The organism is Mesorhizobium sp. P2_F5 (genome assembly GCF_056403715.1).
In genome coordinates, this window is the sequence record NZ_JBFUEY010000002.1 from 229,963 (window position 1) to 287,633 (window position 57,671).

Genomic DNA, 57,671 nt, shown 5'->3' on the forward strand with positions numbered 1-57,671 from the left:
ACCCTCTACGCGCTGGCTATTCCTGGGGCGCCAGCGCAAGAGGCAGTTGTTTGTCGTCTTGCTCCGTGTCGCGACACGACCCATCCGGATTTTATCCACGCCATCGGTTACGGGCAGGTCTGTCCTCCCGGTGGTGTGTCTCCGCAGGTGACCAGTATCCTCGCCGCGCAAAAGAGCGGAGCCGAGGCGCAATGGAAGCAAGTCTTTCCTGACATTGATGGCAGCACGCCACATCGCTACTCCCGCACCTCCATCTTCCCACGATGAGCGCCAGCTTTGAACTCGAGCCCGTATTGGACGCTGGCGAGATCCAGGGAAACGTCCTTGGCGGGTTCAACAAAGACTTACAGCTGTTTGTGTTTTTGCGGATTCCCGAGATGGAGGATCTCGGCCCCGTCAGAGCGTGGCTCACCCGTTGCGCAGATCGACTGACCTGGCTCGATGAGGTGGCGTCGTTCAAAAAGGCATACCATGCTCTCACAGGTGGCAAATCGGGAGCCGATCCCGGGCCATTGGCCTCGACGTGGATGAATATGGCACTCTCTTATCCCGCCCTGGTGCGTCTCGCGCCTGACGCCGCGCTGTTTGATCCGGTATTCAAGCAAGGCATGCCGTCTGCAGTTGGCAGGCTCGGCGATCCCTTGGATGCCGCCTTGCGCGGACATATCTCCCAATGGAAATTCGGAGCCTCCGGAAACGTCCCCGACATCCTCCTTATCATCGCAGCAGATCGGGATGGAGACCTTTTGGAGCGCCTGGAGCACGAGCAAAATCAAGCGACTGCCGCCGGCTTGGTGGAGATGCATGTCGACCGGGGGCGCGACCTCGGCCGCACAGGCGCCTCCTTTCCTTCAGGACGCGAGCATTTTGGCTTCAAGGACGGCGTTTCACAGCCAGCGGTTCGCGGACGGCTCGCTTTGAATGGAGACTTCCTCACGCCGCGAGACAATGCGAACGGCAGTAACACGAGCATCGACTATGCTTCGCCCGGCCGCCCGCTGGTGTGTCCCGGCGAATTCGTGCTTGGCTATCCGAGGCAGAGTGTGGCCAGCGGACGCGAGGCCGCCGAACCGTGGCCGATAGGCGAGCAGGATGCTTCAAGCGTCCTCCCCCGGCCGTCATCTGGCCCTTCATGGGCGAGGAACGGGTCGTTCCTCGTGTATCGCAGGCTCAATCAAGACGTGCCCGCCTTCAACCGCTTTCTGAGCGAGACCGCCAACGCGCTGGCAGAAAATCCTGAGTTCGCAGGCCTCACGCCGGAGAGATTGGGGGCGATGGTGATAGGAAGGTGGCGCAGTGGTGCGCCTCTCTTGCGCGCGACATTGGAGGACAACGACGCTCTTGCCAAAACGGCAGGCGCAAACAACGACTTTGACTTTCTCACCGACGAAGTGGCTAGCGACGGCTTTGCCCCAGCGGCCGGCGATCCCGCCGGCGAAATTTGTCCTGCGGCCTCGCATATCAGGAAGGTCAACCCGCGGGTCCTGGCAACGGACCAGGGTGGAGAGGTAAATTCGCTTGTACGACGCATCCTTCGTCGCGGCATCCCGTTTGGCGAAGCTCTGCCCATTGGGAGTGAGGACGATCCTGACAATGGCGACCGCGGCCTCTTGTTCTTGTGCTATCAAGCCTCGATCCGGGACCAGTTCGAATTCTTGCAGTCGTTTTGGGCCAATGACGATGCCAAGCCGACGCCGCAACTCACCGGTCGGGCTGGACAAGATCTGGTTATTGGTCAGGGGCGCGGTCATGAACGCGCCCGCTTCATGCTGGTGGGAGCCGAGCAATTCCGGATAGACGCGCCAACTGGCGTTGAATGGGTCTATCCGTCAGCCGGGGCGTATTTCTTCTCGCCTTCGTGCACCGCGATAAGACAGGTGCTTGGTGGTGCCGCAACTCGATCCTCGTCGAAACTGAGGTCACGGCGGGCGCGCAGTGACCGGGTTCGAATTCGCGCGCATCGGTGACAAAGATAGCCGTCCAAGAATGCTCAATGGCGACCTCAGACCGGGCCCGGGGACCGCCAGTCGCCGCAGACCACCTGGGCTTCAGTCGGTGGAAAAATTGAAAGTGCCGCAGAGGCCTTGGCTGTGGATGTCGTGGGCGCTCTCTTTGATCCAAAGACCGCCATCCCAAGCAGCGGAGAATCTCCAGACGACGATTTTTCAAGAAACACGACATATCGGGCCGGGTCAGATTTCGGATCGCCACAAAGCGTGTTGCGGTTCTTGAGAGTGCCTGGGTCTCGTGACATCTTGAAGACTTCCGCGGTCGCCTTCTTGTCGTCCGTCTCGTCCCACTGACGCCATGATGCACCCACCGAGGCCAGCTCCACTTTTTCACCGCTCTCGAATGTGATCGTCATCTTGCTGCCCGGGCTGGCGAAATCTGGATTCCCCGAGAGCCGTATCGTACCGGTGATCGACTCGGCGGTGCGGCTATACGGCCGGAAATTGCGCTTATCTTGCCAGACGTGATGTTCTGTAGCTGATTGGGCCAACACTGGATCGCAAACGAGGCTCACTGTGACGGCAAGGGCAACCGAACATCTGCGCTTCAAGCCCATCATTCCAATCCGCCTCTATGTCTATTTCACCATCTAAGATAGCAGCCCGGAAAGCCCATAAGAAACCCCATTTGCCTTGGGCGAAAAACCCAATCATTGAGAGGGCTTTTCTGAATGCCAATGTCGGTGTTCGCACCCGACGTTTGCCTGGCGGGACCGCCAATGGATCGTCATATCGACCTCGTGGATGCGGACCAACTTGGGGTGCAATGACGCCGCCAGGGTCACAATTGCGCACGGCGGCTAGGCGAGGCTAGGGAACAGGATCGCCTCTGCCTCGGCCGAGGCCTCGTCTAGACGGCTCCGCTCCGAGACACGGATCAGGATGCTATTCGCGTGGCGTGCCGTCGTTCCGGAAATGCGCCAGGGTCTCCTCACTCCGAAGCAGGGGGGCCAGCAGATCCCTGATTGGCGGATCTACCTTGAGAGATAGATTGTCGAGGCCGATCAGTTCACCAAGTGCGCGATCCTGAACAAGGATCGGCACGGACAACCGCTCGACAACCTCACCGCGCATATTGGCGGCTGTCACACGGACCTCGATGTTTATGACGCCGCCGCTGCGGTCCGTCGGCTCGATTACCGCCGTGATTATCTGCGAGCGACCGTGTCGGAAGTCCTGGCAGCGGTACTCGAGTTGTACGGACGGGTCGTCCGATCCCTTTAGAGCAAAGGTCGTTCGATCGGGACGGTCGAGCTGTCCGTGCAGGTTCCGGATGTTGGCCAGCAAGTCTCGGTGGACCGAGGGGGCCGGGGGGCCGAAGATGTCCACTATGAACGGAGCTCGGTGGAGAACGGCGTTGCCCGAGCGCAGCTCGACGGCGACGTGTTCGGCAGTCATCACCCCAGCATTCTCGATCTCCACCTCGATTCCGTGCTGGGAGAAGAACCGCGCAACCCCAAGGTGAATGTTTGGAATGTCAATCTCGCCCAGATGGCGAGAATAATCATCGTAGTCGGAGTCGTAGTCCGGATTCCTATTTAGCCCCAGATCGAAGTAGCCCGAGTTCTGCTCGCGTCGGTTTTTTGCGAGGATAATTCGCACGACAGGCTTTACCCCTTCTGCAGGCAGTTGGGGCACGCGGATGCGGACGAGTGGCTGCGTCTCCACTGTGCGAATTGCAAGACGAAGCAATGGCTCGTTAGCCTGCAGCAGTTGCACTCTTCGCTCGAGGTCGGCGACGCGCCGGTCAGCTGGTGAAGGCTCTGGATCAAGCAGCCAGGTTTCGTCCGGCTTAAGCGCGCCCAGTCCGTGACGTCGCGCGCCCGCTCGCGGCCGGCTATCGAAGCTCAGGATCTCGATGCGAGAAGGGTTGTCGATCTTGGCATGAAGCGCCTGGGCGACGATGCGATCATCTCCGTTTTCGCGCTCAAGGTCGTCGAGCCGATCCCAGTCCGGTCGCCCTGCCGGGACGTAGGCGATGTCTACTCGCACCGGTTCTGCGACGAGCTGTGTCGCGCCGCCCAACTCAATGGAAGGATCAAGCATGCGGTTGAGCTCGCGTGCCCGAGTCCCGAGGCGACCGTCCCTTTTGCGAGCGTCGGCCTCGCTGCAGACCTGAGGCAGGATTACGAGGAGGATCGGCCCCGATGAGAGTGCCGACCACGGCAACTGGGTGAGGGGTCGCGCCTCGAACACCATCTGGGTGTCTAACGCAAACACTCGATCATAAGGGCTTGTGTCGAGCAGACCGGCCATTCGCTGATCTGCCACCATGGGTGGCGACATCGCAAGCCTGTTCCTGGGTAAATGTCGCTGCCGGAGTTCTGTAACGCCACGTTTTTGTCCGAGATGGATCGCGTTGCCGCTCGGCAACTTGTGGGCCGTCAGCGGAATGGCAGCTTCCGGCACAAGAGTCGGGATAGCGGACACACCACGTGGCCGTCCGAGCTCCCGAGGAGCAGCCGCTTGGACAAACGCAGTTGCCCTCCTCGACCTTCGAGCACTGGTTCGGGTCGCCACGGGCGTGGGAGGACGACTGTCAGCAAGAATCTATGAGGGCGCGACGGTGCTTAGCGTGACGCCACCCGGCCGAGGTATTGCGGTGGGTTCATCGTACATGTAACTGCTGCAGGTCGCTGGTGCGCATGTCCGGAATACCTAACCTTCGGCGCCTCGCCCCCCCGGCGCGTTGATGCTAGGTGATGACCAGTTCAGCTAGCTTGGCCGCTACATCTGTCATCGGCATTTCTGCTGTGTCCAGCCCGTTCCGCGAGGCGAGCATAGGGCTGACTTCGCGAAGAGCGTCGTAGGTGGTGTTATGGATGATTGGAACAAGTTGATCGCGCTGTAGGAGCACCGAAAGCTCCTTGTCTGCCACGCCCCCAGACGGAAGGCGCTTCAGCAGAGAGGGAGTCACCAGCACGATCCCAATCCGCGACTTCGCCAGTCCCTTGTCGATGGCGCGGAGAAATGGCTCGCCAAGTCCGATGTCATTCTCACTAAACCAGACAGACACCCCTTGCCCGACGAGAAGGTCATTCAGTTCCTTGGCAGGCCCCTGCCGGTCGTCCCATGCGTGGCACAAGAAGATGTGCCGAAGATCGGGTAGCGGCGCTCGTCTTTCTACGGTTTCTCGGATCGGGGTGAGCGCCCGCACTTCTTCCGGTGTGTAGAACTGGCTCGAGCCAGTTCCTGACCAGCGTGGCTTTGCGGTACGACGAGACCCGCCACCGCTACTCCGACCGCCCCCACTGCTTCCCGACGATGAGTAAGAAGGTGTGTAGGACGGGATATAGGACGGGGTGTATGATGACCTATAGCCGCGATAGCGGGGGCCGCACACTGGGCAATCCGCTCCGCCGCCGCGTATATGGCCTCTTACTGGTGCTGTGCATCTAGCCATGCGGCTGAGCTAGCACAAAATGGGAACATCTGAAAGGGGTGAGCAGCCGACCGCTTTAGGCTGCTGTCGATTCGTGCTCGAACGATTAGACTTGTGTGGCGTTGCCGCCGAAGCTCGTTCACTCGCTGAAGGTCAGCTCTTTCGACGTAGCCGGCCGAAACCCGCGAGTCCGCTTGCCACAAGGCATTGTGCGCGACTGAGCAGCCATCCGCGCTATGTCGGATAGCTGCTCAACGTCAGATTTCGGTTAGCTCCGCCAAGAGCAGCGCGTCCTCGACATCGACGCCGAGATATCGAACAGTGTTCTCGATCTTGGAGTGGCCGAGCAGGATTTGGATGACGCGGATGTTACCTGTCGCCTTGTAGATCATTGATGCTTTCGTGCGCCGAAGCGAGTGAGTTCCATATTCCTCTGGGCGCAACTCGATCGCGGTCACCCACTCGTCGACGAGTCGGGCGTACTGCCGTGTGCTCATGTGGTGTCCGTGATCGAGCCGGCTCGGGGAAGCGTAGTCCTCAGTCGTGCCGCCGCGCCGTTCGAGCCAGGCCAGCAGGCTCGCCCTGACGTCGCCAGTGATCTCGAACTGGACCGGACAATCCAAACAGCAACAACACACATATCGAAGGTCAAGGGCAACGCAGCGTCGCTTTCGCTTCCGCGCGCCGTTGTCATCATCGGCGGCGGCGTCTCCGGCTGTTCGGTGGCCTACCATCTGGCCGGACCGACATCGTTCTGCTCGAAAGCAAGCGGCTGACCTCAGGCACCAATCCGCATCACGGTGGCTTTGGCGCCGGACCAACCGTCCGCAACGGTCAGATCCGCACTATGGAAACTCAAGGGTCATTCGACGATCAGAAAGAGTCGGCCGCCAAAATGTGTTGTTGAACTGCCGCTTGTGTTCGAAATGGAAATATAGCTGTGCGAGTTCTCAAAAGAACTCATCCCAGCTATGCTCCGAACCGGAGGGCGGGGCAAACGGGATGAGGTTGCCATTTCATTGGACGATGGCTGTCGCCTTGGCGACAGTGCTAAGTGTTGCAGGCACCGCAACTGCCCAGGACTCCCGATATTCTGCGCGGCAGGTTCAACAGGCGCTTGCTGAGCATGGGTACGATCTCGGGACCGCAGACGGAATTTGGGGACGTCGGTCCATCAGTGCGCTCAAGGCTTTCCAGAAAGCGAGCAATCTTCCTCAGACCGGTACTTTGGACGCGGCGACATCAACTGCACTTTTTCCGCAACCGCAGGTGACGCGTAGCCCGTTGACGCCCATAGCCACCGACGCGCACCCGTCGCCTTTGGAGCAGCCAAGTGTTCCAACGAAGACAACTCCACAGACAAGCAACGGGGAAGCCGGGCAAGCTGGTGGCGATGTCCATCAGGCGCCGCCTTTGCCGGCGCACACCGAGGGGGCGTCAGCCAAATCCGATCGTTTGGCGCCGGAGCCCAACAAGATCGGCGAGGCGCCAACCAACCCCGCGCCGGGTTTGATCTATTTGGGCATGCTAGGGGTCGCAGCCGCGTTCTTCTTTATGCGGAGACGCCGAAGAAATCCGGCCGCGCAGTTGGTTCCAGCGACATCCGAAAGCAAGCGCAGCGAACCTAAGCGCAGTGTCAACCGGCCGGCCAGAACTGACAGGCATCGTCTCCATATTCCGAACGATCGCATGGTTCCAGCTAACGGTGCTGGAAAGGAACCAGTCGAACAAACGCCGGTCTTGTCGCCGAATATTGCGGCTTCTCTCGCGATACACAACGCCGCCGTCGACGATTTCATCAGACGGAGAGGAGCAATCCGACGGCCCAAATCAGCGGCCCGTCCTTCAGCCAGGCAGCCGGTAGATCCCCCAAAAACGAGTTTGCAAAGCATAGAGGTCACCAAGATCAATCCCGCAGCGCCAACGACCGAAGGATCGCTCGCATCGCATAATGCTCAGATAGCGGAATCCATTCGACAACGCGGTCCTGTTCTCATTCTCCCGACCGCAACGGATCAGGCGCAGCCGTCGGGTTCCGAAAGCAAGGGCAGCCAACTTGATAGCGGTCTTGATCAATCGGACGGAAGCAACAGGCCCCTCTTAGTACGGAACGATCCGATTGGAAGACAACCGGTCGAACAGACGCAAGCCTTAACATCAGATATTGCGGCTTCTGTAGCGGCACATAATAGAGCTGTTCACGACTTCATCAGACAACGCGGAGCCATTACACCGCCCACCCGAGTGAACAATTCTTCAACCGCTCCAGCAACAACGGGTTGGCAAAGCATTGAATCCACCGAGGTCACCCCGGTAACGACAACAACCGAAGGATCGCTTGCATCGCACAATGCTCAGGTTTCGGATCTCATTCGGCAGCGCGGCCCTATTATTGATCCCAACACGGCCGGGGCGGACCAGCCGCGGTGGTTTGACCGGAAGCCCGCGGTGCGAGCGAGCCCCGCCCCGCGCCAGTCAGCACATTGGATTCCTGCGAATACAGCAGCAATGGTGGGAAGCCATAACATTCGCGGTGGCATGATCTACGTAGGCGATTACCTGCCGAGGCAGGGCAGTTCAACCGACCCGGAGAACTGCCTGATCAACTCAAGATTGACCGTTGCCACTCACAACGATCCGCTGGGGCAAACGATGGGCTACTGGCCGTCTTACTCAAGCATTTCGCCCGCAGCGCGAAAATCCTATCTGGATTGGCTTGCCGGATCGCGATCCGATCCCGATGCCTATATCGGATACGTGTTCCTCTATTTCTACGGTCTTGAACGCCGCCTCATGTTGGAGGAAAGCCCAACCGACGCCGATGGTGTCGTTGCCGAGGTTCGCCGGCTATTGCAGGTGTATGGAGGGAATGGTTCGTTCAAGCGTTATGTTGGTGAGTTGCTTTCGGCTTACCAACTAAAATCGGCTCGCTTGCCAGAAAAGTTTGATCTGGAGGTCGAGGAAAATAGCTACGAGATCCCGCTAATGCTGAAGGTCGCCCTCGGGATGCGGGTGCGCAGCGGAGAGGCGATCGAGCCGGACCTTTTGTTGGCCTACGTCCTTGCCGACCCCGAAACGAGGGTGCGAACGCCGGCGCGACGGGCACAGACTCTCTTGCGAGAGCTGTTCGCGGAAGCAGTGCAGAAGCAATATCCAAATGGCGTGCGCGTTCCGTCCGCCGGAGTGCGGAAACTGAAGGTCAACTACCGTGCCTGCAGCGGGACGTTCGATCTTGCAATCCGCCCCTTTGGCGGTGACTTGCCGGATATCACAAACCGCAGCGAACCGATAGGCGGTGCACGCCGCATCTTCGACGACTGCACGGATCGGCTCAACGACTACAGTCGCATGCTCGGCCGTTCGGAAGGACTAAGGCCTAGCCTTGCGGCTGTGGCTCAGCTGCCTCTGGGTTTGCGTGTGAAGAATGGTGAAGAGCTTCCTGGTGATCCGTTGAGGCGGCTGCGAGAACTGTCGAATGATGATGGACTGATATCGATCCAACAGCTCGCAGAGTTGGCTGGGATAGAGCCCAACAAAATTTCCGCGCGGGCAAAACAGAAGGAACTGTCCGCAATTCTGGCAGCCTTTGGCTATGGTCATACCGCCGACCCCTCCTTTTCCCTGAAGTCCGCAAAACCAGACGAACTTGCGATGGTCTTTGGCCTGGAACGTGAAGCTGATCCCGAACCGAGCCAGCATTACCGCCCCACGCAACTGTCAATCATGCTCGGCATGGTGATTGCCTTCGCCGACGGTCTGCTCCACCCCTTGGAAGAACGCAGGCTCTTCGACAAGGTCGACGGAGCACCCGGCCTGTCGAGGGACGAACGCGTACGCCTCAAAGCCGAGATCAAGGTCTGCGCCGCCGATGCCAGCCGCGTAGTGGATTGGACCAAACGCATAAGCGACGTGCCAGCAGACCGCCGGGAAGACGTCGCCGATGAGTTGGTGGCTGTCGCTGCGGCAGACGGGACCCTTCACCCACGAGAAGTGTCGCAGCTCGAGAAGCTGTTCAGACAGATGGATCTGGACCAAAACTCGCTGTATTCGCGACTGCAGGGAAGCGTTGCTCCGCAGAACAGGCCGCGCGACGGAAACGACGATCTTCCCCTTGTTATCCCCGCCGGGATCCAGCCGCCGGGCATTCCGGTGTCGCCGGCGCCTCCCTGGGCGCGTACGACGCGTGTCGACATCTCTCGTCTCGAAGCGATCCGACGCGAAACCCGGACAACGTCCAGCGTCCTTGCCGATATCTTCGTGGACGAAGCAGAGCCGCCGATCGAGCTTCAGCCCGCGATCGTGGAAATCGAGACGTCCAGTGGGGATGCACGCTTCGACGGGCTGGAGCGACGCTATGCGTGGCTTCTGTCGCAACTGATCGAGCAGGAAACCTGGACGGCTTCGGATTTTGAGCGTTTGGTGCGCGGTGCCGATCTGATGCCCGGCGCGGCGAAGCAAGCGCTAAACGATTGGTCGCTCGACCGCTTCGACGAACTGGTCCTGGATGGCGAGGACCCTGTCATCGTCAACGCCAGCCTGTTTTCCGAGGCTACTCCACAATCTCCGTCGCTTACCGTCTCTGTCGAAGGAATGTCAGCATGACGACAAAACCTCCACCTATCAAACCGAGAGATCGAGACACCATTATCAGCGCCTTGCGTGCCGGTGTCGTGCCACGCATCGGTCTCCAGCATATTCAGGTGGGTCGCCAGCGAGAGATCGAAGCGCTGATCCAGGACATAGAGCGTATCGGCAACGGCGGGTCGAGTATCCGTCTCGTCATCGGCGCCTATGGTGCCGGCAAGACCTTCTTCCTGTTTCTCATCAGGCAGATCGCACTTCAGCGCAAGCTTGCCGTCTGCCAGGCCGACCTTTCTCCGGATCGCCGCATCCACGCCACCGGCGGGCAGGCGCGTACGCTCTATGCCGAGCTCGCCACCAGTCTTGCGACCCGTACCGCCCCGGACGGAGGCGCGCTCAGAAACATTCTGGAAAGCTACATACAAAAAGCATCCGAACGCGCTTCCTCGAGCGGGACGACTATTGAAATCGCCATTAAGGACGGCCTTGGCGATCTTCGCGAGATGGTCGGTGGCTATGATTTCGCTACCGTCATCGTTGCCTATGCGCGGGGCTACGAGGAGGGAAACAGCAATTTGCAAGACGCCGCGCTGCGTTGGTTACGCGGCGAATACACGACCAAGACAGAGGCGCGAGGCGATCTGGGCGTGCGTACCATCATCGACGACGCGTCCTTCTATGATGGCCTGAGATTGCTCGCCCGTTTCACAAGGCTTGCTGGCTTTGGCGGCCTGTTGGTCTGCCTCGACGAACTCGTCAATCTCTACAAACTGCAGAGCGCCCAGGCCCGCAAACAGAATTACGAACAAATCCTGCGCATCTTCAACGATGTCCTGCAAGGCACGACGCAAGGTATCGGCTTCATTCTGGGCGGCACACCGGAATTCCTGCTCGACACGCGGCGCGGGCTCTACTCCTACGAGGCCTTGCAGTCCCGCCTTGCGGGAAACAATTTTGCTGGCAATGGCCTGGCCGACTATTCCGGCCCGGTGGTCAATCTGCCGAACTTGACGCCGGAGGAACTCTACCATCTCCTGGAGCGCCTGCGCGACGTCTTCGCGACCGGCGATCAGGAGAAATGGCTCGTACCAGACGCCGCACTCCACGCCTTCATGGACCATTGCGCTAACCGGATCGGCGAGGCTTACTTTCGGACTCCGCGCAACACGGTGAAAGCCTTCGTCGATCTGCTCGCGATTCTCCAGCAAAACCCCGGCACGGATTGGAAAGGCATGCTCGGCGCGGTGGACGTGGCGGAAGATCGAGGCGGTGCAGGCGACGAGCCCATTGACGACGTCGAAGGGGGAGTGGACGACGAGCTTGCAACCCTCCGCATTTGACACGCTTTCCGAGCCGGTAAGGCGCTGGATATGGCAGCGGAAATGGCCGGCGCTACGGGACGTGCAGGAAAAAGCAATCCCGGTCATCCTCGCGGGCGGCGATGTCGTGATCTCCGCACGCACTGCCGCCGGCAAGACCGAAGCTGCCTTCCTGCCATTGTTGACCAGGCATGCCGAACACGCAGGCAGCGCCGATGGCTTCGCCATCCTCTATGTCAGCCCGCTGAAGGCGCTGATCAACGATCAGCACCGGCGGCTGGAAAGCCTGTGCGAAGTGAGCGGCGTGCTCCTGCACAAGTGGCATGGCGACGTGTCGGCGGACGCCAAAACCCGTGCACGAAAACGACCCTCGGGTATTGTTCTGATCACTCCGGAATCGCTCGAAGCGCTGCTCGTGCGCAGAGGCGGTGAGGTTGCGCAAATGTTTTCGCGCCTCGATGCGGTCGTCATCGATGAGTTACACGCCTTCATCGGCACCGAGCGAGGCATGCAGCTGCAATCAATCCTGAACAGGATCGAGGTGGCGACCGCGCGAGACCGTATCGATCGAATTGGGCTTTCGGCAACACTTGGCGACATGAGCCTGGCTGCCGAGGCGCTGCGACCAGGCAAGGGTGCCAGCGTCACGATTGTGGAAGGCAACGACGAGGGGAACGGGGTCCGTTTGCAGATCCGCGGCTATCTGCTGGACGGTGCCGCCCCAGGCGATCTCACGGTCACGCCAGACGATGGCGATCCGCCCGGAAAGTCGGTCGAACCTTTTGAACAATCGACTGTCCCAGCGGCGCTCGCGACCGACTTGTTTCGTCTGCTGCGCGGCCAGAGCAATCTGCTGTTTGCCGGATCTCGCGCCAATGTCGAGGTCTATGCCGACATGCTGCGTTCGATGTGCGACGAAGTAAGCTTTCCAAATGAGTTCTTCCCGCATCATGGCAATCTCGCAAGGGCGATGCGCGAGGAGGTCGAAGCGCGGCTTCGAGACGATCCGCGGCCGACCACGGCGGTCGCGACCACCACCCTGGAACTCGGAATCGATATTGGCGAGGTGGAGACAATCGCGCAGATCGGGCCGGGTTTTTCGGTCGCGTCACTTCGCCAGCGCCTCGGCCGATCCGGCCGCAGGGCCGGAAAGCCTGCAACGCTGCGCATGTTCGTCATCGAACCTCCCGTCGGCAAGGGACGACACCCAATCGACCGGCTTCGCCTGGATCTGGTTCAGTCGATTGCGATGGTGGAATGCCTGCGGGCGGGATGGTGCGAGCCGCCATTGCCAGCTGGGCTGCATCTTTCAACGCTCCTCCATCAAGTGATGGCGCTGATCGTGCAGACCGGGGGCGTAAGCCCGACAGTCGCCTGGAAACTGTTGTGCGAGCGCGGCCCCTTCCGAGCCGTGGACAAGACGCTGTTTGCCGAATTGCTTCGGTGCATGGCCACGCCTGAAAACCGCTTGATAGAGCAGTCCCCGGAAGGCTTGCTCATGATCGGAGAGACCGGAGAAAAGATTACGGAATCGTACGAATTCTACGCAGTATTCGCTACTGAACGGGAATACCGGATCATCAACGATGCACGCACGCTCGGCACCTATCCGCTGAGCTCTCCGATTGCACGTGGCGAAACGATCATCTTTGCCGGGCGCCGCTGGCAAGTCATCGAAATTGACGATCGCGCCCGTGTCATCATGGTCAAGCCGACACGGGCGGGAAAGCCACCGCATTTCAATGGCAAGGGGGCGGCCATCCACGATCACGTGGTGTCAACGATGCGCAAGGTTCTCGCATCCGACGAGGCTTACCCCTATCTCGATCCTGCCGCCAACCGCCTGCTGGATGAGGCGCGCGGTTCGTTCCTGGACCTGCAGCTGGATCGCCGCTCAATCATAGCGCATGGGGAGGGGGTCCTGATTTTCCCCTGGGTCGGAACCAGGAAGCTGCAGACCCTGACCCTGGCGTTACTGGCCCGCGAGTTCAAAGCATCGCATGTCGGCCATACCATCGAGCTTCAGGAATGCGAGGCCGAGAAGGCCATAGAGACTCTGCAGGAGATAGCTGGTTCGCCGGCGCCAGACGGAGAAGAACTTGCTGCACGATTGGCGCAACCGGCATTGGCAAAGTTCGACACGTTCCTGAGCGATCACCTGATGACACTGGTCACAATGGTGGAGAGAATCAACGTCAAGGACTTGCCCCTGATCGCCGCCAACGCACTGGAAAATCACAGAACGCATAAAGTGACATAAACCAACAGAATCAATTGCTCGCAGCCCGCATCGGCACCCTTTCGCATATGGCCAAGCCTGCTATAACGAGCCCTTCGACGCGCTCCTGCGTTCACCAGATTTGAACCGACCAGGATGAAAACCAGCATCGATCATTTGCCGGAGCACAAGCAGGAGGAACTGGCCCGCGTGGTCGAAATCCTGCATGCCGAATTCGAGGACGCGCTGGCCGAGAGCAGCGCGGACTGGAAGAAGAGCGGCCGCGTCCTGAAGATCATCCTGTTCGGCTCCTACGCCCGCGGCGACTGGGTCGACGAGCCGCTCACGATGAAGGGTTATCGCAGCGATTTCGATCTGCTGGTGGTCGTCAACAACAACAAGCTCGCCGACTTCGCCTACTGGTACAAGGCGAAGGACCGGCTCGAGCGTGATCGCGCCATCAAGACGCCAACCAGCTTCATCGTGCACAGCCGCCGCTTCGTGAACACGGCGCTGCGCCAAGGGCAGTATTTTTTCACCGACATCCGCCGTGAGGGCATTATCCTCTACGAACTCGACGATGAGCCGCTGGCTGAGCCCAGACCGCTAACGCCGAGAGCAGCGTATGAGACCGCCAAAGAACATTTTGAAGCTCGTTTTGCCGGAGCTAAGGTTTTTGCCAAGGGAGCCCAATTCTATCTATCCGAAGGTGACTACAGTCATTCCGCGTTTGAGCTGCACCAGGCTATCGAGCACACCTATGCAACACTGCTGCTCGTGCTAACCAATTATAGCCCGCCATCCCATAAACTCACCTTTCTGCGTGCCCTGGCCGAGGATCAGGATCGACGACTGTTCGAGGCATGGCCACGTGAGCAGCAACGTCATCGTGCCTGGTTCAACACCCTGAACGAAGCCTATGTGAAGGCCCGTTATTCCAGGCATTACCTGATAAGTGAGGAGGCGCTCGTCTGGTTGGGCGAGCGGACAGCGGAGCTCCATAAATGCGCTGAACAGGTCTGTCTGGAGAATCTGGAGCGGATGAGAGAAGCTGCTCGCCCGTAGAGGACGCATCGGTGATTATACGGCCTGCTGTGTGCCAACTGGCGACGCTCGGCGCCAGACAATGAACGTCTTGTTTGGGGCCGGTTGCGGACGGTCCGGTTATGGGAGCCGTCGGTGGAAAGCTGCCATTCCGCGTCCTGTCTCATAAAGCAAAGTTTGCCTCGTCAGCTTCCGCCCTATTTCGGTCTGATCTACTCCTAAAACGTCCTCGAAGCAGACTGGTGAGCGATATCATGTCCTCTGGTGACACATCGCAGTCGAGACAGTCATGATAACCTCATTGGCGAAAGTTAGTCCGCATCTTCCTCTTGGCCGTTAACAGGCTCGGGTGCCGGAGCGCTGAAAATCACCCCGTCTACGCGATGCACGCGAAAGCTCTCAGGAATAGGCACGATCCGCGTCCTTGGCGGAGGCTCCGGCGGAAGCCAATCCGACCACAGGTCAGAATCGCCCGATGGTGGCGGCTCATGCGCCGGTTCGACTATCGAACCTACCACAGACGCCGAGCCAAGAAGCGCTATGTTCCGCCCACCGGGATGTTGTGCAGATCCATAAATTATCGCGTCGATCGTGCGCTTGCCACGAGCGAACTCGAATTCGCGGTTCGAAAGGTACTCCGCTACTGCTTGCGTTGGTATGTAGTCCAAGTGGACATCGTCCGGGAGGATCGGACGAGCAATCTCGTTCATGAAGCCCGTCATAAACAACCACTGCGCAGCTCGTTTCCGGGCCTTGGCCGCAAATGGGTCATATGCTTTCGGCCTGGCACCAAACAACGTGGTGTCCAACACGCAGATAGGCTCAGTGATGCGGAATTCGGCAACGGCTACAAGTTCGCCGACACTGGGTCTAAGCTCTGCTATGCAGGTGTCGGCATCATAGGCACCGTAGAACGCCGAAATACCCGATGGGTTCAGGCGGCCTGGCTTTCGCATTCGCTCTGGCGGCGGCCCCAGTTTCCCGGCGAGGTCCACCTTAATCTCCTCGCGCTTGGCAGGCTCGTTGGCAACCCTCGCGCGGACGAAGCTAGACCCTTGCCCGTCAGGGACTATCATGTAGACCGGCCCTGAACTATTCATGTCTCGCTGCTGGTGCGCACCCTCAAAGATTCGCCGTAGCAGGTCCTCTGCTTCAGTATTGAAGAACCGGCGCTGGTGCATCAGACTGGTCTTAAATGCCGACCAAAGCTGGTTGTGCTCGCTTAGCCCAGTCTGCTCTCTCGAGTACCGATAGTCACTATCGTAGAATGCTTCTTCACCGTCGGGCGGCCAATAACTGTCTGCGTCGATGAGTTCGGCGATTAAACCATCAATAACTCTTGTGTCGTCCGCACCTGTTAAGTCGAGTAGCGTGTCTTCAAGGTCAGTTCCCGTAGTTTCGACATATCTATCGTAATAGGCGTCGTACGGTCCGCCCACGAAATTCTCTCTAAATACCGGGTCAGCTATGGCGGCAACTGCCGTAATCGGAATTCCCTTTTTCGTAGAGTGGAAATCGCAAGAGACTCCGTTAGGAAAAGATCGCCTCTCCTCCTGGATCCGCCTCTTCAATCCGCTTGCGGAAAAGCAATCAGGGCAGACGTTCAAGTTCTTCTCCGGAGTCGATAACAAACGTTCTGGTCACAGATCCCGCGAGCCCAACGATCGGTGATCCCCAAACCGTCCATGACTGCCACTTTTTTTGCTCGAACGAAGTTGCAGAATGTCTAGTTTGGCTGGGTGCAGCTTACAAGCCGCCATTTCGCTTCCACCCAAACCAATACCAACGGGAATCTTATGGACCTCCACATGTGAAGGATTTGTGCCGGCAGTTCCGGGGCCGTTAGCGGACTACCAGGTCATGGGACGGACGCGGCAAAAGCAGACGATGCTGCTTTAAAGGGTGCGCGGGCAGGTAGGTGGCCGCGGCCGGATCGGCCAACCCACGAGGGCCGAGGCACCATAGACAATGCGTAATGCACGTGGCTCGGTTGACCTGTTCGAATACCCTCGAAACGGGAACACGCCGTCGATGGCACTTATGTTGACTAAATGGACAATGCGCTGAAGAACGCGTTCACATTGGCCCACATCGTTCAGAACGAGGAACTCTATCTCCGGGCAAGAGGCTCATTCAACGCCGCCAAAAGAAATAGACCGCGATCGGTAGCCCATCATCCCGTGAACACTCACAATTTGCATTAGTTCGGAACCTCAAAAAGGATCCCGGCCACCGGCCAAATCCTTCTGATCACATTTTCCTCTGTTGGATCAGTGCTTTGAAGCTTCATCAAGATTGGACCATGTTCACCGCTGGTGTCCAGACTTTCCAGCACAACCAGATTTTGGTCCGTTGTTTGCAAACGTTTGAAGTATCGAGACCCGCCCTGATCCTCGACAATCACCGGCTTTCCTACCAGCCGGCTCATGCTAGCGCCGGTGGCAAGCGGGCTGGACAGAATGATGAATTGTCCGTGCAACGCGATCGGTTCTGCACTTGTACCGTCAATCCCTACGAGGCCTAAGCTGCCTGAGATTAAGTAGCTGAGCGCTGCGGAACCCTCGATAGGTATCACCTCATTCCCATCCGATTCGGAAGGAATGTAGCCGGCGTCGTAGATGACGCCGACTATCTTCTGCAGCTCGAATGTCGACTTCTGAGCGATAATCGGTGCCGCGATAGCGCGAGGGTTGTTTGCCTGAGCGATCAGAACAGCCACGTCGGAATGGTTCGCTGCGAACTCTAGCCGCCTAGCGAACAGCTTTTGATCGGTGGCGGCCACGACGAGCGAGTTCGGCGTTATTTTTGCGCCTTGCTTGACGATGAGTATGTCACCGCGTTCAGCGATTGGCTCGAGTGTGCGCGCCACAAGCCGATATGCCGCGTGTTGGGCAAGGGTAATCTTCTTCGCTGTGGCGGCGTCGTAGTCATCCACATCAAGGCAGCCATCGGCATTTCGTCCATTGGTGAGCGCTGCGGCCTTGCCGAGGACACGTAGAGGTATCTGCCGAACCTCGGCATTGAAGCCTTCGGGCCATGGCAATACTGTTGCGGAAGCGTGCAATTGTGTCATGCCGCCATGGAGTCGGAAGTGCTCCCGCTGCGCCTTAAAAACCTTATCAATCGCAGGCGAAAGGGTCTTTTTGAGATGATCGTGGACGTCGATGGCTTCAGCCATTCCTAGATTGCCAACACCCGCATGATGCGAAATCTCAAGGTGCTTGATGGCGGCCAGGTCTTTGTTGAGAGCTTTGGTGAGCTCATTGGTCGCTGGCTGGTCCCAGGGGGTTCGTCTTCTGTCGTAGAGCCACTCCAGTTTCGCACGGCTGTCGCCAAGCACGAACCCTGACGTCACTGCGTTGATGTTGGCTTCCTCCCCCCGCAGCATGATGCGGAGGACGGTCTCAACTTGAACGCGCGCTGCGCTCAGATATGCCTGCGCGTCGGCCGGCGATCGGCTGGTAGCTGCTATTCGCCACTGCTTTTCGAGCAATGCCCCGTCGTAGATCGAGATATGTCCGATATCTTCGCCGGCCGACGAAAGCAGCGCTATGCGACCGGATACGCCGGAGACCTTGATGAGCTCGAGGAAATTCTGATCATGAGTGACCAGCACGACCTGAACCTCACCCGGGCCGTTTTGCAGGGATGCGATTTGCTGCGACCATCGATGCCGGTGTTGATCGTCGAAGGTCGTTTGAGGATCATCAAACACCATAATGGGAAAGGCGTCGATGCCTAATTGCTCGACAGCCTCCTCCCTGAGGGCGAAGATAAACGCCCACAACACAGCGCGGAGCCAGGAAGCATTCGCAATCGATGTGGCATCGATGAGGATGTTCTCGCTCACCTCAGCTCGGATCGTGACACCTTCCTTCTTATTATATTTTGCTTCCTGGAACTGAACCTTATCGGTGACCAGGGTTTTCGCGAGGATTTTCTCCATGCGATCCGAGAGGTCCAGTATTGCCTCGCGGACCACTGACTCTCCAAGTGATCCGAGCAACTTCAGCGGTTCGATAGCGTCGGCAACGTCCTGTCTAATCGCCAGTTCTAATTCAACTTCCCGAGCGTCCTTACCGGCCTTCCAGGCCTTGCGTAGCGCCTCTGCACCTAGTCGATACGGCTCGGCCGTAATCGTCGCGTTGGCCAAGCGATCCAGATGAGTTGTCCAGCTTTCAGGAGGCTTATCTAAGGCGCGTTCCTCAGGCTCGCCTACGGCGTCAGGTGCCTCTGGAACCTCTACCCGTTCTGCCCACCATGCCTCCCAATCCGCTTTCGTCTGCGCGAACCAGGACCTCCGGCGGAGAAGCTGTTCGGCGACGAAAATCTTGTCGAAGATGGGCTTGAGGCGCGGGTCAAGATTGTCAGTTGGCAGATCTTCCAGGTCAGAGCTCGGCAGGTTTTCCAATGCGGCGCTGACGAGCTTTCCGAAGGCGACGAGTATCTTTTGATATTTCAGGTTTTCGGTGAACGTTGCCTCTAGCGCCGCTTGCAAAGTGGTTCGCGGCGATACCTTGAAATCGTCTAATGCACTGTTCCTCAGTTTTGCAGGCAGGGCGGCAGCCAACTTCTCGACTATTATCCAAATGTTGTCTTCAAATGTCCGGGTGGCGGCTTCACCTGCGAGGCGCAAAGCTTCAAGCTCCTGCTTGAGCGCTGGAGATTTTAGCAGTTCAGAACACAGCGGGCAGTGGCTCACATCACCATCTACATGTGATGCATGCCACGTTGCGGCCATGGCTTTCAGCCTGAAACGGTCGTCACTTTCCGATCGCTCTAGCATCTCGAGCGCTTCTTTGGCGCCTTGCCTAACCGCGAAGATTGATGCCTGGATCTTTTCGGCAATAGTATCGTCGATCTCGTCCAGCAGGAGCTCAAGATGCTGCCAACATGGCAGTGACTGGATCCCTTTTGACAAATCCTCTCTGGCTGCCGCAATTGCGATCGCTACCGATTGCTGGCTCGCCGGCTGGGAGAGGTCTATGCTTTCTGCGAGGTCGCCTGCGATTACCTTGATCAGTTCGGCCGACGTGCCATTGAGCTCCTTTCCGAGCTTTGCGAGGTCGCCATCTTGCGTGCCTGTGTCCGCAGGGAGGAACTCTGGCACACGCCGGTCTACTTTCTTCATTTCGGTTCGGCAGCTGGTCAGGGCGCTGTCGAACTCGACCAAGAGCCGAGCCAGATCCTTTTTCTGATACGAGAGGTATTCTCTGCCTTTATTGCATAGGCCCTCGCAGAGCTGTCCGATCGCGATGAGGTCGTCGAGGCCCGTAAGCCTCTGGACTGCCTCCGAAAGGGGGCTCCCGTTGTCCCCTAATCTTATTGAGGACAGCCGAGCTGGCATTACGATGCCCGTTTCGACAAGGATCGGGGGGGCGTTGAAGTTGGGGGATCGAACCTCCGAAACCCGACCGTTGTCGAATATGCGTGAAACGCTCGCTCGATTGCCAACCGAATCCTGAAAGGTGAGTTTTACGGATGCTCGCGGGATGGTGGTGAGCCCGCCGGCATCCGACGGCAGCGATATCAATGGCGGCCATTGGCCGATTTGCTTTTCAGTTCTGTCGTCTCCCACTAGCGCATATACCGGCCTAGTGGCATCAGCCTGAATTTCTATCTGATCGCGAGGGCGCTTCGAAGTCAGCGCCCAGATAATTGCCCCTACCAATGACGATTTGCCGCTGCCGTTAGGGCCTTGAGCTAGCCAGCTGTCACCGTCGAAGGCATAGGTGAATGTCGGGCCGTCGAAGGCGTTGACGCCCCCGATCCCCGCGGTCTCGATTGAACAGAGTTTCCAAGCGGTCATAGAGGAATTGTGGACTGTTTGTACAACGTTATCGGCAGGATCCTCTTCTCCTGACGACGCTGAGGCAAGACCTTGGATAAAGTCGGCTGGCAGCTCCGTCGGCTTTCTCGTAGCTGAGCTCAGTAAAAAGCTGAACAGGCGACGGGCTTTCGCCGATTTCAGGCCGACCTTCTGCTTCTTCCTTGCCGCATCTCGCCACTCGAGTTCTTTACCCTCGATCAGACGATCCTCGATCTCGGATTTCGTGAGACGGGCCACAATTCACTCCATGAACCCACAAATCCGACCCTCGCCCTTTTAGGGTTTACGGCTTCGAATCAGAATGAGAAATCACACTAATCGAAGGGTGAATACTTAGCGAGATCGACAATATTTTCTTCCGATGCTATCCGACGCTGATTCGTGAATGCGGACAGGATCATGGCTTTTGGGACTTCGCCTGCCCCCCCTACGTGAGCGAAAATTCATGGCACCGGTGACTGAGTTGCTTAGCAATTGAGTTCTTGGATCATTGGCTAATTGCGGACCATCGATTCCTCGCCAAGCCAACCACCTCCGTTTTCTCTAACGGCCACCCGAAAGCGGAAAGACGGCATCCTACTCCAGCGTCGATATGATCAGCCAGATAGCGGACTGGTTGCTTTTGGAGATCTCCGCAACGTCGCCGAACGGCCGAAATTGGGCGCAAAGCAGCCATTCCGCTATCCACCATGCCCAGATCGCTTGCCGTCAGAGTCGTTCGCTCAGCAAAAGCGAGACGAGATCTGGCCCCGCAGAGTCAGCCGGCCGGGATTACCGGCGCAGCCGGATCATGTGGTCCCGGAACATGGCCGGCAGGGACCACTGCCGCCGCGCCGAGGACGTGCTTCTCCTGGTCGTCAAAGAAAATGTGAGCACCAAGTGCCTTCAGAATGGGCGCCTTCGAGCGGCTACCAACGAAGTGCGCCTCATCAGCTGGCGTGCCCCATGCCCTTAGCGTGCGAATGACGCGCTCGTGGGCAGGGGCATTCCGAGCTGTCACAAGTGCGATGCGGACCTTACTTACGTTACCCTCACTAAGGAAAACTCGGCGCAATGCGGATAGCTTATGAAGAAACTTACCAAACGGGCCACGCGCCATTGGATTGCTCGCGTTCGCGGTCTCATGAGCCAGGAAGGCGTCCAGGCCCTCTTCCTTATAGATTGCGTCGGACTCGGGGCCAAACACGACAGCATCGCCGTCGAACGCGACCCGGACCTCGCCCTGAGGCGTTTCGGCACGATCTTTGGGTGCCAGACCGAGCCGTGCAGCCGCTGCTCCGCCGTCCACCGCTCCTTTTACGTCCGCATCCGCGTTTGAGAGAAACAGGTCGATGCCCCAAGCCGGGACAAAGGGCGCAAGCGACCGTCCGCTAGTAAAACTGCCCGTCTTGACGACAAGCTGGTAGTGATCGATCGACTTGAAGGCTCTGAGGGAGAGGTCGGGAGAGTTCTGCGACAGGAGGATCACTTCAACATACGGAGCAGCGTCAGGATCGTTCAGCGCAAGCAACCGCTCGACGACCTCAAAGCCGGCACCCCTGCGAAGGATCACGTCCTCCCGATGGAGTTGCATAGCCGCATACGCCTTGACGCCGGACTTCTCGAATATACGATGCTCCTCCTCTAGGTCAAAAAGAGCGCGCGTTGAGATTCCGATGCGAAGAGGGCTGGCCCTTAGCGCGACCCCTGGATCGCCACCCTTTTCATCCTCGGTTATCAGCGAGGGTTGTGCCGTTTCCATGTGCCCTTCCTTCCGTATCGGGCTCGCCTTCGCGCTGCCCTTTGTATTTGGCTATTTCGAAACAGCTGGAGACATGTCCTTCATGTCGCCAATGCTGCCAGACAGCGAACACCGACGGCATCGAAGTTTGGTCGGTGAACTTCTGATCGCACCAGACTCATTCGTGGCATTCTAGGGCTCAACCACGCGACGGCCGACAAACACCAGTGGTTCCAGATCGAACGCTTTCTCGAACCCCCTGTTGTCGTAGATCTTCAGATGCGGTTTCTCTGATAGGGCATCGGTCACCATGCCCAGTCGCCATCGAGGGTCGTTACGGCATCCATTTTCATTCTTTGTCAGGAAAAGCCGTTCCTGGGCCGTGGATGCGCCCTTCACCTCAACATGGTGGGCCGTCCGACCCTTCTTGAAGACATAGTCGTACCCGCAGTTCTGGTTGGCCACTCTCAGTTTCGAGAAGCCCTTGCGTCTGTAAAACGTTACGACGGCGCGTTCGGCCGCAAGCTCAACTTCGCGTCGGTGCTCTGCGGTGCCGAAAATGGCGAGTGGATCGGCAGTATCCGATTCTGGGCTCGGCAGGTTCTCATCGCTCGGATTTTGAATCGCGTCACGGCGCAACGTCTTCAGTCGGGCCTCCAAGATGCGCAGAACGCGCCGCTTCCCATCATCCTTCTTGACGCCGGGACCCACGAGGAACGAGTACTTTCCCATGCGAACTGATTTGTCGGAAAAGGGCGTGGTGCGCTTCTCCGGCGGAACGAAAAACGCGGTGCTACTGACAATGCAATAGCCCACATCCGCAGCACCCACCTCTCCTTCGGGAGGATGCTGCCATGTCCCTAACAGGGTCGCATCTTCGTACCAGCCAACGATATGGATGCCCTGGTATTTAGGGTGCTTTGCGAGGCAGATAACTGTCCAGCCGGTGCTATCGTCGTTCCACGGCGCATAACGCTTTGCCTGAGGCGGAACGTAACAGCGATAGGTTCCATCGGGCACCGGCATGAAGTTATAGGCTTCGTGCCCTCGGCCTTCGTTTTCCTGACCCCTGTTTTCATTCAACCAGCCGAAATTGCCGTCGACCAGCCCCCCTCTATAGTACTCAGACCAGCCAAATTTGACCCACAGGATTTTCTTCATGCTCATGCCCCTCGAAAGCAAGAAATATAGTGGCTATACTGCTCCGAAGTAAGTCTTGTCGAGTGAGGGACAGAATGCCGAGGGTCAGCGCGACGGGCGCGCTTCGGGGACAGATCGGGATCAGTAGGGCTTGCGTCCTCGCTAAACCGATCATTGGATGTCGTTTTTGGGCCGTTTGCTGCCAAGTGGCCGATGGGCGAGTTCAGAGAAAGCTCCCCTTTGGCTGCGGACTTAATCGTCGACTATCGAATTCGGGCGCATATGGCCATAGCTGCCAAGAAAAAGATCGGTGACATATCCGAATAGTATCGATGCTGGCTCGTGTCACAGCAAGGCGCACTGCGCCTTCCTTGAAACAAATAACTATGAAAATAACTCAACCATGGAGGGATGACCTGCGGTCCGTCAGGATATAATGAACTGTGTCCGAAACAATTTCGCCGTCATGGATCGAGGAATAATTTGTCTGTTAGCGTGCACAACCCCGACCAGTACATGGCAGCGCTCCGCACGATTATAGCCCAAGGACGCAAGCGCATTGGCTTGCTCGTCGGCGCAGGAGCTTCGGCAGGGATGGCAAAGGCGGACGGCTCGTACCCACTTATCCCAGCTGTGGCAGGGCTGACTGACAAGGTGTTGGGCATTCTCGAACCAATCTACAAGGCACAAATTGACGGTCTCAAGGCCGAGCTCTCTCAGCACGATATCGAGACGATTTTGTCGCGCATCAGGTCGCTGAGCAAAGTCATTGGCTCCGCCAAGGTTCACGGCCTTGATGGGCCAGGATTCGCGACCTTTGGTGAAGCCATCTGTGCCGAGATTGGCAAGATCGTCGATGTGCGCCTGCCCATGCCCGGATCTGCATATGCCAATCTGGTGAACTGGATAACGGGGACGAGCAGAGACTATCCAATCGAAATTTTTACAACGAACTACGATCTCCTGTTCGAGGAAGCGTTCGAGTCCGTCCGAGCACCATATTTCGATGGTTTCACCGGTGGCCGTGAGCCGTTCTTCGACCCTGTTTCGGTGTCACGCAGCGACTTGCCGACGCGCTGGACTCGATTGTGGAAATTGCATGGGTCACTGGGTTGGAGAGCAAGCGACAAGGGCGAGGTCATTCGAACCGGGCAAAGTTCAGCCAGCCATCTCGTTTTTCCCGAGCATCTGAAGTACGATCAGACGCAGAAGGCGCCGTATGCCGCTCTGCTTGACCGGCTTCGCGCTTTTCTGCTGACCCCAGACACGCTTCTGATCTCGATCGGCTTTTCTTTCGCCGATGCGCATATCGCCGCGCGTTTGGACGAGGCGTTGGCTGCCAATCCGTCTGCAAGCATCTTCGCATTTCAATATAAGCATCTTGAAGAAGAGCATTCGGCATGTGACCTCGCGCGGCGATTGCCAAATTTCAGTGTATACGCCCGAGATCAGGCAAAAGTGAACGGGATGCGAGGCCCTTGGAAGGCCCCGTCAGAACTCCCCAGCAAGGACTGGGGGCCGATACGCTCAACCTATCTCGACCCCGATGGCAACTTCACGCTCGGTGGCATTGAACCATTTGCTCGCTTTTTCGCGGCTTCTAGATCCATACAGGCTTTCTCGACGTCCCCCACGACGCTACCTATCCAGGTGCCGCCAGCACCATGAGTATCTCCACGCTCCTTGGTCACGTTGGCTCGGTCGCGGGAGCTACAGTCAGCGTACGTCAATTCGAAGGCGTTGCATCCGGCATCGCGATTATCGGCGGACGAAGCTATCGGGTGGGCCAGGTCGGCAGTTTCGTCCGCATCCCTCAGGGCTATCACGACCTCTATGCGATCATTTCCGAGGTTGGAGTGAGTGCGACCCCGGCAGTTCTTGCCGGTGCGCATGATCGGGGTGAGCGCTGGCTCACCGTGCAACTAGTCGGCGAGATCGTAGAAGCATCGTTCGAACGCGGCATCAGCCAATATCCCAACGTGAATGACGAGGTTCACCTTGTCACCGAGGAGGATCTTTCCAAAATCTATGGCGCCGAGTTTGCGGGACAAGTCGTAGTCGGACGGTTAGCCAACGCTGAGAGCATTCCTGTCCGTTTAGACCTCGATAAGTTGGTGACACGACACAGTGCAGTGCTGGGATCGACAGGATCCGGAAAATCCACCACCGTGGCAAGCCTCTTGCGGTCAATTTCGATGCCGGGCGGTGCAGGCTTTCCAAGCGCACGTATTCTCCTGCTAGATATTCACGGTGAGTATGCGCGGGCCCTCGAAGACAATGCCGAGGTCTTTCGCATAGCGCCCGCAGAGGGCGAAAGGCCCCTCGTGATTCCGTTCTGGGCTTTGCGCCCTGCAGACATGATCGAGTTCTTATGCGGAAAACTGGATGATCGCTCGACAACCGCGATCCTTGACAAAATATTCGCTGCGAAAAGCGCGATTGCACAAACGGATGGCCTCGCCGGCGTCGATCTCAATTCGATGACCGTCGACAGCCCCATTCCATACAGCCTCCGGCAGCTCTGGCATGAACTGATCGATCCCGAAGTGAAGACGTGGCTTGATCCGACAAAGACACAGCCGGCGCTGGTAACTCCCGGCGATGCGGCATCCCTTCGACTTCCTTTATATCAACCGCACACGACGACGAACACCGCACCCTACCTCAATAACATTGGCGTCCTTGGAATTCGGAAGCAGCTCGACCGCATGCGTTCACGACTGTTGGACCGTCAATTCGAATTTCTGCTCAAGCCAGGACAATGGGAGCCGGGGTTAAACGGACACACTGAAAACGATCTTCCCGAGCTTGTGGAGAGTTGGATCGGACACGAGAAGGCGATCACGGTGCTCGACTTGTCGGGCATCCCCAGCTCTGTCCTCCTTGAACTCATCGGTGCCATCCTCTCAATTATTTACGAGGCGCTTTTCTGGGGGCGAGACCGTGCGGAAGGCGGCCGCAAACGCCCGCAGCTCATCGTAATGGAGGAGGCACATCGTTATCTGGGTCGCGAGACGAACAACCCCGCCCGGGAGATGGTGCAGCGAATTGCCAAAGAGGGGCGAAAATTTGGGATTGGCGCGATGATCGTTAGTCAGCGGCCCTCCGAGATCGATGACACCATACTTTCACAGTGCGGCACCTTCGTCGCGCTCAGGCTTACCAATTCGACCGACCGCAGCAAAGTACAGGCTGCGCTCCCGGACAATCTTAGCGGGATCGCGGACAGCCTGTCCGTTCTTCGAACGGGAGAGGCAATCATCACGGGTGAAGCCGCACGATTGCCAGTCCGTTGCCGCGTGACGCTGCCGCCCAAGGATCGCAGACCTGACAGTGAGGATCCTCTCGTGGCCGAGAGTTGGAAGAAACTGCGGGGCGACGAGAACTACGACGATCTCGTTGCATGCTGGCGAGCGCAAGATCCGAGGTGGGCACCGGCGGCAAATGTCGTCGACGACGAGGGAGAAAATTAATGGAACGGCAATCGGTAACGTCGGGGAATTTGGCCGAGGTCGGCTACGATCCAGATCTCGAAACGCTCGAAGTCCAATTTCGCCACGGAGGCGTATACCAATATTATAACGTCCCCCCCTTCATGAACGAGCGCCTGATGGCGGCGGAGTCTCTTGGTCGTTTCTTCAATGCAGAAATCAAGGGGCAATACCCCGAAGCCAAAATGTAATTGAGCAGCCCTTGTTATCGGGCTACGCTTTCTGTCGAGATCAGCTGCGACGGACGACTGTCGACTGCTCGATCGCACCCGACGGTTATGTCGCCGTCGCCCTCCGAGTATCCGCAACAAGCACCGCCCAGCGCAAGCTGGCGCAGCACGCTGCGAGACCCAGCCCGGTGACCACGGATTCTGGGACGGTTCAGCGTCGCGCTCCGCTTCATCTCGTTCAGACGCACCGACAGTTTCTATCTGGCCAGACGTTGTTTCGGCAGGTTGGATACCGGGACACGAGCAGTTCAGCTGTCCGCCGGTGAAACCGGCCGGACGTTGACGCGAGCCTGCAAGGACCTACGGATCGACCGTAACGGCCATTTCTAGATAGCGGCAGAAGCCGTTAGCAAGTTGCATCTGGCGCGGCGTCCGGCACTCCGGCTCGAACACGTCCGGATTGGCCACGAGAATGCATAGTGCCTTGGCGCGGGACGTGGCCACATTGAGGCGGTTCGCGCTGTAGAGGAACTCCATGCCACGCGGGGCGTCGGCATGACTGGACGTCGTGACGGAATAGATGACGATGGGCGCTTCCTGCCCTTGGAACTTGTCTACCGTTCCTACCCTCGCGCCCGGGAGGCGCGCCTGGATTTCAAAAACCTGCGCATTGTAGGGCGCGATAATCAGAATGCCGTTCAGGGTGAGCGACGCCTCATTGCCCTCGCGGTCGCGCCAACCTGCACCTGCAGCAAGTATCCCCAGCACAATATTGCGGATGCGGTCAGCCTCCTCCGGGCTGGAATTCTGGTTGCCGCTGTGCTGCACGGCAACATAACGCAGGCCGCTCCCTCCGAGCGGGCCGTCCATCAGAATGGCCTGGTTCTCGAGACCGGGACGGGGAAGGAGTCGGCTTTCGTAGAACAGTTCGGAGGTGAACCGGCAGATGTCGGGGTGGAGGCGCCAGGTCTGATCGAGGAACAGGCCTTGGTCCTCGGCAATGGTCTGCCGCCCGCCGAGAAGGTGATCGAGGGCCGAGACCTCGGTACCTTCGGGGTGCGAGCCCTGTATCGGCTGCTCAAGCTGCTGCGGATCGCCAAGCAGGACAAGGCTGGCTGAGGCCGGCGATATGGCAAGCACGTTGGCGAGCGACATCTGCGCGGCCTCATCCACGAACAGCACGTCGACGAGACCAGGCGCATCGGGCCGGGCCCACAGGAACCCCGTGCCGCCGAGGACGTGGTAGCCGCTTGCAAAGGCGCCGAGGGCTTCGGGGTTCTTCGTGGTGAAAGTGAGGTGCGGGGCATTGTCTTCCGCATCCGTGACCTTATGCAGGCACTGCAGGTCGAAGTCTTCCTTTTCTGCTTCTTCGGCGGCCTTCGCCAGCAGGTTGCGAATGACCTTGTGGCTGTTGGCGGTCACCCCGACGCGAAGGCCGGCCCTGACCAGCGTAAGGATCGCGTGGGCGCCAGTATGGGTCTTTCCCGCGCCCGGCGGTCCTTGGATGGCGAGCACGCCCTGCAATGCCGGGACGAGGCGGCAGGCTGCATCGACCGCGCTCTCGCCCGGCTGGAGCAGCGCCGCGCCGCCGGCATCGGGTGGAAGCTGCAGCAGCAGATCGCGCGTCGCCTTACAGGCACCAGGGCCGGCGATGCCATGATCGGCCACGTACTCGCCTATCTGCACCAGGGACTCGGCTAGAACACTTGTGTCGATATAGGTATGGGCGAAGATAGCTTCGGGGTGAAAAGCGGCAGTGTCGCCACGCTTCTTGATGTCGATCAAGCGATGTTCCAGGTCGACGGCCTCGACTTTGCCGAACCGCTCGCCGCCGACGCTGCGCAAATCCTCCCCGCTGCGAAACTCCGCGTCCTGCGGGGGAAATCGATAGCGGTGGATAGGGGCCTTGGCGGTTCCGCCCACGGTATCCACGAACTCGAGGCCGGCGATGCCTGCCCGCTCGTCCTCCAGCTCGTCCGCGGACAGCGCCGCCAGCCGGAAGTATTCCCACCAGATCGCCTTCTCTTCCCGGCGATGCCAGTCGAGCACGTTCGCCAGCACGTAGAGCGCTTGCTGCTCGGCGCTGCGCTCCGCTGGGTCCACCGGAATGTCATCGGTTAGCACGGCCACCACTGCATCGATCCGCGCCTGCCAAGCTGTAATATCCGGGGAAGCATCCTCTCCAGGCCGAGCCGGCCGTGGAATCTCCACGCCTGAGGCGATCGCGTCCGTGCGTAGGCCTTCTAGCCAGTCGCGAAGCCGCGCCGTCGAGACGCAGTCATCTTGGTTGTAGCCCGCAACGACGGCCCGATCGTCCGCATTGATGCCGCCTGCGTCCCCGAGCTCCAGGCGGGCCTGCACCCTACTCAAAGCATAGTTGGCATCGGCCAGCGACACCGCGCGCGTGAATTCGTAGAGCGGCTCCAGCTTCTTGATGGAATAGCTCTCGACGCTGGCGCGTATGGCGTGGCGGACCACCGCGTAGAGATCGACCAGGACCTCCCCGCGCAGCAGCGTGTCGATCTCTTCCTCGCGCGTCGCGTAGCGCCCCATAAGGCGTTTGAGCGCACCCACCTCGTAGGCGGCGTAGTGACAAATGTGCATACCGGGATGCTGTAGTCGCCGTTCAACTGCGAAATCGACGAAACGTTCAAAGGCTGCCTTTTCATCGGACGGCGTAAGGCACCAGTCGGCGACGTAGGTGAGCGCGCCCTCCGCGTCCTTGAAGGCATAGCCGAAGAGATATTCAAGGCCGCCTTCGCCAACGAAGGGGTCGCCTTCGAGATCGAAGAAAATGTCGCCGTCGTCCGGCACCGGCAGGCGACACAAGCCAAAGCCCGGTTCTATCGGCAGCGTTTCATGGAGTACCTGCCCGGCCGCGCGCCCTGCGACCTGGATCCGGGCCTGCTCCCGGATGCGATTGTAGGACGAAGCGGCGCCGCGCTCCGGCTTCCACGGCGGCGGAAGGGGGAGCTCGGCCAGCGCAGTCATAGTGGCTACGTCGTGGCCGGCGAGCTCGCCGCGCTGTACGGCCGTGATCCCGGCCACAAGGGAGAGGTGATCGTCCTGGTGGCGCTGGTCGTCGCATCGGCCGCGCCAGCGGCAGATATCGCAATGAGCGACCGGCTCCGGATAGGTGCCGTCGTTTGCGTTCAAGGATGCGGCGAAGCGTTCGCGGACATTGCGGTAGTAGGCGGCATAGTCGCTGACCCGAAACGCCTCCGGCTCGAAGCCGGTGAGGGGCGCGACGACGTAGGCGTATTCTGGCACGAGGCCCTGCACCTGCCCGACGAGGTCAGAATAGAGGCAAAGCTGCAGCACCGTCCCACCCTTGGTTTCGCGAGCGAGCTTGGTGTCGATCACTTCATAGGACCAGGTACCGAGGTCGCTTGGCGTCTCGACGCGCCGGAGGATGTCGGCCCGGCCGACGAAGGGCAGCGCCCGTAGCGCCGCCTGCACGATGATCTGCTCGCCGGCACGCATCGCCTCGATCGTGGCGGCCACGGAGCCGTTATCTATGCCCTTGCCCTCGATGACCACGACCGCAAGGCCCGACGCACGCAGGTGATCGACATAGGCCGCCTCGTGAGTGGCCCCGCGCTGCTGCAGGATCTTGAGCAGCGGGTCCCAGATCTTCGGCTTCCCAAGCGCTCCGTCCGCAACCTGAAGGTCAAGCATCGTCAGATGGCCGCAGTTCAAGTAGCCGACCAGGTCGGAGGCGCTCAACTGTAATTCGGAGCCGATTCTCAGCATGAATAAAGTGTGCGCAGATTGGTGACAGCTAGGCAATTCGACATCGCCCGGATTTGCGGTATCGCCTGCTGTCGTTCGCCGTGCCTTGCCGTTGCACAACTTCGGGCGCCACTCTCATCGATCTTTCACGCTAGGGGACTAGTCGAAGCCTTTTCGGCACGGACCAAGCGTATGATCAAATTCTTCTATCGAGCCGCGGTCGAACGCCCGTATGTTCGTAACCGGAGACCGCCCGATGGCATTTCGATTCGTACACACGGCCGATATTCATCTCGACTCGCCACTGCGTTCGCTGGCGATGCGAAACCCCGACCTTGCCGAACTTGTCGGAGACGCCAGCCGCCAAGCGTTCATCTCCATCGTTGATCTCTGCCTTGCGGAACGTGTCGATGCGCTGGTCATCGCCGGCGATTTGTACGATGGCGACCAAACATCCATGAAAACGGCGCGGTTCCTGGCGTCACAGATGACACGACTTCTCCAGGCCGGCATCAGGGTTTTCAAGATCCGTGGCAATCATGACGCCCTATCGCGCATATCGAAACAGCTGGTGTTTCCGGACACGGTCACCATCTTCGGCGGCCGTCCCCAGTCGGTGCTGCAGACAGCCGGCGGGCTCGACGTCATGTTCCATGGCTTGAGCTTTGCCAGCCCCAAGGCGCCGGACAGTCTGCTTCCCAAGTATCCAGCCCCGCGTGAGGGCGCGGTCAATGTCGGCATCATGCATACGAGCCTGGCCGGATCGCCCGGCCACGACGTCTACGCTCCCTGCAGCGTCGCTGACCTGCACAGCCATGGCTTCGACTACTGGGCGCTTGGACACATCCATGTCCGCCAAGTCCATCCTGGGGCGAGCACCGTGGTGATGCCAGGAATTCCACAGGGCAGGGACATCAACGAGGCCGGAGAGAAATCCGTCACCTTGGTGACGATACGAGACGACCGCACCATCGAGATCGAAGAGAGGCCGACCAGTATCGCGCAATTCGAGCGAGTGAACGTTGACCTGGCCGGAACGGTGGAATGGTCCGAAGTCGTCGGACGAGTCCGTTCCGCGCTCGAAGGTTTGCGGGCCTCAGTCAGGTCTCGCCATGCTGTGGTCCGTCTCGGCCTGACCGGGGCGTCACCTTTGTCCTGGGCGCTGATCCGTGACCGTGACCTGCTGCTCGCAGAAGCTGAGCAGGTCGCGGAACAGGTTGGTGAAACCTGGGTGGAGAAGCTCGAGCTTAACGTCTCTCCATCCGCAGCCGAAACGTCCGAGGGCGGAGCTGATCCGATTTTCGAACTCGCTCAATCCATGCGCGCCGATGCTGGCTCGGAAGCTTTCCGTGCCGAGGCGAGGACGTTGGTCCAGAAGATGATCGCGGATCTTCCGCCTGACGGGCGCGATTTCGCTGGAAGAGACGAGGCTGAGCTGGAACTGTTCCTAGACCGGGTGCTTGCCAGCGGCACTGATCTGGTCACCGCTCGCCTCAAATCCGGTGGATCGCAATGAGGCTCCGGCGCCTTGACCTTATTCGCTATGGGAAGTTCACCGACAGGACGATCGACTTCGGGCCAAAGCCGGAATCCGGTCCCGACCTGCATATCGTGTTCGGGCTGAACGAAGCCGGCAAGTCGACGGCGCTCTCTGGTTACCTCGACCTGCTATTCGGCATCGAGGAACGCAGCCGCTACAATTTCCTGCACGAGTACAGCGCCATGCGCATCGGCGGCGTGCTCGAACTCGGCGGCGCAGAGCATGCGTTCACGCGAACGAAACAGCGTGCCAATTCATTGCTGAACGCGACGGGCCAACCGGTGAGCGAACTGGCAATAACGGCCCACCTTGCGGGTCTTTCGCGTGACGCATACGCGACCATGTTTTCGCTCGACGACGAGACACTGGAAGCAGGCGGAAAATCAATCCTGGAGTCGCGCGGCGATCTGGGCAAGCTGCTGTTCACGGCCAGTGCCGGCCTTGGCCATGCCAGCGACACGTTGAGCGCGCTTGAGGCCGAGGCCGACGGGCTCTACCGCAAGCAAGCCCACGGAACGGAACTTGCGCTTCTGAAGAAACGCCTTGCGGAACTGAAATCGCGCAGGGACGAGATCGACACCGTGGCATCGACGTATGAGGCCCATGAAGCCGAACGTCTCGACGCGGTGGAAAAATACGATCACACCATCGCCGAACGATCGGTGCTGACGGCGCGCCTCGATGCCATTGCCAGATACCGCCGAGCTGGCCCGATCCTTGCGGATATTGGACGCAAGGCAGCCCGGCTGGCCGAGTTGCCGGACATCGCCTCACCGCCGCGGACCTGGACAGGCAGCGTCACCGCATTGATCGATGACGACGCCAGCCTGAGAACCCGGCTGGCCGCAAACATCGACGAGGTCGAGCGCCTGACGACGAAGATCGCTGCGGTTGACGTGGACGACCTGATCCTGGCCATTTCCGAGCGTGTTCGAAGCCTTGGGGAAAGCAAGGTGCGCTTCGCCTCGGCAGGCTTTGACCTACCCAATCGAAGGACGGAGTTGCAGATTCTCAACAACGCAGTGGCGACTTGCCTTGCCGCCCTGGGACGGTCCTCGGAGCCGGAGCCTGCAGCACTGCTTCTGCCTGCCGCCACCGTTGGCGCTGTCCGCGCCATGGTCGAACAGAGATCCGGAATCGCGACGCGTCTTGGCGTCGCCCGGGACGAAGCCGCGGCGGCGCATGACGCGCTTCAGACGGCTCGGGAACGGGTGGGCGAAGAAAGGGCTGTGCCCGAGCCTGCCAGGGCGAAGCTGAGCTCGGCTTTGTCGAAGGCGAGAGCTAGCGGGCACCTCGGCGAGATCAAGGCCGCGCGCGAGGCGGAGGATGCAGCCACAATTCGATGGGAGGCGGCACTGGGACGCCTGCACCCATGGTCTGGAGACGTGCGGTCGCTGACAAGGGTTTCCGTCCCGAGCGCCGGACAGATCAACGCCTGGAAGACGTTAGCAACGACGCTCGGCCGGAACAAAGCCGTGCTTTGCGAACGTCTCGCCGACCGCCAGGCCAATCACGATTTGCTGTCGGCGCACCTTGGGGGCCTTCGTGCGTCCGTCGATGTTGCCGACGATGAAGCGGCCGCCGCCGTCCGGCGTGCCCGCGACGAGGCCTGGGCAAGGCACAGAGGCGAGCTTACCGGCGAGACAGCGGATGATTTCGCGGTAGCGTTGGCACGCGACGACGGTATCGGTGCGGGCCGCTTGGCCAGCGCCTCGCAGCTTGCCGACATCCGGGCAACAACACGCGACCTTGCCGAGGCCGCGGCCGACATTTCACGCACGCGCGAGCAAGTTGCACGGATCGACGTGGATGCGGATGCCGCACTGTCGGAAATGCGCGGGGCGGCGCGAGATCTGCTCGGAGAATGCCTGGAACCCTCGCCAGAGCGTCTGATCGAACTGATCGAGGATCATATCTCCGCCCGCGCCGATGCGCTCGAAGCCTGGGAGGAAATCGAAGTTGCCCGCAAGAAGGCTGGGCGCGCTGCCGACGAGGAACAACGCATACGTCTTGAGTTGGACGGGACGCTCAAGAGCGTCGGCATAGGCTCGGAACCTGGCGACAGCCTGGAAACGATCATGGCCGTCGCGGAGCTGTTCCTCGACCGGCAGCGCAAAGTGGACGCCGCACATGCCGAGGTGCTCAAAACAGTGGGCGCCAGGGAGGAAGAACTGGCCACCAGACGACGCGCGGTGGGCGTAGCAGAACGGCGTGAGGAAGAATGGCTGGCCGGCGTTGCCGAAGCGCTCAAGGGCACCTGGCTCGAAAACGGAGTTGCCGCGTCCGCTGTTGGCACCGTCCTCGATCAAGTGGCGCAGCTGGCCCGAAGCCTCCAGGAACGGGACGCCATGCAGATCCGCATCGAGAAGATGGAGGCTGACAGGGACAACTTTATTGTCGAGGTCACCACCATCGCCACTGAGGCGGGCGAGGCCGCCGACGACGAGCCGGAACAGTTGGCGATCCGGCTTGCCGAACGCCTCGAGGGCGCCGATCGTGCGCGCGCAGCGAAGGCAGGCCTCGTCAACGAGCTAAAGCGCCTGCAGGATGCTCGCGAGGTTCTCGACGCCGAAATTTCGGCCCATGCGCGCCGCAGGAACGAGATCCTGAGCGCCTTTAGCGTGGCCACACTCTCCGAAGTCGTTGAACGCGACGAGTTGCTGCGCGACAGGGATCGTCTGCGCACTGCCGTCGCCGAACTCCAGGAGCAGGTATCGGCCGAACTCGCGGTGGCAGGGTTCGAGCAGGCGCGTTCAATCCTGGATGCGCTCGATTTTGACAGCCTGGCAATCGAGAAGGCGGAAGGCGAGCAGAGGCTTCTGCAGCTTGACGAAGCAATCCAGCAACAGCTTATTCGCCAGACGCGCGCCTCAGACAGGCTGGACGCCATCGGCGGCGACAGCGCTGTTGCCCGCATAGATGCCGAACGGCGCACGATCCTTCTGGAGATCGAGGAAAAGGCCATCCGCTACATCGAGCTGAAACTGGGCATCTTGTCGGCCGGAAATGCCCTGCGCATCTACCGCGAGCGGCATCGCTCGGGAATGATGGCTCGAGCATCCGACGCGTTCGCGCTCATGACGCGCGGCCAGTACTCGGGTCTGACAACCCAACCGGTGAAAGGTGGTGAAGTGCTCATCGCTCTGCAGCGTGACGGGCAGTCCAAGGTTGCCGACGCGCTATCAAAGGGCGCACGCTTCCAGCTCTACCTGGCGCTCAGGCTTGCGGGATATTACGAGTTCGCCCAGTTTCGACCGTCCGTCCCTTTCATCGCCGACGACATCATGGAAACCTTCGACCATGTCCGTTCGGAAGAGGTTTTCCGGTTGTTTGGCGAGATGGCGAGTGCAGGACAGGTAATCTACCTGACGCATCACCAGCACCTGTGCGAGATCGCCAAGACCGTTGTGCCGGGCGTAACGATCCATGAGCTCGGATGATGCCGGACTTGTGCTGACGCGACACGTTACGCGCGCCGTCAAGCGTGCCAACAGCACCGGCTGCAAGCGCTGCGAAGACCGGATCGAAATCCTTATGCTGTGGTCCTCTTTCGCTATGCAGTACCGTGCGATCGCACCGTCGGGTGGATTGCGGACAGCCGTTTGTCGCCTTGCAGCATGACCAGTCTGTTCTGGTCGGGCCGGTTATGGTCGAACCAGGCAGGACCCACGATCGTGCAGGGCACTCCCCGAACGAGCCGTTCGCCGCGCCACTTCCAGCGTGCAAGCCTTCACGGCCGGTCGCCCCTGACATGAGTGCGATGCGTGCCTCGCCGCCCGCAAGTACGACAAGCAGGTGCGCACACCGCCATAATCGACCGACTCTTCCGCAGTCGGACTGCCATAGGTTCCACGAATAGAAATTTACGCGATACCGACGAATTACATCAAAATCCATTGGTAGTGATCGTTTTTCATGAGATGCGTCTTTCGGCACTGGATTTTCACAGATCGAGACCGAGGTCCATCTCGACTCGATTGCCATCACCGCTGCGCTGCGGTGCGCGGAGGGCAGGTCCAGGCCGCTGACGAATCGCCAACGCGAGTCGACTGCGAGTGCCGGTTCACCACGCATCTCGGACGAGGCCGTCGCCCTTGTGCCGCCGATCGGCTTACGCATCATCACGAGCGCGGTAGGCTGATCATCCTGGCGCTCATCAACACAGGTTGTCTTCCAAACAGCGCTCTGCAATAAATTACCCATGCGCAACTTCTGCGGGTGGCTACCACCGCCTTGCGAAGACGCCGAAGGCCAGGGACGACACGACGAACATCCTGGGCGTAACGCCCTTGGATCGTGGCTCACTCCACGTGGGTTCCCAACGTCCGGCCTCGCAGCGCGCACCGCTGCCCTCGCTGGACTCAACCCGCGGGAGGTCGTGCTATGCCCAAAATTCATTCCGATTATTTCCGTGCCGGCAGTGCGGGCATTGGTGACTTGACGCTCTGGGAACTGGCCGATCCGGATGCCATGGCTCGGGCAGCCACCGAGCTTTATGGACTGCGCGCGGCGACTGCAGCAGCACATTGCGCGCTGACAGCGCATTTCGACGGCCGCACGCGTGACTACCGCTTCTGGTGCACGGTCTTTTCAGAACTGGGTTGCGGCAGGGCCTGAGTGGATCAGGATGCAAACCTCGGGATCAGACGCATCTTTGACCATGGCTGAGGTCCAACATCGTCTGCAAGGCCATAGGTTCACGTCTCGATCGGAAGCCGGTTCGACCGCTTGATCTGGGCAAGGGCAAAGCTGGATTCGATCGAGGCAACGCCATCGAGCCGCGTCAGCTTTTCCTTCAGGAAGCGGTCATAGGCGTGCAGGTCGCGCACCACCACGCGCAGCAGATAGTCGCGCTGGCCGGTCATCAAATAGCAGTCGACGACCTCCGGCCAGCGCCCGATCGCCGTGTTGAAACGCTCCAGCTCACTCTCGCGCTGGCGTTCCAGCTTGATCGAGGCGAACACCGAGATTGGCAGATCGACCAGATCCTGGTCGATGAGCGCGGCATAGCCAGTGATGACGCCCCTGTCCTCCATCATGCGTACGCGACGCGCGCAGGGCGATGCTGACAGGCCGACCTGATCGGCAAGTTGCTGCGCCGTCATCCTGCCGTCCTCTTGTAGCGCGGCGATGATCTTGCGGTCGATATCGTCCAGTCGGCTTTTTGGCACGGATTGTCGCTCCTACCATCGATATTGATCAAAGCAGCTAAAACAAGTCTCGAACTAAGGCAAGTTTAGCGACAATCGGTTTTTCCTCCGCCCTATGATTTCGAACGGTTTCACCAGGAGACTTGGCACTTGGACGAGCGGACTTTGGAGGCGCTTTCGGCGCTGGAGAAAAAGGTGCTGTGGCTGTCGGCGTGGACGATCCACAACGCTAACCACCTGCGCGAAAGCACTGACGGCCTGAAGGTTGGCGGCCATCAAGCGTCATCAGCCTCAATGGCGACGATCATGACTGCTCTCTACTTCTCTGTGCTGAGGCCGGAGGATCGCGTCGCGGTGAAGCCGCACGCGTCGCCTGTGTTTCACGCCATCCAATATCTGCTCGGCAACCAGACCAGGGAGAAGCTTGAGCAGTTCCGGGCGTTCGGTGGTGCGCAAAGCTATCCGTCGCGAACCAAGGACATCGACGACGTCGATTTCTCCACCGGCTCCGTCGGGCTCGGCGTCGCCCAGACACTGTTCGCCTCGCTGGTGCAGGATTATCTGCGCGCCCGCGACGAAAATTTTGCCGAAGGCCGCATGGTGGCGCTGATCGGCGATGCCGAGATGGATGAGGGCAACATCTTCGAGGCGCTGCTGGAAGGCTGGAAGCATGGCCTGCGCAATTGCTGGTGGATCGTCGACTACAATCGCCAGAGCCTCGACGCCGTGGTGCGTGAGGGGCTGTGGGAACGCTTCGAGAGCATTTTCCGCAATTTCGGCTGGGACGTCGTCATCCTCAAACATGGCTCGCTCCAGCAGGCGGCCTTCGCCGAGCCCGGCGGCGAGGCGCTGCGCGCCTGGATCGATGCCTGTCCGAACCAGCTCTATTCAGCGCTGACCTTCCAGGGCGGCGCTGCCTGGCGCAAACGCTTGCTCGCCGACATTGGCGAAGAGCCGGCCGTCGCATCGCTGCTCGAACGCCGATCCGATACCGATCTGGCCGCGTTGATGACCAACCTCGGCGGTCATGATCTTCCCTCCCTGCTCGATGCGTTCGAGACGGCGCGCGGCAACGACCGGCCGACATGCTTCATCACCTACACCATCAAGGGTTTCGGGCTGCCGCTTGCCGGTCATAAGGACAACCATGCCGGGCTGATGACCAAGGACCAGATGGCGATGTTTCGCACGTCGATGTCGGTCGGCGAGGGGCGCGAGTGGAACGCCTTCGAAGGGCTGGATGTCGGGGACCTGGAACTGCAACGTTTCCTCGATGCGGTTCCGTTCGCAGCCAAGGGCCAGAGGCGGCGCCACGCGCAACGCATCATCGTGCCCGATCATCTTGTCTCCGAGGCCAAGGGCAGCGTCTCCACGCAGATCGGCTTCGGTCGGATTCTGGACCAGATCGCACGCGCCGGCGGGCCGCTTGCCGATGCGATCGTCACCACGTCGCCTGACGTCACGGTCTCGACCAATCTCGGTCCATGGGTGAACCGACGTGGGTTGTTTGCCCGGGAATCGCTGGCGGATACGTTCCGTAACGAACGCATCGCCTCGGCGCAGAAATGGGAGTTCGGCACGTCCGGCCAGCACATCGAACTGGGCATCGCCGAGAACAATCTGTTCATCCTGCTGTCGGCGCTTGGCCTGGCGCATTCGATCTTCGGCAAGCGGCTGTTGCCGATCGGCACGCTCTACGATCCGTTCATCCAACGCGGCCTCGATGCGCTCAACTATGCCTGCTACCAGGATGCCCGCTTCCTGCTTGTGGCCACGCCATCGGGCGTCACGCTGGCGCCCGAGGGAGGCGCGCATCAGTCGATCGCCACCCAGCTGATCGGCATGGCCCAGGACGGTCTCGCCGCCTACGAGCCGGCCTTCGTCGATGAGCTGAGCGTCATCATGCGCTTTGCGCTGGATTACATGCAGCGCGATGGCGATGCCGTGCAGTCCGAGCGTACATGGTTGCGCGACGAGACCGGCGGATCGGTCTATCTGCGCCTGTCGACACGGCCTGTTGAGCAGATCGCCCGTGCCATGACGCCGGAACTGGAACAGGACATTGTCGATGGTGGCTACTGGCTGCGCCGCCCAGGCCCGAACGCCGAATTGGTCGTCGCCTACACCGGCGCCGTCGCGCCGGAGGCCATCGAGGCGGTCGGCATGATGGCGGAGGACCGTCGCGATGTCGGCCTTCTGGCAGTGACTTCAGCTGACCGGTTGAACGCGGGCTGGACGGCTGCGAGCCGGGCGCGCGAACGCGGCCTCGTCCATGCCAGGAGCCATGTCGAAAGGCTGTTTGCCGATCTCCCGCCCCACTGCGCGATTGTCACCGTCACGGACGGCCACCCGGCGATACTAGGCTGGCTCGGCTCGGTCTTTGGCCACCGCACGCGCAGCCTTGGCGTCGAACACTTTGGTCAGTCTGGGACGATCGACGGCCTTTACCGACACTTCGGCATCGACGCGAACTCCATCGCCACCGCCGGTGACCGCATTGCCGAGGGTCGGCCGGTTCGCTATTTGCGCGCGCTGGATTGATGTCACCTGTGGTTCCAGTGCAGACCGGATCGCGAAGATTGTTCGGGTTCCTCCGGTCACCGAGCCTGAGCGTCGCTTAGTTGCCCTTCTGGCCGAGCACTCGCTCCAAATTCTCATAAGCCCGACGGTGCCGTTCTTCCGGCATGCGTTCCAGATTATGCAGCTTCCAGCGAACGGCCGGAAGCTTGTCCGCCCCTTCGATGCCAAGCAGATCCCACTGCGGGCGACGCGCCTTGAAGGAGAGCAAGAATCTTCGCTGATCGTCGGTGAGTGTTTGATTGAGGTTTGCAATTAGCCGCTCGCGAACGTCTAGCAATTCATCGAGTCTAACCTCGATCTGCGACATGCGCAGAAACTCACCTTCGTAGATGCCCGCAATGTCCTTGCGGGTCGGCTGAAGGAGCTCCGCCATCGTCCGGTTATGGCTTATAAGGTAGACGAGAAAGGTCTTCACCAAATCTTCGGTCAACCCTTCATTCTCGAACAGCAATTTGACATCGAAAAGGTCGCGCGGATGTTGTCGGTCAAGCGCCGCGCATAGCTTTCCGGCGTAGAGATCGGGGATCGAAAGAAGCTGCATCTCGACATAGCCGAATTGCTCTTCAACCGCAGGCGACACCTCTCGTAATTCCTCGGGGAACACCGAGCCTCGCAACACGGGCGAAAGTTCGACCTTGATGCGATCGCCGCCTTGGGTCACGAAAAGACGCAAGGCATCGCGCTGATCTTCATATGATCGGATAATTTCCGTATCGGGCATCGCCTTGGAGATGGCTTCAGCAATGCGTGAGAGCGCTTCAGCAATTTTCTTGAGCGCCTCATCGCGGTCATCCATAGGCAGGTAGACAAGATCGATGTCGACGGAGAGCCGCGGCAGATCGCGAACAAAGAGATTGATGGCCGTGCCGCCCTTGAGGGCGAAGCACCTCTCCGCCGCAACGAGCGGCAAGACGCGCGTCAGGAGTCGGACTTGTCTGAAGTAAGGGCTCGTTGTGTCCACATCTCCTCCGGAACCGTTATGCGGTATTTTGGATCGAGCCTGCCGCCTCTGACCAGCACTCTGTTACCGATGCCAATGCCAAGTTCATCAAGCGCCTCGGCTTTGGGTAGCTTCTTCAGCCAGGCGTAGGAATGACGTTCGGCCATCCAATAGAACAGCCTACGCAATTTGACATTCGTGCATTTGCGCAGGAGTTGCTCCATGCGCTTTGGCGAGAGCGTGGTCATGCCTTGGAGAAGCTGGTCGGCGTGCTCGAAGGAGATGACGCCGGGCACGTCCATGAGAACCTCGAGATAAGCCCGCTCAGGCGATGACATGGTGAACGGCCAAACGCCGGCCCGCTGACCCGGTATGGCGGCATCTAAGAAAGATCGCTCGTTTGTATCATACCCGCGGTTGACGAGGCCGGAGCCGCCCAGCGAGGAGAGACGGTTGTGGCGGACGAATTGCACTGAAGGCAACGCATTTTGTAGCCAGGCTGGCAAAGCGTCTTTGCCGTAAAGATGGACCGCGCGTTGCCGCGACAGTGGCAGGTAGTGCGCAAATCCTTGCAATTCGAGCGCTGTCAGCCCTCCGACACTTAGATCCGTGCTGAAGATGGTTTGCAACGCGGCGACGACGCCTTGCCAGGTGAGGTGTGTACCGGGGCGTATATAGACACCGGATGCGAGCGGCGTGAGCTGCCTGCTTTTGAGCAGATTGTCGAGCGCGTGGCGATCGAAGTCCGGGGTCTGCCTCGCCAGCCATTGTTTGGTGACCGGTAGCCCCTCGGGCACCAGGTTTTGCAGCAATTGTCTCCGGTTGGCATTCGTTGGCATAAGTTTGTCAGGCTTTTAAATTGCGGCGATGATCGCCGCAATTTGTGATTTCTATAAACTATCACTTTTAACGTGAATTACAACCTTTAGAAAATGCGGCGATCATCGCCGCATTTCTAACGAACTATAAACCAACGAGCTAACCGCTAGAGGGCCAACACAGCGCAGCTGGCACCGAACGCTCAACTGCTTGCATCGCCGTTGAGGTCTAACTTGATGGTCGCCAGCCGATCCGCCACTGCGCGACCTCAGATCCACTTGCGCTTGATTGCGATGCCGAGGGCTTGATAGGTGGTCAAGACGTTGAGCTTGCGACGAATGTTTTGTAGCTGAAACTCCACGGCTCGGCGACTGACATTGCGAAGTGCTGCGATGTCGTCATTGGTCTTGCCCTGTAGTAGCCATGCAAGGCACTCCAACTGATAGCTTGTCAAAGGAGAGGCGGCCGCGCTCATCAGCCCGTGGTCATCGCGGTTTTGCAGGTAGCCATCGACGAAGGCACCAAGTGTCAGAACCGAATATGGGTCCGCGAGCATGGTGGTGTCGGGTTTGCGCTCGCGCGACGAGAAGGTGAAGAGAGCACGCCTTCCAAAACCATCGAAGATAGGGATAGAGATCCCCGAACGGATGCCAAAATTTCGGGCCTCGCCAAAAAACGTCCGGTGATGCTTTCTTGCTGGAACGGGCAAGCCACTCTCCGACCAGGCGTACGCACCGCGTCTTGCAGCCACCGCTTCAACGACAGGATCGACCTTGGCCAGTCCGCTGTCGAGATAGTGCTTCTGCCACGCCACCGGATAGTTTGACATCCCATACACGTCCGCCTCGTGGACCGACAGATATGTGAACCATTCAAATCCCTGGGTGTTGGCGAACCTGCGCAAAGCCTGATCGATGGCGGGCTTGTCGGGCGCTAGTTTCAACCAGTCCCGCAGCATTTCAAACTGTGGCTTCAGAGACTTCATCAACACTCCTTCTTACTGCCCCAAGCCGCAAAAAGGTGCATCTCTTATTCAAGTTCATGCAAGTGAGATCAACCAAAAAATGCAACCACCGCTGGTAGTCCGGTCATTCTGGGGATTTACCTGGACGGCCTTCGGATACCCGTAATGGTCCGCCTGCTCGAACCCTGTTTCTTTCGCACTATCGAAACAGCGCGGAGAAAATGGCATGCAGATAGTTGCGGTCCGAAATGGAGAAAGCAGCGCAGGGGATAGGCTGATCGATCAAATGCATGCGCTGCGTGCGCGCGTTTTCAGGGATCGCCTCGGCTGGAACGTAACCGTCAAGTCCGGGCGCGAAACAGATGAGTACGACGCGCTCGATCCGACCTACCTCCTCGCCATCGCGGACGATCCGCGCCGTGTCGTTGGGTGCGCACGGCTACTTCCAGCCACCGGGCCGACAATGCTGGGCCAGACATTTCCGATCCTTCTCGATGGCCATCCCATGCCACGCCATCCCGCGTTGATCGAAAGTTCCCGGTTCTGCGTGGATACGGAGCTTGGAGCCAGGAATGCGGCCAGAGGCCTCCACAAGACGACAATGGCGCTGTTCGCCGGAATCCTCGAATGGTCGTTGGTCAACGGCTATTGCGAAGTAGTGACTGTCACCGACATCCGTTTCGAAAAGATTCTTGGCAGGGCAGGGCTACCTTTCAATCGCCTCGGCTCGCCTCGTCCGATCGGCAACACGATCGCGGTTGCCGGCATCATTCCCGCTACCCTTCAAAATGCCCTTCGCGTTCGGGCGAACGGATATGAGCCCTTCTCCCTGGACGCGCTCCCACTCGCAGCGTGAGGGCGGATCGATCCACAACATCGAATCCAGAGATGATCCTCAAATGATGCCCATTTCGCAATCACACCATCGCCTCGTCCGAAAACTCCGCGAGGCCATGGGCAGCACGATCTGCAACACGCTCGACGACGCGCTCGTCGTCGAGATCATGCTCAATCCGGACGGACAGCTCTTCGTCGAACGTATCGGCGAACCGATCACACGGGCAGGCAGCTTGGCGCCGCAGGCGGCCGAGACGATCATTGGCACAGTCGCTCACGCGCTCGGAACGGAGGTGAACCTCAACCGGCCGATCATTTCGGGCGAGCTGCCGATCGGCGGACATCGGTTCGAGGGGCTGTTATCACCTGTGGTCGCGGCGCCCGTCTTCACGATCCGCAAGCGCGCCGCGCGGCTCTTCCCACTCGACAGCTATGTCCGCGACAAGATCATGACCGCATACCAGGCTTCGGTCATCCGCAACGCCGTCGAGAACCGGATGAATATCATCGTTGCCGGCGGCACGGGGACGGGCAAGACAACACTCACCAACGCGGTAATCGGCGAGATCGTCAGCCTGACGCCGGAACACCGCCTGGTCATTCTCGAGGACACGGCCGAGATCCAATGCGCTGCAGAAAATGCCGTTGCGCTCCACACGACTGACGCGGTGGATATGAGCCGACTGCTCAAATCCACCATGCGTCTGAGACCCGACCGGATCATCGTCGGCGAGGTTCGGGATGGTGCTGCGCTCACGCTGCTGAAAGCGTGGAATACAGGCCATCCCGGCGGCATCGCCACGATCCATGCGAACAGCGCGCTTTCGGCGTTGACCCGCCTCGAGCAACTGACGGCCGAGGTCAGTTCCAACCCGATGCCCGAAATCATCGGCGAGACGGTCGACATGGTCATCTCCATCGAACGCACGCCGAAGGGCCGACGCGTTCGTGAATTGCTGGTTGTCGAGGGTTATCGCGACGGCCATTACCGCATCGAACCCGACGACAGCGAAGAGGGGCAACGCCATGTCGCGTAAGGCGATCAAGACTTCTTTTGGATTGGTAGGTTCAGTGGTCCTCCCGGCCGCACCGGCATTCGCCGCCGGGGGAGGGGGCGGACTGCCTTGGGAGGGCCCGCTTCAACAGATCCAGCAGTCGATCAACGGACCCGTCGCCGGCACGATCGCACTCGCAGCCGTGGCGATCGCCGGCGCCATGTTGATCTTTGGCGGCGAGTTGAACGATTTCGCACGGCGGCTGGTCTATGTCGTGCTCGTTGCAGGCATCCTTCTCGGCGCCACGCAGATCGTCGGGCTGTTCGGTGCTGGCGGCGCATCGATTGGCGCACCAATCCAGGCGCCCGTAGAGGGAAGGGCGCTCGAGCCTTCCTCGGCTCGCACCGATGGCTGAGCGCATCAGCCACCTCCGCCGCGTCAGGATCCATCGCGCGCTTTCCCGGCCGAACCTTCTGTTCGGCGCAGATCGAGAGCTGGCGCTCGTGACGGGCCTGGCAAGCGTCATTCTCATCTTTGTCGTTCTGACCTGGTTCTCCGCGCTGTTTGGCATCGCGATCTGGATTTTCATCGTCGCGATGCTGCGCATGATGGCAAAATCCGATCCGATGATGCGAACCGTCTATCTGCGCCACATCCGATACCGACCGCACTACCGGCCGACCTCGACTCCCTGGCGGGCTTACTAAGCAAGAGGCCGGTCATGGTTGCGCTCAAGAAATTTCGGCATTCCGGTCCATCGTTTTCCGACCTGCTTCCCTACGCAGGTCTCGTGGACAACGGTATTCTCCTGCTGAAGGACGGCTCGCTGCTCGCTGGCTGGTATTTTGCCGGGCCAGATTCCGAAAGCTCGACCGATTTCGAGCGCAACGAGGTTTCGCGTCAGATCAACGCCATCCTGGCGCGCCTCGGCAGCGGCTGGATGATCCAGGTGGAAGCGGTGCGTATACCGATCACCGCATACCCCCAACGTGAGGACGGCCATTTCCCTGACCCGGTGAGTGCTGCGATCGAGGACGAACGCAGAAAGCATTTCGAGGCCGAGAGCGGCCATTTCGAGAGTCGTCACGCGATCCTTCTCACCTACCGTCCGGCGGAGAAGCACAAATCGACCCTGACAAAGTATGTCTATTCAGACGACGCCTCGCGCAACGAGCGCTTTGCCGACATCATGCTGGGATATTTCCGGACCGCGATCCGCGAGTTCGAACAATACATGGCGAACGTGCTGTCGATCAGGCGCATGGTCACCCAGGAAACAGCTGAGCGCGGCGGGACAAGGATCGCGAAGTATGACGAGCTTCTGCAGTTCGTCCGCTTTTGCATCGTAGGCGAAAACCATCCGATCAGGCTGCCAGCGATCCCGATGTATCTCGATTTCCTGGTGACTGCCGACTTCCATCACGGTCTTTCGCCGCTCGTCGACAACCGGTACCTCGCGGTGGTGGCGATCGACGGCTATCCGGCCGAGAGCTGGCCGGGCATTCTCAACTCGCTTGATCTGATGCCTCTCACTTACCGATGGTCGTCGCGCTTCATGTTTCTCGATTCCATCGAGGCGCGTCAGAAACTCGAACGAACCCGCAAGAAGTGGCAGCAGAAGGTTCGCCCCTTCTTCGACCAGCTCTTTCAGACGAACTCCCGGTCGATCGACCAGGACGCCGCCATGATGGTCGCGGAGGCCGAGGATGCAATCGCGGAATCGTCATCGCAGCTCGTCGCTTACGGATACTACACCCCGGTTATCGTGATGTTCGACCAAGACGAGCGGCGACTGCGCGACAAGGCCGAAGCGGTGCGCCGGCTTGTTCAGGCCGAAGGCTTCGGCGCCCGCATCGAGACGCTCAACGCAACCGAGGCCTTTCTCGGCAGCCTGCCGGGCAACTGGTACGCCAATGTCCGTGAGCCGCTGATCAACACACGCAATCTCGCCGACCTTATCCCACTCAACGCAGTGTGGTCGGGCAGCGCTGTTGCCCCTTGCCCGTTCTACCCGGAGAATTCTCCGCCGCTCTGCCAGGTCGCATCCGGCTCGACACCGTTCCGTCTCAACCTTCACTCCGGCGATGTCGGTCACACTCTGATCTTCGGCCCGACTGGTTCCGGGAAGTCGACCCTGCTCGGTCTGATCGCAGCGCAATTTCGCAGATACGAGGGCGCGCAGCTCTTCGCCTTCGACAAGGGGCGGTCCATGCTGCCGCTTACGCTTGGCGTTGGCGGCGATCATCATGATGTCGGGGCAGGCGAGGGGCTTTCCTTCTGCCCGCTTTCCGAACTCGGCTCGGACGAGGATCGGGCCTGGGCCGCGGAGTGGATCGAGACCTTGATCGCGCTGCAGGGTGTGAAAACCACGCCAGACCATCGCAACGCCATTTCCCGGCAGCTGGGCCTAATGGCGACGTCCGAAGGAAAGTCCCTTTCCGACTTCCTGTCAGGCGTGCAGTTGCGCGAGATCAAGGATGCCCTTCACCATTACACGGTCGATGGTCCGATGGGGCACCTGCTCGACGCCGAAGCCGACGGTCTGACGCTATCGTCATTCCAGACGTTCGAGATCGAGCAGCTGATGAATATGGGCGACCGGACCCTCATCCCGGTTCTGCTCTACCTGTTCCGCCGTATCGAAAAGCGTCTCACTGGATCGCCCAGCCTCATCATCCTCGACGAGGGCTGGCTGATGCTCGGACACCCCGTGTTCCGCGACAAGATCAGGGAGTGGCTCAAAGTCCTGCGCAAGGCGAACTGCGCGGTTATCCTCGCAACGCAGTCGATCTCGGACGCCGAGCAGTCGGGCATCATCGACGTGCTGAAAGAATCCTGTCCGACGAAGATTTGCTTGCCGAACGGGGCCGCCCGCGAGAGCGGTACTCGGGAGTTCTATGAGCGGATCGGCTTCAACGAACGCCAGATCGAGATCGTCGCGACCGCGCTTCCCAAACGTGAATATTACGTCGTCTCGCCCGAGGGACGCAGGCTGTTCGACATGGCGCTCGGTCCCGCAACGCTCTCCTTCGTCGGCGCGGCCGGCAAGGACGACCTCAAGCGCATCCAGGAATTGCGAGAGGTTCACGGCCAGGACTGGCCCGCAGCTTGGCTCAAGCAGAGAGGAATCGACAATGTCGACACAGGTCTCCAGTCGTAGCCGTGGCGCTCGGCCCGGCTCACTTGCTCCAATGATCTTGCTCCTGGCGGCAAGCGCGTCAGTGCCAGCAGCGCTGACCGCTGCCAACGCGGGTGCCGTCACCGGCAACGCGACTGAATGGACCCAGTTGCTCAACAACTCAGAGCTCGTTGGCCTTGTCGGCCAGTCGGCCGAGCAAATCCAGAACCAGGTCACGCAGGTCACCCAGCTTGCCGAGCAGATCCAGAACCAGATGCGCATTTACGAAAACATGCTGCAAAATACGGCGAAGCTTCCTTCCCAGGTCTGGGGTCAAGTCGAGACCGATCTCGGAAAGCTCCAGGGAATCGTAAACCAGGGGCAAGGGATCGCCTTCTCCATGGGTAATATGGACGATGTCCTGAAGCAGCGGTTCCAAAGCTATGCCGATTTCAAGAGCAACCTGCCGGAAGGGCAGGACTTTTCAAGCGCGTGGCAAAGCTGGTCGGATACCAACCGCGACACCATAGCCGGCACGCTGAAAGCGGCCAACCTGACCGCGGAACAATTCTCCAACGAGGAAGGCACAATGCGCCAGCTCCGTTCGATGTCGGAATCAGCGGACGGACAGATGAAGGCCCTCCAGGTCGGGCATCAGATCGCAACCCAGCAGGTCGCCCAGACTCAGAAACTGCGCGGACTGCTAGCGCAGCAAACGACCATGATGGGGACCTGGTTTCAGTCCGAACAGGCAGGGAAGGACCTCGCACAAGCGCGACGGGAGAAATTCTTCAACGCCCCGACCCGTGACATTCGCGGCGGCCAAACCATGGAGCCGCGCTGGTGAGCAAACCTCCATACGTCGGGTTAGTTCTTGCACTCCTGTTCAGTTTGTTCGCCGGAGGCACTATTGTGTGGGTATGGACGACGACAACCGGGGTGCCAGCGGCGAGTTCACCGTCTTCTTCAGCAACATCATCAACCTCGGATGCCGAACACCGTAGCCGAGTGGAAAGATTCTTTGGTGGGGACCCCGATCGCAACATTCGGAATGGCCAGGAAATGAAGCCACGATGGTAACGAAACCAAAACGCGGATTCGGGTTCGTCGCTGTAGTAGCCGCTGCCCTTGCACTGCTTGCGTGCGTTCCGGCCCTTGCCCAGGAAGGCTCGGTGCTGACGACTCTGGAGAACTCTGTCGTCATCGCCGCCAAGGGTTGGGAAACGACGGTGATAGATGCCGCCCGTTCCCTGTTCTGGATTCTGGCAGGCATTGAGATCGGCCTCGCCGCGGTTTGGCTCGCCATAAATGCCGCCTCGCTCGATGCATGGTTCGCGGAGCTGGTTCGACGGATCATGTTCGTTGGGCTTTTCGCGTTCATTCTCGAACGAGGGCCAAGCTTCGCCAAAGCAATAGTCGACAGTCTCTTCCAGATAGGTGCCAATGGTGGATCAGCGTCGCCCGCCAACGTCTTCGACGCTGGCATACGTGTCGCCTCGAAGATGTCCGAACAGGCGAAGTTCGGCCTGTTCGAAGACAACGCGCTGGCGATCGCCGCGGTCTTCGCCATGGTCGTGGTGGTCGTTTCTTTCTCCCTTGTCGCCGCGATCTTCGTTGCGGTCATGGTCGAGATGTATGTTGGATTGCTTGCTGGCATGATCATGCTTGGTCTTGGGGGCTCATCTTTCACCAAGGACTTCGCCGTCCGCTATCTAGTCTACGCTCTATCGGTTGGCATGAAGCTGATGGCGCTGGTCATGATAGCCCGCATCGGATCCGAGGTGCTGCTCGGTCTAGCGGAAGCACCAACCGCGACATCGGACCAGTTCATCACAACGCTTGCGATCGCCGGCATATCAGTCGTGGTCTTCATCATCGCCATGTATGTGCCCGCCATTCTGCAAGGCGTGGTTCAGGGCGTCTCTGTCACCGGCGGCATGGAAACGATACGTCACGGCGGGCAGGCAACCTCTGCAGGTCTTGGCGTCGGCACCCTCGCCTACGGTGGGGTGAGGGCCGGCTCTTCGGCGTACTCCGAAGCCCGGCAGTCAGGAGCATCGTTCGGTTCCGCTGCGATAAAGGGCATCTCCTCAGGTGTCGGATTGGCAGGCGGTGCACTAGCCTCCGCCGCTAAAGACCAGGCGATCGGCGCACCGGGTTCATACGGCACGTCTACACTCGGCCTGGCCAACGCCAAGCTCGATGCCGGCCGCTCCGCGCCAAAACACAGTTCCGGCTCCAAGCCCAATTCCGTCTCCAAGAAATAATTCCTCCTACAGAATCGAGACCAGCACAGATGGCCAGACGCGACCATCCCGACAACCCGTATCTCGCCGCCCGCCAGGAGTGGAACGAGCGCTATGGAAGCTACGTGAAGGCTGCGAGCGCCTGGCGCATCGTCGGCATCACCGGCATGACCATGGCGGTGATCGGCTTCTCCTACGCGCTCTATCAGAGCACGCAGGTGAAGCTGGTGCCCTACATTGTCGAGGTCGATAAACTGGGCGCCGCGGCTATCGCCGGCTATCCCCAACAGATCGAGTACGCCGACCCCCGCGTCGTTCGCGCAGCCCTCGGCGGCTTCATCACATCCTTCCGGTCGATCACGCCAGATGCGGTCGTTCAGAAGCAATACATCGACCGAACGTATGCCCTGCTCCGGACGTCGGATCCCGCCACCGAGAAGATAAACAGCTGGTTTCGAGGCAATTCGCCCTTCGAGAAAGCCAAGGCCGCGACGGTGGCGATCGAGGTGAACAATGTCGTCGCCTTGTCCAACCAGAGCTACCAGATCGACTGGACCGAATTCGAACGTGATCGAAAAGGCAAGGAAACGGCGAGCCGTCGTTTTCGAGGAATCGCCACCGTCACGCTCACCCCGCCACAGGATGAGGAAATCATCCGTCTGAACCCGATCGGATTGTATCTCCGCGACTTCGATTGGACCGCGCAACTATGACGCCCGCGAGGTTCTTCACCATGATCCCATCATCCATGCGAGCGAGTGCCTGTGTTGCCATGCTTGCACTGTCATCGGCATCGACTTGGGCGACATGCTCGGCGGCCCAGGAAATGAGCGCCAACGAGGCGAAAGGCACCAGCATTTCCAGCAAGTGGCGTGGATCGCGCGGCCTCGTCACCAAGGGCGCCGATGGCAAGGTGGTCTTCCTCTATGGCGAGGTCCAGCCGTCCGTCGTCTGCTCACCGCTGCAGGTCTGTGACATTGAGTTACAGGCCGGCGAGGTCATTCACGATGTCCTGGTTGGCGACACCGTCCGCTGGACGGTCGAGCCGGCAACATCCGGTGCTGTTGGCGGGCAGGCCGTCCATTTGATCGTCAAGCCTTCGGAGCCCGACCTTGTGTCATCAATGGTGGTGACGACGTCGCGGCGCACCTATCACATCCAGCTTAAATCGCATCAGACGCAATACATGGCTCGTGTCGGTTTCGAATACCCCGAGGACGCCAACCAGAAGTTCGCCGAGATCAGTGCGCGGATGGAGGCAAGCACCATCCCCGGTGCCGGCGTTCCCGCCGAAAATCTCAACTTTGGCTATCAGACAAGCGGTCGGGCACGCTGGAAGCCGACTCGCGTCTATTCGGACGGAACAAAAACCTACATCCAGTTCCCGTCCTCCTTTGCCGGCCAGGATGCGCCGGTCCTCTTCGTCGTCTCGGGAGGCGAGAACCGGATCGTCAACTACAGGCTGAAAGGCACGATGATGATCGTCGACTACATGGTCGACCGCGCGGTCCTGATTTCTGGCGTCGGCTGGAAGCAGCAGAAGATCACCATCAAGCGGGGAGGGTGATCATGACGGATTTTCGAATGACCGGATCTTCGCTCGCCCGAATTGTGGCTGTCGTCGTGATGAGCGCTGGAATCGGCGCTTGCCAGACGGCGGACCAGGGCGGTCTCACAGCACACGCCGACAAGGCGGAGCTTTCTTCCAACGCCGCCAATGCGATTGCCGGCGACATGGTAGGCAAACTCGCCGAGGTCGCCGGCCCCGGCACTGGAACGGTCATCCTCAAATCCGATGGTTCGCCCTTCGGCAAAGCCTTGGCGTCCTCGCTGAAGGGTTGGGGTTATGCCGTGGCAACACCCGACCAGAAATCAGACGCTGGCAGGCTCATTCAACTCGCCTATGCCGTCGACAATTTCGAGGGCAATGTGCTCGCCCGCCTGTCGACGCCGACCATCGATCTTGGCCGCGCATATGCGGTGACCAGCACAGGTGCGGCGCCTTCGAGCCCGCTCTCCATCATGCGGCGCAATTAGGGAAGGGAGGATCGAATGTCCTCACTCGACATCTCGCCAACGCCGCTCGGCGACGGTGACGGCGTTCCCCGCATTCGTCGCATCAACAGGTTGCCGGTCATCGCTGCAATCGGGCTCGCCATTGTGTTCTTCGGGGTCATCATCTACGGGTTGTCGCAGCGCGGCCTGTATTTCCGCGGCGATGACGGTATCGGCACCACGTCCAACTCTCCGCCCGCGCGTGACTTCGCCGATCAACTCAAGCGGGGCGTATCGGACGGCGTTATCGACGCACCGGTCGAACCCTCCCTCTTCCGGCCGTCACCGGCACCGGCGCCAGCCACAGCGCCGCCAGCCAATCCGTTCAAGCCGGCACCCGCGACCGATGAACCCGTTGCCGCGTCACAGCCGGCGCTTGAGCCCGAACACATCTGGCGGGCTCGCCTCGATCGTGAACAGCAGGAGCAATATCTGCGCGAGCGGTATCGGCAACGCTTGGCCCGGCTTCAGGCAAACGACGCAGCCTACGATTCCCCGATTGCCGTCAATATTGGCCAACAAGGCCAACTCAACGGAGGCAAAGAGGTCACTCCTGATGCCAGTGGCGCAAATACATCTCGAGCCGGCGCGGCCGAGCTCTATGCCGCGGCGATGCGTGCCGGTCTCGACGGCCAGGCGGGGGGCGATGCGAACCGGCAGGCGGACAAGGCCGGCTTCTTCAATCAGGATATCAAGGATCTCGGCTACCTACCCAATCAGGTCGTCCCCCAATTGTCGCCGTATGAACTCAAGCGGGGTTCGGTCATCCCAGCCACACTCATCACCGGCGTCAACTCGGACCTCCCGGGCCGGATTATCGCGCAGGTCTCCCAGAACGTCTATGACACCGCCACTGGGCATCGCTTGCTAGTCCCCCAAGGCGCGAAGCTCTTCGGTAGATACGATTCGAGCGTCACCTTTGGCCAGCGCCGCGTCCTCGTCGTCTGGACCGACATCATTTTCCCGAACGGTGCGACCCTGCAGATCGGCGGCATGGCCGGCACCGATGCCCAAGGCTATGGTGGCTTCAAGGACAGAGTAAATAACCACTATCTGCGGATGTTCGGGTCGGCGATTCTGGTTGCAGCAATCGGTGCCGGCGTCGACATGGCAATCCCCGAAGATCGTAACGCGCTCGGCTCTGAAAACAGCGCCGAGAATTCAGCAAGGCGGTCTTTTGCAGAGACCTTCGGCCGTGTTGCCGAGCGAACAATTTCGAAGAATATCGACGTCCAGCCAACACTCGAAATTCGACCTGGCTACAAGTTCAATATCCTGGTCGATCAGGACATCGTATTCCCGGGTACTTACAGATTGTGAACCGCAATCACTTCGATTGTGGCAACTCGTCTCACACCTTTAGCACCAGCGCGCCGGTCGTTCGTCGAGACTCCAGATCGCGATGGGCCTCCGACGCCGCTGCCAGATCGTAGTGCCTCGGAGGCTCGACCTTGATAATCCCCTGTCGCAGCGCGGCAAAGAACCGGTTCAATTGCGGAGCAAGCTTCTGCGGTGTGTCCGTATAATGCGCGTAGTTCGGCCGGGAAATCGTGACGGACTTCGAAGAGAACCGACCGATGTCCCAGTTGCCGACTGGGCCGGAAGCCTGGCCGAAACTGACGAGATGGCCTCGTACTGCGAGTGCCGCCAGCGACCCACCGAAGGTATCGTTGCCGACAGCGTCATAGGCGACATCCGCGCCGGCGCCGCCAGTCAATCGCATGACGGCCTCGGCGAAATTCTCTCGCGAATAGACGATGACGTGATGAGCACCGAGCCGTTCGACGATCCGCGCCTTGTCGTCGCTCGACACCGTCGCAATGACCGTTGCTCCGAGATGGCGGGCCAAAGCTCTCCCTGACGGCCACGTGGGTTGGGTAGGAAACCGCCACTAGACTTCCGCGGTCCAGCCCGGAATGCGCTTGCCAAGGTCTGAAATCCCCTCAACCATTAGAGCGCGCCAGCCGGCTCTGAGGCAGAGTCGGCGTCTTGGTTACGCATTCGCCGACAGTTTGTTTCGAATGTCGGATTTTTTGACGTAGATTCTGCCGCAGCCTTTTGGCTTGGAGATAGCCATGAAAAATACGCAGGCGTTGTCATGGCATTAGCGTCATCGTTCGTTGTTCTTTGCCGAGCGGCAGCTTCTCAAGGGCCGAGCAAGATCACCGCGCAGCCATAGGCTTCGAGTTGCATGGGTCCCCTGGTCGGACGATCGGTCAGCAGGTCCAGGCCCAGAGGGACCTCCGGCACCATGACGGGAATTTCCGTGGTGTTTTGAATGAACATGAGCTGGCGATCCTCGGCCTCGCGGATTGTCACCTCAACGCCGGCCGGCAGTTCAGGAAGCAAAGGCGTGACGCCCGCCTTGGCAAGAACGACCTCAGTAAAGGCTTCGGCAAGCTGCCGGGTAAGATAGGTGCCGACATAGACGACGCGACCTTTGCCGACCTGCCGTGAGGTGATCGCCGGCTGGCCGGCACAGAAGCGGTCCGACCATGTGCCCAGCACCTCAGTGTCCGGCGCGACCTCGAGCAACTCGTAAAGGTGAGCGGCCTCGAATTGCCGGTTGCCCAGGGTGAAGCGATATTTGCGCTCCGCCGACGAGGACGGCAGTGGCGACGGGGGCACGTAGACGCCCATCGCGGGCTGCCGGAACAGGGGGAACAGCCCAGAGCCGCCCTCCGGAACAAGGCGGCCGAATTCGGTAACCTTGACGCCGCTCAACGCAGACAGGGCGCTTCCGGGCGCCTGTTCGCGGATAATGTGGTTGTTGTCATCCCGGGTTCCGCTCAGCGCCGTCAGGATCAGCGTGCCGCCATTGCGGACAAACGCTTCCACGGCGTCGTTCCATTGCTCCTTCCACATCACCCAATGCGGAACATAGAGCGCCTTGAGCCGTGACAGATCGTCTTCGGGGTGAATGAAGCCGCAGGCTATCCCCTTGTGGTAGCAGTGCCGGTGCAGAAGCATGGCGTCGTCGAGCGGACTTGGCAGGCCGATGGGATAGGTCTTGTGCGCTTCCTGGTTGTCGAAGTCGGCTCCGGCAATGCCGACGTCCATGCGCACGACTGTGCCGAGGAGCTGGTCCTTGATGGCGGCAATCTCGTGGAAGAAACGGCTGGCCTCGTCATAACGGCGCCGGGGCACGTCGTCGTGATCGATGACCCCCATCCAGTAGATTTCGGCGCCGAAATGCGCTGGGCGCCAGCGGAAGAACATGATGCCGTCGGCGCCGCGCGCCACCGACGTCATCGCCATGCGGCGCATTTCGCCGGGCTCCGGGGTCATGGTCGAAAAGCCCGGCTGGCTGCCAAAACCCGAGGCCTGCTCCGGCACGATGTAGTTGCCGGAATATGCGCGGCAGATGTCGAGATGCAGCGCCTGCGTGGCCGCATGTCCGCCGGTGCGGCGCATTTCATCATACAGCATCGGGTAGATGTCGAAGCCGATGAAGTCGAGATCCTGTCCGAACTGGCCGCGGAAATCGATGTCGGCGAGCTGGCCAAGATTGTGGAAGATGAACCAGTCTGGATTGGCGGCACGCAGGATCTCGACCTGATCGTGCTGAAAGGCCGCCGTCGCGGCAGCCAGGAAGCGATGGTAGTCCTGCACGTGCCCGGGGCTGGGATAGGACGGCATCAGCGGCCGTGGCAGCTCGATCTGGGAGAAATCGTCGTATGCCGTTGCCCAGAAATGGCCTCCCCAGGCGAAGTTCAGCGCGTTGATCGCGCCGTATTTGTGTTGCAGGAATTTCTGGAACTCCAGCCGCGTCGCCGGCGCGAACGATTCCGAAACGGTCGTGTTGAGCTCGTTGTCCGTCTGCCAGCCGATGACTCGCTCGTTATCGCGGTAATGCGCCGCCATGGCCCGCGTGATGCGGCGGCTGTGGCTACGAAACACCGGGCTGGTCGTGTCGGCGTGCTGACGCGATCCGTGGCTTGCGGGGCGGCCGTTGACGTCAACGCGCAGCACTTCCGGATAGTTCGCGGTCAGCCAGCGCGGCGGCGTCGCCGTCGGCGTGCACAGGATCGTGTCGATCCCGGCAGCGCCGAGAAGATCGATCGCCCGGTCAAAGAGGCCGAAGTCGAATTTCCCCTCATAGGGTTCGAAAATATGCCAGGCGAACTCGCCCATCCGGACCGTGTTGACACCGGCCGCGACCATGCGCTCGGCATCGCGCCGCCAACTGCTTTCGTCGACATGTTCGGGATAATGCGGCGCTCCCAGCAGGAAGCGGTCGAGGTTGAGGGGACGCCAAACCGAAAGTGGGGCGGGCTTATTGCGCTGCATGCGGATGATACTCTTGGATCTGTGGGTCAAGTTGTGGGGACGGGTTTTCGCGATGTCAGCGTGCGGCCGTCGGGTCCGAACAGATAGGCCTCGGCGAGCTCGAAACCGGCCGTCAGTTGGGCTCCGACGCCGATCGGCGACACCTTATTGAGCTGGACCGTGAAATTGCCGGTGCCGCTGTCCGAATTGGTCGCCTGAAGGGGGGAGGCGTCGAGGTAGAGAACCGTTTCCCGCCCCAGATGTTCGACCAGCCGCACCTGGCCAGGGAACGATGCCTGGTCGGCATTTGCCCGTTCGAGCAGATGCAGATTTTCCGGTCGGATACCGACAGTCACCGCATCGCCCGACGAAATTCCGGTCACATCGATGCCGGCGAAGGCAAGAACCGGCATTCCTGCCGTCTTCAACGTGACCGTGGCCGCATCGACGGTTTCCACCCGCGCTTCTATGAAGTTCATGCGCGGCGCGCCGAGAAAGCCGGCGACGAAGATGTTTGCCGGATTGGCGTAGAGCTCGAGCGGGGAGCCGACCTGCTCGACCCGCCCCTTGTTCAACACCACGATCCGGTCCGCCATAGTCATGGCCTCGATCTGGTCGTGGGTGACATAGACCATGGTGGATCCGAGCTGGGCGTGAAGGCCTGAAAGCTCCACCCGCATCTGCGTGCGCAATGCGGCGTCGAGGTTCGACAGCGGTTCGTCGAACAAAAACACCTCCGGCGAGCGCGTGATGGCGCGGCCGATCGCGACGCGCTGGCGCTGCCCACCCGACAATTGCTTCGGGCGCTTGTCGAGTTGTTCCTCCAGGCGAAGGATCTGCGCAGCGCGTTTGACGGCGGCATCGATCTCGGCCTTTGGCCGGTTCGCCATCCGCAAGCCGAAGCCCATATTCTCGGCGACGGTCATGTGCGGATAGAGCGCGTAGGACTGGAACACCATGGCGATGCCGCGATCGCCGGGTTCTTCGCATGTGACATCACGCCCGTTGATCACGACCTGGCCGGAGTTGATGGTCTCGAGGCCGGCGATCGTCTTCAGCAAGGTCGACTTTCCGCAGCCGGATGGCCCGACCATGACGACGAACTCGCCCTTTTCGATCGTCAGGTCGATCGCCTTCAGGGCATGATAGCCGGCATAGTGCTTGTCGACCTTGCGCAATTCCACGCTGCTCATCGCGAGGCGCCTTTCCCTGTTTGCGGGTTGCGTCCGTTTGGTCCAACCTGCATTTCTCGAACCGAAATCATCCCTTGACCGCCCCCATGGTGAGGCCGCTGATGAAGTGCTTCTGCATCAGGAAGAACATGACGACCGGGGGCAGGGCGACAAAGATCGTTGCCGCCGAAACGATGTTCCACGCCGACGTCCATTCGCCGCGCAGATTGTTCAGCCCCGCCGTGACGGGTTTGACGGCATCGCTCTGGGTCAGAACGATCGCCCAGAAATAGTCGTTCCAGACGAAGGTGAAAGTGAGGATTGCTAATGCCGCCAGCGCAGGCCGCACT

The 57,671-nt window shown here is 59.9% G+C and carries 41 protein-coding genes and 2 pseudogenes (2 of these 43 only partly in view); 26 read left to right on the forward strand and 17 right to left on the reverse strand.

Features of this window, described 5'->3' with window-relative positions; genetic code table 11:
• Positions 1–267: the 3' portion of a hypothetical protein gene (locus tag AC1DYO_RS03360; protein WP_477260284.1), read on the forward strand. The gene continues 1,116 nt to the left of window position 1, outside the view; only the last 267 of its 1,383 coding nucleotides appear in the window; its start codon lies off the left edge, out of view; its stop codon occupies positions 265–267.
• Complete coding sequence (locus AC1DYO_RS03365; RefSeq protein WP_477260286.1) at positions 264–1,967, forward strand: Dyp-type peroxidase; 1,704 nt, start codon at positions 264–266, stop codon at positions 1,965–1,967. The genes AC1DYO_RS03360 and AC1DYO_RS03365 overlap by 4 nt, the downstream gene beginning before the upstream one ends.
• Before the next feature lie 35 nt (positions 1,968–2,002).
• On the opposite strand, the gene AC1DYO_RS03370 is transcribed toward AC1DYO_RS03365, so the two are convergent.
• The 4 genes and pseudogenes from AC1DYO_RS03370 to AC1DYO_RS03385 all read right to left on the reverse strand — a co-directional run.
• On the reverse strand, positions 2,003–2,569 hold the full coding sequence (locus AC1DYO_RS03370) for a hypothetical protein (protein WP_477260288.1): 567 nt from the start codon (positions 2,567–2,569) through the stop codon (positions 2,003–2,005).
• A 325-nt stretch (positions 2,570–2,894) separates the two neighbouring features.
• Complete coding sequence (locus tag AC1DYO_RS03375; protein ID WP_477260290.1) at positions 2,895–4,265, reverse strand: PIN domain-containing protein; 1,371 nt, start codon at positions 4,263–4,265, stop codon at positions 2,895–2,897.
• Between the two features lie 439 nt (positions 4,266–4,704).
• Positions 4,705–5,166 carry a toll/interleukin-1 receptor domain-containing protein gene (locus tag AC1DYO_RS03380; RefSeq protein WP_477260291.1) on the reverse strand — a complete coding sequence of 154 codons (462 nt, stop codon included), beginning with the start codon at positions 5,164–5,166 and terminating at the stop codon, positions 4,705–4,707.
• Between the two features lie 482 nt (positions 5,167–5,648).
• A pseudogene (locus AC1DYO_RS03385) lies at positions 5,649–6,005 on the reverse strand (tyrosine-type recombinase/integrase); the annotation flags it as partial.
• Positions 6,006–6,029: 24 nt separating this feature from the next.
• Between AC1DYO_RS03385 and AC1DYO_RS03390 the strand changes: the two are divergent.
• The 5 genes and pseudogenes from AC1DYO_RS03390 to AC1DYO_RS03410 form a co-directional block, all read left to right on the forward strand.
• Positions 6,030–6,196 (forward strand): annotated as a pseudogene (locus tag AC1DYO_RS03390) (FAD-dependent oxidoreductase); the annotation flags it as partial.
• A 221-nt stretch (positions 6,197–6,417) separates the two neighbouring features.
• Positions 6,418–9,993 carry a TerB N-terminal domain-containing protein gene (locus tag AC1DYO_RS03395; RefSeq protein ID WP_477260293.1) on the forward strand — a complete coding sequence of 1,192 codons (3,576 nt, stop codon included), beginning with the start codon at positions 6,418–6,420 and terminating at the stop codon, positions 9,991–9,993.
• A complete protein-coding gene (locus AC1DYO_RS03400; RefSeq protein ID WP_477260295.1) occupies positions 9,990–11,312 on the forward strand; it encodes an ATP-binding protein in 1,323 nt (440 codons plus the stop codon). Before AC1DYO_RS03395 ends, AC1DYO_RS03400 begins: the two co-directional genes overlap by 4 nt.
• Positions 11,260–13,551 carry a DEAD/DEAH box helicase gene (locus tag AC1DYO_RS03405; RefSeq protein ID WP_477260296.1) on the forward strand — a complete coding sequence of 764 codons (2,292 nt, stop codon included), beginning with the start codon at positions 11,260–11,262 and terminating at the stop codon, positions 13,549–13,551. The genes AC1DYO_RS03400 and AC1DYO_RS03405 overlap by 53 nt, the downstream gene beginning before the upstream one ends.
• 114 nt (positions 13,552–13,665) lie before the next feature.
• On the forward strand, positions 13,666–14,574 hold the full coding sequence (locus AC1DYO_RS03410; RefSeq protein WP_477260298.1) for a nucleotidyltransferase and HEPN domain-containing protein: 909 nt from the start codon (positions 13,666–13,668) through the stop codon (positions 14,572–14,574).
• A 290-nt stretch (positions 14,575–14,864) separates the two neighbouring features.
• Here AC1DYO_RS03410 and AC1DYO_RS03415 read toward each other — a convergent pair whose 3' ends face one another.
• The 4 genes from AC1DYO_RS03415 to AC1DYO_RS03430 all read right to left on the reverse strand — a co-directional run bounded on the left by AC1DYO_RS03415 (position 14,865) and on the right by AC1DYO_RS03430 (position 23,264).
• Positions 14,865–16,160: an RES family NAD+ phosphorylase gene (locus tag AC1DYO_RS03415; protein ID WP_477260300.1), complete on the reverse strand. Its 1,296-nt coding sequence runs from the start codon at positions 16,158–16,160 to the stop codon at positions 14,865–14,867.
• 593 nt (positions 16,161–16,753) lie between these two features.
• A complete protein-coding gene (locus AC1DYO_RS03420; protein WP_477260302.1) occupies positions 16,754–20,620 on the reverse strand; it encodes an ATP-binding protein in 3,867 nt (1,288 codons plus the stop codon).
• Between the two features lie 520 nt (positions 20,621–21,140).
• The gene (locus AC1DYO_RS03425; protein WP_477260304.1) at positions 21,141–22,124 is read right to left on the reverse strand and encodes a 5'-nucleotidase; all 984 of its coding nucleotides are present in this window, start codon (positions 22,122–22,124) and stop codon (positions 21,141–21,143) included.
• A gap of 171 nt (positions 22,125–22,295) precedes the next feature.
• Positions 22,296–23,264, reverse strand: coding sequence for a protein NO VEIN domain-containing protein (locus AC1DYO_RS03430; RefSeq protein ID WP_477260306.1), 969 nt, complete (start codon positions 23,262–23,264; stop codon positions 22,296–22,298).
• Positions 23,265–23,759: 495 nt separating this feature from the next.
• Here AC1DYO_RS03430 and AC1DYO_RS03435 point away from each other — a divergent pair, with 495 nt between their 5' ends.
• The 3 genes from AC1DYO_RS03435 to AC1DYO_RS03445 are packed head-to-tail and all read left to right on the forward strand — an operon-like array spanning position 23,760 to position 26,925.
• On the forward strand, positions 23,760–24,911 hold the full coding sequence (locus tag AC1DYO_RS03435; RefSeq protein WP_477260308.1) for an SIR2 family NAD-dependent protein deacylase: 1,152 nt from the start codon (positions 23,760–23,762) through the stop codon (positions 24,909–24,911).
• The gene (locus AC1DYO_RS03440; protein ID WP_477260309.1) at positions 24,908–26,716 is read left to right on the forward strand and encodes an ATP-binding protein; all 1,809 of its coding nucleotides are present in this window, start codon (positions 24,908–24,910) and stop codon (positions 26,714–26,716) included. The genes AC1DYO_RS03435 and AC1DYO_RS03440 overlap by 4 nt, the downstream gene beginning before the upstream one ends.
• On the forward strand, positions 26,716–26,925 hold the full coding sequence (locus tag AC1DYO_RS03445) for a KTSC domain-containing protein (protein ID WP_477260311.1): 210 nt from the start codon (positions 26,716–26,718) through the stop codon (positions 26,923–26,925). Before AC1DYO_RS03440 ends, AC1DYO_RS03445 begins: the two co-directional genes overlap by 1 nt.
• Positions 26,926–27,264: 339 nt before the next feature.
• On the opposite strand, the gene AC1DYO_RS03450 is transcribed toward AC1DYO_RS03445, so the two are convergent.
• A complete protein-coding gene (locus AC1DYO_RS03450) occupies positions 27,265–30,756 on the reverse strand; it encodes a TM0106 family RecB-like putative nuclease (protein WP_477260313.1) in 3,492 nt (1,163 codons plus the stop codon).
• Positions 30,757–30,892: 136 nt separating this feature from the next.
• On the opposite strand from AC1DYO_RS03450, the gene AC1DYO_RS03455 reads away from it, so the two are divergent.
• The 3 genes from AC1DYO_RS03455 to AC1DYO_RS03465 all read left to right on the forward strand — a co-directional run bounded on the left by AC1DYO_RS03455 (position 30,893) and on the right by AC1DYO_RS03465 (position 36,793).
• Positions 30,893–32,152 carry a metallophosphoesterase family protein gene (locus tag AC1DYO_RS03455; RefSeq protein WP_477260315.1) on the forward strand — a complete coding sequence of 420 codons (1,260 nt, stop codon included), beginning with the start codon at positions 30,893–30,895 and terminating at the stop codon, positions 32,150–32,152.
• Complete coding sequence (locus tag AC1DYO_RS03460) at positions 32,149–35,616, forward strand: ATP-binding protein (protein WP_477260317.1); 3,468 nt, start codon at positions 32,149–32,151, stop codon at positions 35,614–35,616. The genes AC1DYO_RS03455 and AC1DYO_RS03460 overlap by 4 nt, the downstream gene beginning before the upstream one ends.
• Positions 35,617–36,559: 943 nt before the next feature.
• Positions 36,560–36,793 carry a hypothetical protein gene (locus tag AC1DYO_RS03465; RefSeq protein WP_477260319.1) on the forward strand — a complete coding sequence of 78 codons (234 nt, stop codon included), beginning with the start codon at positions 36,560–36,562 and terminating at the stop codon, positions 36,791–36,793.
• A gap of 80 nt (positions 36,794–36,873) precedes the next feature.
• On the opposite strand, the gene AC1DYO_RS03470 is transcribed toward AC1DYO_RS03465, so the two are convergent.
• Complete coding sequence (locus AC1DYO_RS03470; RefSeq protein ID WP_477260321.1) at positions 36,874–37,347, reverse strand: Lrp/AsnC family transcriptional regulator; 474 nt, start codon at positions 37,345–37,347, stop codon at positions 36,874–36,876.
• Positions 37,348–37,476: 129 nt separating this feature from the next.
• Between AC1DYO_RS03470 and AC1DYO_RS03475 the strand changes: the two genes are divergently transcribed.
• Positions 37,477–39,867: a transketolase-like TK C-terminal-containing protein gene (locus AC1DYO_RS03475; RefSeq protein WP_477260323.1), complete on the forward strand. Its 2,391-nt coding sequence runs from the start codon at positions 37,477–37,479 to the stop codon at positions 39,865–39,867.
• Positions 39,868–39,943: 76 nt separating this feature from the next.
• Here AC1DYO_RS03475 and AC1DYO_RS03480 read toward each other — a convergent pair whose 3' ends face one another.
• The 3 genes from AC1DYO_RS03480 to AC1DYO_RS03490 all read right to left on the reverse strand — a co-directional run bounded on the left by AC1DYO_RS03480 (position 39,944) and on the right by AC1DYO_RS03490 (position 42,650).
• Positions 39,944–40,816, reverse strand: a complete 873-nt coding sequence (locus AC1DYO_RS03480; RefSeq protein ID WP_477260325.1) for a nucleotidyl transferase AbiEii/AbiGii toxin family protein — start codon at positions 40,814–40,816, stop codon at positions 39,944–39,946.
• Between the two features lie 8 nt (positions 40,817–40,824).
• Positions 40,825–41,685, reverse strand: coding sequence for a type IV toxin-antitoxin system AbiEi family antitoxin domain-containing protein (locus AC1DYO_RS03485; protein ID WP_477260327.1), 861 nt, complete (start codon positions 41,683–41,685; stop codon positions 40,825–40,827).
• A gap of 248 nt (positions 41,686–41,933) precedes the next feature.
• On the reverse strand, positions 41,934–42,650 hold the full coding sequence (locus tag AC1DYO_RS03490) for a helix-turn-helix transcriptional regulator (RefSeq protein ID WP_477260329.1): 717 nt from the start codon (positions 42,648–42,650) through the stop codon (positions 41,934–41,936).
• A 205-nt stretch (positions 42,651–42,855) separates the two neighbouring features.
• Here AC1DYO_RS03490 and traI point away from each other — a divergent pair, with 205 nt between their 5' ends.
• The 12 genes from traI to trbI all read left to right on the forward strand — a co-directional run bounded on the left by traI (position 42,856) and on the right by trbI (position 53,200).
• Positions 42,856–43,485 (forward strand): acyl-homoserine-lactone synthase, encoded by a 630-nt coding sequence (gene traI / locus AC1DYO_RS03495; protein WP_477260331.1) that lies wholly within the window; start codon positions 42,856–42,858, stop codon positions 43,483–43,485.
• Positions 43,486–43,531: 46 nt separating this feature from the next.
• Positions 43,532–44,503 (forward strand): P-type conjugative transfer ATPase TrbB, encoded by a 972-nt coding sequence (gene trbB / locus AC1DYO_RS03500; RefSeq protein ID WP_477260538.1) that lies wholly within the window; start codon positions 43,532–43,534, stop codon positions 44,501–44,503.
• The gene (locus AC1DYO_RS03505; protein ID WP_477260333.1) at positions 44,493–44,876 is read left to right on the forward strand and encodes a TrbC/VirB2 family protein; all 384 of its coding nucleotides are present in this window, start codon (positions 44,493–44,495) and stop codon (positions 44,874–44,876) included. The genes trbB and AC1DYO_RS03505 overlap by 11 nt, the downstream gene beginning before the upstream one ends.
• Positions 44,869–45,168, forward strand: coding sequence for a conjugal transfer protein TrbD (locus tag AC1DYO_RS03510; protein WP_477260335.1), 300 nt, complete (start codon positions 44,869–44,871; stop codon positions 45,166–45,168). The genes AC1DYO_RS03505 and AC1DYO_RS03510 overlap by 8 nt, the downstream gene beginning before the upstream one ends.
• A 14-nt stretch (positions 45,169–45,182) precedes the next feature.
• Positions 45,183–47,621: a conjugal transfer protein TrbE gene (locus AC1DYO_RS03515; protein ID WP_477260337.1), complete on the forward strand. Its 2,439-nt coding sequence runs from the start codon at positions 45,183–45,185 to the stop codon at positions 47,619–47,621.
• A gap of 31 nt (positions 47,622–47,652) precedes the next feature.
• Positions 47,653–48,426 carry a P-type conjugative transfer protein TrbJ gene (gene trbJ / locus AC1DYO_RS03520; RefSeq protein WP_477260540.1) on the forward strand — a complete coding sequence of 258 codons (774 nt, stop codon included), beginning with the start codon at positions 47,653–47,655 and terminating at the stop codon, positions 48,424–48,426.
• Positions 48,427–48,491: 65 nt separating this feature from the next.
• Positions 48,492–48,659: an entry exclusion protein TrbK gene (gene trbK / locus AC1DYO_RS03525; protein WP_477260542.1), complete on the forward strand. Its 168-nt coding sequence runs from the start codon at positions 48,492–48,494 to the stop codon at positions 48,657–48,659.
• Positions 48,653–49,846, forward strand: a complete 1,194-nt coding sequence (gene trbL, locus AC1DYO_RS03530) for a P-type conjugative transfer protein TrbL (protein WP_477260339.1) — start codon at positions 48,653–48,655, stop codon at positions 49,844–49,846. The genes trbK and trbL overlap by 7 nt, the downstream gene beginning before the upstream one ends.
• A gap of 29 nt (positions 49,847–49,875) precedes the next feature.
• Positions 49,876–50,538 (forward strand): conjugal transfer protein TrbF, encoded by a 663-nt coding sequence (locus AC1DYO_RS03535; RefSeq protein ID WP_477260341.1) that lies wholly within the window; start codon positions 49,876–49,878, stop codon positions 50,536–50,538.
• On the forward strand, positions 50,535–51,392 hold the full coding sequence (gene trbG, locus AC1DYO_RS03540) for a P-type conjugative transfer protein TrbG (protein WP_477260343.1): 858 nt from the start codon (positions 50,535–50,537) through the stop codon (positions 51,390–51,392). The genes AC1DYO_RS03535 and trbG overlap by 4 nt, the downstream gene beginning before the upstream one ends.
• A 17-nt stretch (positions 51,393–51,409) precedes the next feature.
• A complete protein-coding gene (gene trbH / locus AC1DYO_RS03545) occupies positions 51,410–51,862 on the forward strand; it encodes a conjugal transfer protein TrbH (protein ID WP_477260345.1) in 453 nt (150 codons plus the stop codon).
• A 15-nt stretch (positions 51,863–51,877) separates the two neighbouring features.
• A complete protein-coding gene (trbI, locus tag AC1DYO_RS03550; protein ID WP_477260347.1) occupies positions 51,878–53,200 on the forward strand; it encodes an IncP-type conjugal transfer protein TrbI in 1,323 nt (440 codons plus the stop codon).
• Positions 53,201–53,231: 31 nt separating this feature from the next.
• Here trbI and AC1DYO_RS03555 read toward each other — a convergent pair whose 3' ends face one another.
• From AC1DYO_RS03555 to AC1DYO_RS03570, 4 genes are all read right to left on the reverse strand, one after another.
• Positions 53,232–53,729 carry a zinc-binding dehydrogenase gene (locus AC1DYO_RS03555; protein WP_477260349.1) on the reverse strand — a complete coding sequence of 166 codons (498 nt, stop codon included), beginning with the start codon at positions 53,727–53,729 and terminating at the stop codon, positions 53,232–53,234.
• A 296-nt stretch (positions 53,730–54,025) separates the two neighbouring features.
• The gene (locus tag AC1DYO_RS03560; RefSeq protein ID WP_477260351.1) at positions 54,026–56,170 is read right to left on the reverse strand and encodes a beta-galactosidase; all 2,145 of its coding nucleotides are present in this window, start codon (positions 56,168–56,170) and stop codon (positions 54,026–54,028) included.
• A 26-nt stretch (positions 56,171–56,196) separates the two neighbouring features.
• On the reverse strand, positions 56,197–57,342 hold the full coding sequence (locus AC1DYO_RS03565) for an ABC transporter ATP-binding protein (RefSeq protein ID WP_477260353.1): 1,146 nt from the start codon (positions 57,340–57,342) through the stop codon (positions 56,197–56,199).
• A gap of 67 nt (positions 57,343–57,409) precedes the next feature.
• Positions 57,410–57,671, reverse strand: partial view of a carbohydrate ABC transporter permease gene (locus AC1DYO_RS03570; protein ID WP_477260355.1) — the 3' portion only. It continues 590 nt past the right edge of the window; the window shows 262 of its 852 coding nt (coding positions 591–852); the start codon falls outside the window, past its right edge — the gene reads right to left on this strand; it ends in the stop codon at positions 57,410–57,412.

Coding starts and splice junctions, on each gene's coding strand:
- AC1DYO_RS03505 (WP_477260333.1), top strand. CDS start 44,493: ATGTCGCGTAAGGCGATCAAGACTTCTTTTGGATTGGTAGGTTCAGTG.
- AC1DYO_RS03365 (WP_477260286.1), top strand. CDS start 264: ATGAGCGCCAGCTTTGAACTCGAGCCCGTATTGGACGCTGGCGAGATC.
- AC1DYO_RS03370 (WP_477260288.1), bottom strand. CDS start 2,569: ATGATGGGCTTGAAGCGCAGATGTTCGGTTGCCCTTGCCGTCACAGTG.
- AC1DYO_RS03455 (WP_477260315.1), top strand. CDS start 30,893: ATGGCATTTCGATTCGTACACACGGCCGATATTCATCTCGACTCGCCA.
- trbJ (WP_477260540.1), top strand. CDS start 47,653: ATGATCTTGCTCCTGGCGGCAAGCGCGTCAGTGCCAGCAGCGCTGACC.
- AC1DYO_RS03465 (WP_477260319.1), top strand. CDS start 36,560: ATGCCCAAAATTCATTCCGATTATTTCCGTGCCGGCAGTGCGGGCATT.
- AC1DYO_RS03490 (WP_477260329.1), bottom strand. CDS start 42,650: ATGAAGTCTCTGAAGCCACAGTTTGAAATGCTGCGGGACTGGTTGAAA.
- AC1DYO_RS03460 (WP_477260317.1), top strand. CDS start 32,149: ATGAGGCTCCGGCGCCTTGACCTTATTCGCTATGGGAAGTTCACCGAC.
- AC1DYO_RS03515 (WP_477260337.1), top strand. CDS start 45,183: ATGGTTGCGCTCAAGAAATTTCGGCATTCCGGTCCATCGTTTTCCGAC.
- AC1DYO_RS03535 (WP_477260341.1), top strand. CDS start 49,876: ATGGCCAGACGCGACCATCCCGACAACCCGTATCTCGCCGCCCGCCAG.
- AC1DYO_RS03430 (WP_477260306.1), bottom strand. CDS start 23,264: ATGAAGAAAATCCTGTGGGTCAAATTTGGCTGGTCTGAGTACTATAGA.
- AC1DYO_RS03560 (WP_477260351.1), bottom strand. CDS start 56,170: ATGCAGCGCAATAAGCCCGCCCCACTTTCGGTTTGGCGTCCCCTCAAC.
- AC1DYO_RS03445 (WP_477260311.1), top strand. CDS start 26,716: ATGGAACGGCAATCGGTAACGTCGGGGAATTTGGCCGAGGTCGGCTAC.
- AC1DYO_RS03410 (WP_477260298.1), top strand. CDS start 13,666: ATGAAAACCAGCATCGATCATTTGCCGGAGCACAAGCAGGAGGAACTG.
- trbI (WP_477260347.1), top strand. CDS start 51,878: ATGTCCTCACTCGACATCTCGCCAACGCCGCTCGGCGACGGTGACGGC.
- AC1DYO_RS03510 (WP_477260335.1), top strand. CDS start 44,869: ATGGCTGAGCGCATCAGCCACCTCCGCCGCGTCAGGATCCATCGCGCG.
- trbB (WP_477260538.1), top strand. CDS start 43,532: ATGCCCATTTCGCAATCACACCATCGCCTCGTCCGAAAACTCCGCGAG.
- AC1DYO_RS03400 (WP_477260295.1), top strand. CDS start 9,990: ATGACGACAAAACCTCCACCTATCAAACCGAGAGATCGAGACACCATT.
- AC1DYO_RS03435 (WP_477260308.1), top strand. CDS start 23,760: ATGGCAGCGCTCCGCACGATTATAGCCCAAGGACGCAAGCGCATTGGC.
- trbG (WP_477260343.1), top strand. CDS start 50,535: ATGACGCCCGCGAGGTTCTTCACCATGATCCCATCATCCATGCGAGCG.
- trbH (WP_477260345.1), top strand. CDS start 51,410: ATGACCGGATCTTCGCTCGCCCGAATTGTGGCTGTCGTCGTGATGAGC.
- AC1DYO_RS03395 (WP_477260293.1), top strand. CDS start 6,418: ATGGCTGTCGCCTTGGCGACAGTGCTAAGTGTTGCAGGCACCGCAACT.
- AC1DYO_RS03440 (WP_477260309.1), top strand. CDS start 24,908: ATGAGTATCTCCACGCTCCTTGGTCACGTTGGCTCGGTCGCGGGAGCT.
- AC1DYO_RS03565 (WP_477260353.1), bottom strand. CDS start 57,342: ATGAGCAGCGTGGAATTGCGCAAGGTCGACAAGCACTATGCCGGCTAT.
- AC1DYO_RS03375 (WP_477260290.1), bottom strand. CDS start 4,265: ATGGCCGGTCTGCTCGACACAAGCCCTTATGATCGAGTGTTTGCGTTA.
- trbL (WP_477260339.1), top strand. CDS start 48,653: ATGGTAACGAAACCAAAACGCGGATTCGGGTTCGTCGCTGTAGTAGCC.
- traI (WP_477260331.1), top strand. CDS start 42,856: ATGCAGATAGTTGCGGTCCGAAATGGAGAAAGCAGCGCAGGGGATAGG.
- AC1DYO_RS03425 (WP_477260304.1), bottom strand. CDS start 22,124: ATGGAAACGGCACAACCCTCGCTGATAACCGAGGATGAAAAGGGTGGC.
- AC1DYO_RS03485 (WP_477260327.1), bottom strand. CDS start 41,685: ATGCCAACGAATGCCAACCGGAGACAATTGCTGCAAAACCTGGTGCCC.